Origin of the sequence: Streptomyces sp. H27-H5 (assembly GCF_026627505.1) — a bacterium.
In the GTDB taxonomy this organism is placed as follows: Bacteria; Actinomycetota; Actinomycetes; order Streptomycetales; family Streptomycetaceae; genus Streptomyces.
Genome location: NZ_JAPNLK010000071.1, coordinates 1 through 44,143, shown reverse-complemented (window position 1 = coordinate 44,143; position 44,143 = coordinate 1). Strand labels below are relative to the sequence as shown.

Here is a 44,143-nt window from a genome sequence, read left to right as displayed (position 1 = left end):
ACCACCTCCGACCTGGACGATCTCCTGGCCAGGCTCGACCAGCACACCGCCGATCACCCAGAAGAATCCTCCGCCGCCAAGGCCGCGTGATCAACCCCCGAAGGACTTACGACGCAGACCACTAAGCTGACAGACTGTTCATGGTGGGCTACGCCCCCTTCACGACCGACCACGACGACGGAGGCAGCGCGGTGCCGGAAGCCAGGACCCCCGCACAGGAAGCCAGGACCCCCGCACAGATCGAGGCGGACATCGTCCGCCGCCGGGAGCAGCTGGCCGAGACGCTCGACGAGATCGGTGTGCGCGTGCACCCCAAGACGATCGTCGGGGACGCCAAGGCCCGGGTGGTCGGCGTCGTCGACCACACCGCCGGGCGTGCCGTCGTCGCCGCCAACCGTCTGGTGACGGACGTGAAGGACGGCCTGCGGCACGACGACGGGGCGCCGCGCCTCGAACGGATCGTGCCGGTCGCGCTGTTCGCGGTCGGTGTCGTCGGTCTGGTGGTGCTGGCCGTGCGCCGCAAGCGCTGATGGCCCGCCGGCGCACACCGGGCGCACGGGCGGGTAGGTTCGGGGCGTGAGCGACGACACCACCACCCACGACAAGCTGCCCATCCGCATGCTGCACGACCGCGTGCTCGTGCGATCCGACTCCCCCGAGGGCGAGCGGCGCTCGGGCGGCGGCATCCTGATCCCGGCGACGGCCGCGGTGGGCAAGCGGCTCGCCTGGGCCGAGGTCGTCGCGGTCGGACAGAACGTGCGCGGCGTGGAGCCCGGCGACCGGGTGTTGTACGACCCCGAGGACCGGGCCGAGGTCGAGGTGCGCGGGGCGACGTACGTGCTGATGCGCGAGCGGGACCTGCACGCGGTGGCCGCGGAGCGGCTCGCGGGGTCCGAGGACTCCACCGGGCTGTACCTGTAGGAGCGCCGGCAAGCGGGGCGAAGGGCTGGTGGCCGAGGTCACCGGCCCTTTTCGTCGTCCTTTGCTACGGTGGGAAGGAACCCCGACGAGACGCGCCGTACCGGGTGGCCTTGGCTGTACGACAAGACGACGCACCCCGTTCGCTCTCGTTCCGGAGGTGCCTGTCATGGCCTGGGTTCTGCTCATCGTCGCCGGTCTGCTCGAAGTCGGCTGGTCGATCGGCATGAAGTTCACCGAGGGATTCACCCGGCTCTGGCCCAGCGTGTTCACCGGCGCCGGGATCGTCGCCAGCATGGTGCTGCTGTCCTACGCCGCCAAGACCCTGCCGATCGGCACGGCCTACGGCGTCTGGGTGGGCATCGGCGCGGCCGGCGCGGCGGTGCTGGGCATGGCGGTGCTGGGTGAGCCCGTCACCGCCGCCCGGATCTTCTTCATCTGCCTGCTGCTGGTCGCCGTCGTGGGCCTCAAGGCGACCTCCGGTCACTGACCGGGTGCCGCCCCGTCGTGCGCGCCGCGCCGGCGCGCGTCACTCCAGGGAGTCCGCCGGGGGACGGCGGCCCCGGAGGGGCCCGCCGGGGCTCTGGCCCGGGCTCTGGTCGCCCTGGCTGTCGCCCCCGGCGCTCTGGCCGCCCTGGGTCTGGCCACCGCCGGTGTCGCCCCCGGTGGTCTGGCCCGCGGTGTTCTGGCCGCCGTTGGTCTGGCCGCCCTGGGTGTCGCCCCCGGTGCTCTGCCCGCCGTTGGTGTCGCCGCCCGTGTTCCGGCCGCCGTTGGTCTGCCCCTGGTCGCGGCCCTGGCCCTCGTTCTGCCCCTGTCCCTGCGTCCGTCCCTGGTCCCGGCCGTCGGTCGGCCGGGCGGGCCGGCTCGGCGGTACGGGTGCCACGGGGGTCCGGCTGCCCGGCCGCTGCGGCCGGCTCGGCTCGACGGGCGGCTCCGGGGGTTGCGCCGCGCCCTCCTGGAGTTCGAGGTCGAAGTCGACGGGGTCCGTGGTCTCCAGGGCCGTCTTGGTGTACGCCGCCCAGATGCGCGCCGGGTACCCGCCGCCGCCGATGCGGTTCTCGCCGAGCGCCCCGTACAGGGACTCCAGCCTGCCCGTGTCGGGGTCCTGGCCCATCATCGACACCACCGTGACCAGGTCCGGGGTGTACGCGGCGAACCAGGCGGCCCGGTCCAGTTCGGCGGTGCCGGTCTTGCCGGCGGCCGGCCGGCCGGCGGCGAGCGCGGCCGTGCCGGTGCCGTTGTCCACCACGCTGACCAGCATCGAGGTGGTGGTGTCCGCCGATTCGCGGCTGACGGCCTGCTGCGGGGCGCGGTCGGGGAGGCGGACGGTTTCGTCGCCCTTGCTGATCTTCTCCAGGAAGGTGTACGGGGTGCGGCGGCCGTGGTCGGCGAGCGTCGCGTAGGCCTGGGTCATGTCGAGGACGCTGGCCTGGATGGTGCCGAGCGCCATCGCCGGGCCGGGATCCCAGTTCGGGGTGTTCGCGGGGATGCCCAGGGCGGCGGCGGTCTTCTTGACCTTGTCGGTTCCGACGTCGACGACCATCTGGGCGAAGACGGTGTTGACGGAGAGGTCGGTGGCGGTGTTCACGGTGATCTCCCCGTACGACAACTGGCCCTCGTTCTCGGGCGCGTAGACCAGCCGGGTGCCGACGACCCGGCGCTTGTTGTCGCCGTTGTAGAGGGTGTTCGGGGTGATGAGACGGCCGTCCTGGGTGCGGGAGTCGTTCTCGACGGCGGCGGCGAACACGAACGGCTTGAAGGTCGAGGCCACCTGGTAGTCGTGCCGGGTCGCGTTGTTCACGTACTGCCGGGTGTAGTCGATGCCGCCGTACATGGCGACGACCTTGCCGGTGGCGGGGTCGATGGAGACCCCGCCGGCCCGCACGACGCGGTCGGCCTCGCGCTTCTTCGGGTCGAGTTTGGACACCAGCTCGGTGTCGACGGCGGCGACGAAGGCGTTCTGGCGGCGCTTGTCGATGGTCGTGGCGATCCGGTAGCCCCCCTCGGCGAGGGTCTTGTCGTCGAGGATCCCGCGATCGACGATGTAGTCCTTGACGGCCTCGACGAGGTAGCCGCGCTGTCCGGAGAGCCCTGCCGCCGGGCGGAGTCGGCCCGGTTCGGGGAACCGGGCCGCCGCCCGTTCGGCCGGGGTCATCCACTTCTTCTTCACCATGCCGTCGAGGACGTAGTTCCAGCGGGCGACGGCGCGGTCGCGGCTCTGCGGGTGGGCGACGACGTCGAAGGCGCTGGGGGAGTTGAGGAGGGTGGCGAGGTAGGCGCCCTCGGCGGTGCCGAGCGTGCCGACGTCCTTGCCGTAGTAGGCCTGGGCGGCGGCCTGGATGCCGTAGGCGTTGCGGCCGAAGTAACTGGAGTTCAGATAGCCCTCCAGGATGTAGTCCTTCGACTTCTCGCGGCCGAGTTTGATCGCGATGAAGAACTCCTTGGCCTTCCGCTTCACCGTCTGTTCCTGACCCAGGTAGTAGTTCTTGACGTACTGCTGGGTGATGGTCGAGCCGGACTGCCTGCCCTTGCCGGTGAGCGTGTTCCAGGCGGCGCGGAGCATCGCCTTGGGGTCCACCGCCCGTTCGGAGTGGAAGTCCCGGTCCTCGGCGGCCAGTACGGCCTCCTGGACGGTGAGCGGGACCTGGGAGAGCGGGACGTTGACCCGGTCGACCTCGCCGTCACGGGCGAGCGGTGAACCGTCGGCGTAGAGGTAGACGTTGGACTGGGCGGTGGCGGCGGCGTTGGCGGGCGGGATGTCGACCAGCAGGTAGCCGGCGACCAGGGCGCCGCCGATCAGCAGGGCGATCAGCAGGACGCCGCCCAGCAGCATGCGCCAGGTGGGGAGGATCCGGCGCCAACCGGTCCGCCGGCGCCCGGCCTTGCCGGGCTTCGGGCCGGTGGTCCCGGCGGTGTGCGCGCCGCCGCTCTCGTCCCGGGGCGTGCCCCCGGGCCCACGTCCGCCGGTCGGGGTCGGTTGCGGTTCGTCGGGGGAGTCCGGGTCGCGAGGAGTCCAGCCCGGGGGTGGTGACTGGTCGCTCATCTCCTGGGCTCCTCGCGGCCGTCGTGCCAAATATCCACATCTGTCCCTCATGGTGTCTACCTGATGGCCACTGATTCCGCGCCGGACGGGCATAAAACGGTCGCGTGGATCGCCCCTCCGCACTAAGCTCGCGCGCTTTGGCCGACACAGGAACGACGTGGGAAACGGAGGGATACGGTGCGTCAGAGAGCTGCTCTCTACACGGCCGTCGCGGCCGGCGGATTCCGGCGCTACGCCACCTACGGGACGGCGACCGCCGCCGGTGTGTTCACCAACACCGTGTTCGGTTTCATCGTCGCGTACACGTACATGGCGCTCTGGGACGAGCGCCCCGGCCTCGGCGGGTACGACCAGGCCGAGGCCCTCACCTTCGTCTGGGTCAGCCAGTCGCTGCTGGCGGCCGGCGCGCTCATCGGGGGCGGGTTCCAGGAGGAGATCCAGGAGCGGGTCCGCACGGGGGACATCGCCGTGGACCTGTACCGCCCGGCGGACCTCCAGATGTGGTGGCTCGCCTCCGACCTGGGCCGGGCCGCCTTCCAACTGCTGGGGCGCGGGGTCCTGCCGATCGTGGCCGGCGCACTCGCGTTCCGGCTGGCGCTGCCCACCGACCCGTTGCGCTGGGCACTCTTCCTGGTGTCCGTGACGCTCGGACTGGTGGTCGGCTTCGGGGTGCGCTACCTGCTCGGGCTGGCCGCCTTCTGGCTGATGGACGGGGCCGGGATCAACCTGATGGCGACCGTCGTGTCGATCTTCTGCTCGGGGATGCTGCTGCCGCTGACCGTCTTCCCCGGCGCCTTCGGGGAGCTCGTCCGCGCCCTGCCCTGGGCGGCGATGCTCCAGGTGCCGATGGACGTGTTGATGGGCAAGCACTCCGGGGCCGGGGACGCTGCAGAGGCCCTGGGGTTCCAGGCGTTCTGGGCGGTCGTCCTGTTGGGGCTGGGGCGGCTCGTCCAGTCGGCGGCGACGCGCAAGGTGGTGGTCCAGGGTGGCTGAGGTGACGCTGGAGCGCCCGCCGGTCGGGCTGCCGGACCTCCCGCGACGCGGTCGGGTGCGCGAGGGGCTGCGGGGCTACGGGCTGATCGCGGCGATGTGGATCCGCTCGACGATGACGTACCGGACCTCGTTCCTGCTGTCCACCTTCGGGAACGCGGCGATCACCCTGCTCGACTTCGTGACGATCTTCATCATGTTCTCGCACGTGGACGAGCTGGGCGGCTTCACGCTGCCCGAGATCGCCCTGCTCTACGGGTCCTGCTCGGCCTCGCTGGGCCTGGCCGACCTGCTGCTGGGCAACACCGACCGGATCGGCGTCCGGATCCGGGACGGCTCGCTCGACACGATGCTGGTGCGGCCGGTGCCGGTGCTCGCGCAGGTGGCGGCGGACCGGTTCGCGTTGCGGCGGGTGGGTCGGATCGTGCAGGGGCTGGGGGTGCTGACCTGGGCGCTCTGGACCCTGGGCCCCCAGGTGGCGTGGACGCCCGGGAAGGTGCTGCTGGTGCCGGTGATGATCACGGCCGGGGCGGCGATCTTCGGGGCCGTGATGGTGGCCGGGGCGGCGTTCCAGTTCGTCGCGGGCGACGCGGCGGAGGTGCAGAACTCCTTCACGTACGGCGGCTGCACGATGCTCCAGTACCCGCCGACCGTCTTCGCGAAGGACCTGCTGCGCGGGGTGACCTTCATCGTGCCGCTGGCCTTCGTCAACTGGCTGCCCGCACTGCACGTGCTGGGGCGGCCCGATCCGCTGGGCCTGCCGGGATGGGTGGCCTACCTGAGCCCCCTGGTGGCCTTCGTGGTGTTCCTGCCCGCGTCGCTGGCGTGGCGCGCGGGAGTTCGTTCGTACCGCAGCACGGGGAGTTGAGGCAGGGATGGCAACGGACACGTTGATCTCGCTGGACGGGGTCGAGAAGGTCTTCGACGTACGGCGCCGCGTGAGCCTGATGCGCCGGGAGAAACGCCAGGTCAGGGCGGTGGACGGGATCAGCTTCGAGGTCGCGCGGGGCGAGGTGGTCGGCTACATCGGGCCGAACGGCGCCGGGAAGTCCACCACGATCAAGATGCTGACGGGGATCCTCACGCCGAGCGCCGGCCGGCTCCGCGTGGCCGGCATCGACCCGGCCCGGGAGCGGATGCGGCTCGCACACCGGATCGGCGTGGTGTTCGGGCAGCGCACCACGCTCTGGTGGGACCTGCCGCTGAAGGACTCCTACGGGCTGATGCGGCGGATGTACCGGATCCCGGCGGCGCGGTTCAAGGAGAACCTGGAACGCTGCGTGGACCGGTTGGACCTGGCCGAGCTGCTCGACGTACCGGTGCGCCAGCTGTCGTTGGGGCAGCGGATGCGCGGGGACATCGCGGCGGCGCTGCTGCACGATCCGGACGTGCTGTACCTGGACGAGCCGACGATCGGGCTCGACGTGGTGAGCAAGGCCAAGGTGCGCGGGTTCCTGCGGCAGCTGAACGAGGAACTGGGCACGACCATCCTGCTGACCACGCACGACCTCCAGGACATCGAACAGCTCTGCGAACGGGTGATGGTCATCGACCACGGGCGGTTGATGTACGACGGCCCGCTGGGCGGGTTGCACACGTCGGTGGCCGGCGGGGCGGGCGAGCGGACGCTGGTGGTGGACCTGGAGCGGGAGGTCCCGCCGATCGAGGTGGTCGGGGCGCGGGTGGTGCGGGTGGACGGGCCCCGGCAGTGGCTGGCGTTCCCCGCGCAGGCGTCGGCGGCGCCGCTCGTGGCGGCGGTGGCGGCGCAGTACCCGCTGGTGGACCTGTCGGTGCGCGAGCCCGACATCGAGGACGTGATCGCACGGATGTACGCGGGACGGGGGTGAACTCGGGGTAAAGCCCGGGTGGGGCGGGCCCCTCGGGCCATACAACTCGCCGGGATCACTGCATAGGCTGGGCCACATGAGTGACGATCGGTCGGAGAGGCCGTTGCCGGAACTGAGGGCGTCCGATGCCGACCGGGACCGGGTGGTGGAGCGTCTGCGGGACGCTGTCGCCGAGGGCCGGCTGGACATGGAGGAGTTCGAGGAGAGGCTGGAGGCGGCGTACACGTCCCGTACCTACGGCGAGTTGGAACCCCTGACGCGCGACCTTCCCGCCGTGCCGGGAGCCGTGGCCCCCCTGGCGACCGGGCAGCCCGCGCCCGCGGGCTCCGGTGTCGCGTGGCCCGCGCGGATCGGCGGCTCGGGCACCTCCGCCACGGCCGTCGCCGTGATGTCGGGGTTCCAGCGCAAGGGGCACTGGACGGTGCCCGCCCACTTCAACGCGGTGGCGTTCTGGGGCGGCGGCGAGCTGGACCTGCGGGAGGCGAACTTCGCCCAGCGCGAGGTGGTGATCACCTGCGTCGCCGTCATGGGCGGGATCCAGATCATCGTGCCGCCGGGCGTGGAGGTGGACGTTCGGGGCATCGGGGTGATGGGCGCCTTCGATCAGCGCCCGAGCTCCGAGCGGGCGGAACCGGGGGCTCCGCGGGTGGTCGTGAACGGCTTCGCCTTCTGGGGCGGGGTCGAGGTCAAGGTCAAGCCGCCGAAGACGCCCAAGCAGGCGCGCGGCGGGCGGCCCCGCAAGGAGCTCTAGGCCGTCCCTGTCTCCGGTCGGGGGCGTTCACCCGGATCGCCGACGGTCCTCCCTCGGGGGGATCGGTACGGCGCGCCGGGAACTCCTCGGACCTCCCGGGAGTCGGATGCTATGCAGACAAAACCGGCCACCGGGGGAAGGCAGGAGCACGTGGAAGACGTGGACAACCGCGAAAGGGCGCGGGCCGGGGTCGCGGCCCCGGCCGCACCACCCGCCCGGGGCGGGTTCGTGTTCAACGCAGCGGACGAGGAGCGGCAGCGCGGCGTACGCCGCATGAAGGCCACCGCCACCGGCCTGCTGATCCTGGTGGCACTGGTCTACGTGCTCGCCACATGGGCGGAGCACAGGGGCGCGGGCGCCTGGGCCGGGTACGTGGCGGCGGCGGCCGAGGCGGGCATGGTCGGTGCGCTCGCCGACTGGTTCGCGGTCACCGCGCTGTTCCGGCGGCCGCTGGGCCTGCCCATCCCGCACACCGCGATCATCCCGACGAAGAAGGACCAGCTCGGCGTCTCCCTCGGGGAGTTCGTCGGCGAGAACTTCCTCTCCGCGGAAGTGGTGCGGGCCCGCCTCGGCGCGCTCGGGATCGGCGGCCGGCTCGGATCCTGGTTGGCGGAGCCCGCCCACGCCGACCGGGTCACGGCGGAGTTGGCCACCGCGCTGCGCGGGGCGCTGACCGTGCTGCGCGACGCCGACGTCCAGGCCGTCGTCGGCGAGGCGATCACCAGACGGGCCGAGAGCGCCGAGATCGCGCCCGGCATCGGCAAGATGCTGGAGCGGGTCGTCGCGGACGGCGGGCACCACCGCGGCGTCGACCTGATCTGCGTCAAGGCGCACGACTGGCTCGTACTGCACGGGGACTCGGTCATGGACGCGGTACAGGGCGGTGCCCCCGGCTGGACCCCCCGGTTCGTCGACCGCAAGATCGGCGACCGGGTGTACAAGGAACTGCTGCGCTTCGTCACCGAGATCCGGGACATGCCCGAGCACCCGGCACGGGGCGCCGTGGACCGGTTCCTGAAGGACTTCGCGGTCGACCTGCAGTCGGACACCGACACCCGGGCGCGGGTCGAGCGGCTCAAGAACGACGTCCTGTCCCGGGGCGAGGTGCAGGACGTGATCGCCTCGGCCTGGACCGCGATCCGGTCGATGATCCTCTCGGCGGCCGAGGACGAGCAGAGCGAACTGCGCCTGCGGGTGCGGTCCTCGCTGATGTCCCTGGGCGCACGCCTGGCCACGGACGGCCGGCTCCAGGCCAAGCTGGAGGGCTGGATCGAGGGCGTGCTGGTGTACGTGGTCACCACCTACCGGACGGAGGTCACCTCGTTGATCACCGACACGGTGGCGGGATGGGACGCGGAGCACACCTCGCGGAAGATCGAGGCGCACATCGGCCGCGACCTCCAGTTCATCCGGATCAACGGCACGGTCGTGGGCGCGCTGGCGGGGCTGCTCATCTACTCGGCGTCCAAGGCCTTCGGGGCGTAGACCGTCCCTCGCGGGCCTTGCCGGAGCCCGAGCCGGGGCCGGGGCCGGGGCCGGGGCCGGAGTCGGGGTCGGGGCGAGGGCACGCGCCCCGGCGGGGCCCCGCGGGGCGGCTCAGTCCCGGTCGGCCACGACCCAGGCGGCGGCCGCGACCACGCCCGCCGCACCGAAGACGGCCGGCCAGGCGCCGACCTTCTTGGCGAGGGGGTGGGAGCCCGCGAAACCGGCCACGTACAGCGCCCCGAGTCCGGCCGCGGCGGGCGCGCCGGCCCGGCGGTGCCAGCCACGACCGGCGGCGATCCCCGCGGCGCCGAGGACGACCCCGCCCAGGGGGCGCTTCCCGGTCCACCGGGCCACGGCGTAGCCGCCCACCAGCCCGGCCGCCGCCACCAACGAGGTCGGTACCCGCTCCATGTGTCCCACTCCCTCTGCGCGTTCTGCCGTAGTCGACCCGCACGGTCCGGCGGTCCGGCAGACCGGGGAGCCATGCGTACGGTTGTCCGACGAGGCTAACGCGAGCGCCTGGCCATCCGACGGGCGCCCAGCGCCCCGCACACCATCGCGATCCCGCCGATCACCGAGTCCGGTACCGCGGCCTGCACCGAAGGCGGCAGCAACGCCACGCACCCGAGCACGAGGAGGAAGGCCAGGGCGCATCCGCCGGCCGCTCGCATCAGTCTGTCCACGGCTGGACAACGCGCCGTCCGGTTTCCCGACACGGAGACCGGGGAGGGGATTTGTCGCACACTCTCCTGATCCGCGTGATGCCCGTCCCGGCAACCCGAAGCGCATAAATTCGCTCTCCCAAGACAAACGGGAGATTCCCCACCACGGCCCCCGGGCCCCCGTGCCTGCGGGGACCCGCCACCCCACCGCCCCACCCTCGACATCAGGAGCCCGGACATCGTGATCTGCTACGGACAGGCCGTCCTCGACCTCGCGGACGAACTGGTCGACGCCTACGCCGACGTCTTCTCCGCCCCGCCGTGGAACGAGGATGAAGAAACCATTCGCCTGTTCGCGGCCCGCCTCCCGGCCGACGCCCGGCGCCGTGGTTTCCGTACCGCCCTCGCCCAGTCCGCGACCGGCATCGACGGCTTCGCCACCGGCTGGCTCACCCCGAACACCTTCCCCAAGAACCGCGCGTACGCCCAGGTCGCCGCGCAGCTCGGACCGGCCCGGGTCAAGGAACTCCTCACCGGCGCGCTGGAGATAGACGAACTCGCCGTACGCCCCCACGCGCGCGGTCGCGGCACCGGCCGCGACCTGCTCACCGAGATCACCGCCGACGCCCCCGACCGGCGCGCCTGGCTGCTGACCTCCCGGCTCGCCCACGACACCGTGGCGACGTACCGGCGCCTGGGCTGGCACGAGGTCACCGCGCTCCCCGGCACCGAGACCGGCGTCGTCGTCTTCCTGGCCCCGGACCACCCGAACCGCTGATCCCGGCCCGGCCCGGGGGCAGGCCGCACCGCCACCGGGCAGGCCCGCGCCATGACCACCACGAAGCGGACCCACCCGACCCCACCGAGCCGCGCGACCCCACCGAGCCGTTCGAGCCGCGCGACCCCACCGAGCCGCGCGACCGATGGCACCGGCGCGTCCCGGCCCACCCGGTACCGGTACGACCTGGCCACCCGCCGGCAGCTCCTCGCCGCCGGCGTCCCCGCCGGGACGATCACCTCCCGGAGCCGGCCGGGCGGGCCCTGGCAGCGGCTGCTGCCCCGCGTCCACCTGCTCCAGACCGGCCCCCCGGGCCGACGGCAACGCGCCCTCGCCGCCGTGATGTACGCCGCCCTCGCCCTGCTCGGTGTCCGCGACGCCCCGGACACCCCCGCCGACGTCCTGATCCGCGGCCCGCGCCACGGACCCCGACCTCATCCGCTCCGTCCTGGCCCAGGTCGTCCAGGCCGGCTGGTGCCACCCGCAGGACCTGCACGCCGAACTCCGCTCCGCCCGCCTGCCGGCCCGCCCGGCGGTCCGGGCGGCCGCGTCGGAACTCCTGGTGGGCGTCCGCTCGGTCGCCGAGGCACGGGCCCGCGAGGCCCTGGCCGCCGCCGACCTCCCCACCCCCCTGTGGAACGCACGCCTCCACACCCCCGAAGGCGCCTTCCTGGAGATCGACTCGGTCGAGTACCACTTCACCCGCGATGCCTGGCACGCCACCCTCCGGCGCCGACTGCGCCTGGAGGCCCGCGGCGTCCTGGTGGTCAGCGCGACCCCGTCGATGGTGCGCGGCACCCCGGCGGAGGTCCTGGCGGCCCTGCGCGTCCTGCTCGCGCTCGGCGGCGGACCCCGCCCCAAGCGACCGACGGTCGTGGCCCGGGGCCACGTCCAGTTGGAGCTGCCCGTGGCACCACAATGAAGGGGTGGAAGCCCTGGAGAGCACTCCCGACGTCCGCGCTCGCATGAGCCGGCAGAAGAGCAAGGACACCAAGATCGAGGTGGCCCTGCGGAAGACCCTGCACGCCTCGGGGCTGCGGTTCCGCGTCCACGGCCGCCCCGTGAAGGGGGTGCGCAGGGAGGCCGACATCCTCTTCGGTCCGGCGCGGGTCGCGGTCTTCGTCGACGGCTGCTTCTGGCACGGCTGCCCGGAGCATGCGACCTGGCCCCGGCGCAACGCGGAGTTCTGGCGGGCGAAGATCGAGGGCAACCGGGCCCGGGACCGGGACACCGACGCCCGGCTCGCGGAGGCGGGCTGGCTGGCCGTCCGGGTGTGGGAACACGAGCCGCCGGCCGAGTCGGCGGTCCGGGTCGCCGAGGTGGTGGCGCGCCGGAGGGCGGAACGCGCCGCCCGCTCCGCCGCTCGTACCGCCGCCCGCGCCGCGGTCGTCCGTACGGCCGTCGGCGATGCCCGGAACGCTGCCGGTGAGGGACCTGCCGCCGGCGGGGTCCCTGCCGAGGACGGCGGGTCGCCGGCCGGGTGACCTCAGGTCACATGTGACGGGCGAGGAAGGTGTGGATGGCTCCGGCCAGCGCCGTGCCGAGGCCGACGGGCACGGCGTTGCCGATCTGACGGGCGATCTGGATCTTCGTCCCGTACCACTTGAAGTCCTCGGGGAAGCCCTGGATGAGGGCGGCCTCGTAGTGGGTGATGGGCCGGTCCGCGGTGGGGTGGAGGTACCGGCCCTTCTCGGGCTTGTAGAACTCGGTGCGGATGGTGACCGACGGGGTGTGCGCCCGCAGGCGCCCCATCACGTCCCCGGAACCCGAGTTGTGGTTGTCCCAGCTCTCCGTGGAGAGGTAGAACTCGGGCCCCTTGAGGCGCTTGTAGTCCGGCCCCTCGGTGGACAGACGGATGTTCCCCGACCGGTCGACGCGGTAGTGCACGCCCCGGAGGTCCTTGCGGTTGCCGTTCTCGGGGATCGCCTTGTACCTCGCGCGCGAGAGGTCTTCCGGGCTGCGGCCGAAGTGCAGGTCCGTGGTGAGGTGGTGGCCCTGTACACCGTCCACGAGGGCCGGTTCGCCGCCGCGCGGATCCGGCATCCGGTCGAGGAGGGGCCGCTTCGCCGACCGCTCGAAGACCGTGGAGACCGGCTCCCAGCGCGGAAGCGTGGGCCGGGTGTCGAACAGGGGCGCCTGACGCTTCGAGCCGGAGCCGGAGCCGGAGCCGGAGCCGGAGCCGGTGGTCGTGTCGGCCCCGTCGGTGTCGACCTCGCCCGTGTGGCCGTGCTTCGCGTGCGTCGGTTCGGGGTGCGTGAGCACCTCTCCGAGGTCCTTGCGCGTGCAGATGACGATCACGCGCCGGCGGGCCTGGGGCACCCCGTAGTCGGCGGCGTTCAACAGCGCGGGCATCACGGTGTAGTCGTAGAGCGGGTGGCCCGGGGTCTGCGAGGCCGTCCGCAGGTCCTCGAACTGCGGGGACTTCAGGAACCGGTCGACGTTCTCGATCACGAAGACCTTGGGGTGGACCCGGGCCACGACCCGGACGTACTCCTGCCACAACTCGTTGCGGGGGTCGTCCGGGTTCTGCTTGCCCAGTCCGGAGAAGCCCTGGCAGGGCGGGCCCCCCATGATCACGTCGACCTCGCCCTTGAACGGGGTGGGGTCGAAGCCCGCGATGTCGCCCGGGTAGACGTGCGCCCCGCCGAAGTTGGCCGCGTACGTGGACGCGGCCGCGGGGTCGAACTCGACGGCCGCCACCGAGGTGAAGGGGTTCACGCCCGAACGAGGGGTGTAATGGGAGAAACCAGCAGAAAAGCCGCCCGCCCCGGCGAAGAGGTCCATGACCCGGATCTGGCCAGGCCGGGACGGCTGGGGCTGCTTTCTGGTCATGGGGGGCAAGTGTAGTCGCGGGGCATCGCCTCGAAGGCCCGTCGGGCGAGCCCCGCCCGGGGGCCTATTCGCCGTGGCACTCCGCGTACGGCTTGCCCGAGGCGCACCAGCAGGAGTCCGCCGGCGACGGGGGCCACGGGGTGGCCTTGCCGCGGGCGGCGAGGGTGGTCGCGAACTCCACGAGCAGGCTCGGGGAGGCCGGGGAGGTCTTCTCCGAGGCCGCGAAGGCCTCGAACGCGGGCACGCTCGCGGTGACGATCCCGAGATTGGTGGTTCCCGAGGCGGCCAGGGCGCGCAGGGAGGTCTCGACGTCCCGCAGGTGGGCCTCGTGCGAGGGGTACTCGGCGGAGAGGGTCGGGTAGCTGGTCAGGAGTTCGGCCAGTTCACGCTGCGGCCAGTGCAGGATGGCCACCGGGAAGGGGCGGGACAGGGCGGCCCGCCGGTCGCCCAGCTCGGCGCGCAGGCGGGCGATCTCGGCGCGGAGCTCCGCCGGGTCGTCGGAGCCCAGGGCCCAGATGCGCTTCGGGTCGTGGAGCTCGTCCAGCGGGATCGGCCCGATGTGGCGGGTGTCGGCGACCATGTCCCAGTCGTCGTGAGGAAGCCCGAGGAGACGGCGGACCCGGTGCCGGCCGGTGATGAGGGCGGTGGTGGCCCGGGTCAGGGGGGTGCTGTCCGGAATGAGGAGGTTCGCGGCTTCGGTGAAGCACTCCTCCGAGGCGGTCAACTCGTCGTGGGCCTCCAGGGCTTCGGCGATGACCTCCCAGGGGGCCGGATCGACCGGAGCGGCGGCACGGATGCCCTGGATGAGGGCGCGAGCCTCGGCCTCGTGACCGTACTCCCACAGGTTCGCGGCCTGGAGGGCCTTCACGAGGTGCGGGTTGGCCGGTTCGCCGGCGAGGAGTTGGTCGTAGAGCGTGCTCGCCCGGTCGCGTGCGTCGGCCAGTTCGAGGTGGGCCGCGGCCTGGAGGAGCAAGGGCTCCTGGTCCTCGGGGTAGCGGGTCGCCGTGCGGATGAGGCGCTCGGCTTCGGCGATGTGCTCGGCAGGCGTGTCGGGGCGCATGGTTCACACCGTACTGGCCATGGTCAGTTGACGGGGGAGGACTTAGGGTGCCGCCCGTGCGGGATCACATACCTGTGGTGGTGCAGGGGAGCGGCCGGCGGGCGCGCCGGGCCGGTCTCGCGGGGGCGCTGTGGGCGGCCGCCGAGCTGATCGTCACGGCCGGCGTGGTGGTGTTGTTGCTGGTGGTGCACCAGGTGTGGTGGACGAACCGGCAGGCCCTGGCCGCCGCGCGGGACGAGGTCCACGCCCTGGAGCGGTCCTGGGCCGAGGAACCGGCCGTGCGTCCGACCCCCGCCCCCGACCCGCCCCCGGGCGAGGGGGCGACGCCGGCCCCCGAGGACGCCCCGGAATCCGCGCCGCAGTCGCGGGACGAGCCCGGGTCGGGCGTGGAAGGGAGTCCGGGCACCGGTCCGGGCCCCGGTTCCGGCGGGTCCGCCGCGGCCGGCCGCGGAGTCGAGCCGCCGGCGCGCGACGGTTCGTACGCGATCCTGCGCATCCCGCGCCTGGGCGTCGTGGTGCCCGTGGCGCAGGGGATCGACAAGCGGGCCGTCCTGGACAAGGGGTACGCCGGGCACTACCCCGGTACGGCCGCGCCCGGCGCGCGGGGAAACTTCGCGCTGGCCGGGCACCGCAACACCCACGGGGAACCCTTCCGGTACATCAACCGGCTGCGCGCCGGGGACGAGCTGATCGTCGACGTGCGGGGCGAGCGGTACACGTACGTCGTGGGGAAGGCCCTCGGGCAGACCACCGAGCGGGACACCGGGGTGATCGCGCCCGTGCCCCGCAGTGTGGTCCGACCCGATCAGGGCTACACCGAGCCGGGCGCCTACATCACGTTGACGACCTGCACGCCCGAGTACACGTCCCGGTACCGGCTGGTGGTGTGGGGGACCCTGAGGCGCTGAGCGGGCGAGCGGTGCGCCCCCCGTGCCGGTTCTCGCTCCGGTGCCTTCGGGGACGATCCGGTGCCTTCGGGCCGCTCCGGTGCCGGTGGAGATCCGGCGGTCGGCGGCCGGGACCGTTGTCGGTGCGGGCGGTTATCATCGGGGCGAGCAGCAGGTCTCGTACGCGAGTTCGTGAGAGGAGGCGGTCCCATGACCGGACGACCCGTCGGTCGTTCCACCGGTCGCTTCGGCGCGCGCCTCTCCGCCCTGCTGTCTTCCGTGGTGTTCTCCCGGGGATCGCAGCTGGTGATGACCCTGCTGCTGCTCGGCGGGTTCCTCGGGCTGCTGCTCGGGGAGAACGGCCTGGCCGCCGCGGTGGTCGCACTCGCCGCCGCCGTCGCCGTGGGCGCCGCGGCCCTGGCCGCCAGCCTCGTGCGGCCCGTGCCGCCCCACCGCATACGCACCGCCATCCGCGATCGCGAGCACCGTACGGCGTTCCTGCCGCAGCGCGATCCCGACGCCTCCGGCCGGTCGCGGCCCAGGGCACCCGGCCGCCTCGTCCCGACGGCCGCGTAGGGGCGCGCAGATCGCCTTGTCCCACCACTGATCACTGCTGTGCCCCTCGCGGGTCGTCACGCCGAAATGCACCTCTTTCGACGTTCGACGAGACCCCTCGGAGGGCCCGCGTGTCCGTTTTCACTCATCTTGTTGCCCAGCTGGGCCGGCTTCTGGAGCCGGTACTGGCCGAGTCCGCGACCGCCGCCGCGATCGTGCTGTTCACCGTGCTCGTACGGCTCGCCCTGCACCCGCTCGGTCGGGCCGCCTTCCGGGGCGCGACCCCGATGGCCGGGTGCCTGCCGATGCTGCTGCAACTGCCGGTGTTCTTCGTGATGTACCAGGCCTTCTCCTCGGCGAAGGTGAGCGGGGCGGCCAACGAACTGCTGGGCCACCGGCTGTTCGCCGCGCCGCTCGGGGACCGGTGGACCGACGCCCTCGGCGAGGGCGGTGTGTTCGGGGCGCCGGGGCTGGTGTTCCTCGGGCTGTTCGCGGCGATCGCGGTGGTGGCCGCCTGGAGCGCGGTACGCGGACGGCGCGCCGCCGCGGCCGCGCCGCCGGCCCCGGTCGCCCTGCCCGTCGGCGCGGCCAAGGGGGCCGCGGCGAAGCGGGTCGCCGCGAAGGGCGCCGCGACGAAGGGTGCCGCGGCGAAGTCCGGTGCCCGGGGGAGTGCGGCGGCCGCCGCGAACGGACTCCCGCAGGTCACGGCCGAGCAGCAGGCGATGATGCGCAAGCTGGGCGGCGTACTGCCCCTGCTGTCCTTCGGGACGTTGATCACCGCCGCCGTGGTGCCGCTGGCCGCCGGGCTGTACCTGCTGACCACCACCGCGTGGACCGTCGCCGAACGCGCCTGGCTCCAGCACCGCAAGGAGCGGCAGGGCGACGGAGCGCAGCGTTCCAGTCTGTGAACAGGGTCTTGCGGATCGGTCATCCATCTTGGAGGATCAACCAATCCTCCGATGGCCGCAACCCATCGGCCGGCCCGTGCACGCCCATGGGCCGACCACTCACGACCACGGGAGAATGCCCATGAAGCTGCTGCGTGTCGGACCGGTCGGGTCGGAGCGCCCCGCGCTGCTCGACCAGGACGGAACCCTGCGGGACCTGTCCGGCCTGATCACGGATGTGGACGGCGCCCTGCTCGCCGACGACTCCGTGCTGTCGCGGGTACGGGAAGCGGCGGCGTCCGGGGAACTGCCGGTGCTCGACGCCGAAGGGCTGCGCGTCGGGTCGCCGATCGGCCGCATCGGCAAGATCGTGGGCATCGGCCTGAACTACTTCGCCCACGCGGCCGAGGTCGGCGCGGAACCCCCGGCCGAGCCGATCCTGTTCCTCAAGGCCGCGGACACCGTGGTCGGCCCGGACGACACGGTGCTGATCCCGCGCGGCAGCGTGAAGACCGACTGGGAGGCGGAACTCGGCGTCGTCATCGGCGCCACCGCCCGCTACCTGGACTCCGCCGAGGAGGGCCTGGCCCACGTCGCCGGGTACACGCTGGTGAACGACGTCTCCGAGCGCGAGTTCCAGATCGAGCGCGGCGGCACCTGGGACAAGGGCAAGAACTGCGAGACCTTCACCCCGCTCGGCCCCTGGCTGGTGACGGCCGACGAGGTCGCCGACCCGCAGCGGTTGGACGTGCGGCTGTGGGTCAACGGCGTCCTGCGGCAGGACGGCAACACGGCCGACCAGATCTTCCCGGTCGGCGAGGTCGTGCGGTACCTGAGCCGCTTCATGACGCTGTACCCGGGCGACGTCATCGTCACCGGCACGCCGGCCGGCGTGGCCATGGGGCAGCCGGAACCGAAGCCGTACCTGCGGGCGGGCGACGTCGTGGAGCTGGAGATCGAGGGCCTCGGCCGGCAGCGCCAGGAGTTCAAGGGCGCGTAGGCCGCTCTTCGGAAGGGCCCGGCCGACCGGTCGGGGGCACGGGGGGAGGGGCAGGTCGCCGGTCGGGCGGCCCGCCCCTTCGCCGTCACCGGCCCGTCACTGTTCCAGGGACACCGTCACGCCCTCGTCCGACGACCGGCGGGCCGCCTCCAGGACGGCCAGGCAGTCGGCCGCCTCCCGGGCGGTGACGGGGGCGGGGCCGCCCGTGCGCAGGGCCGCCTCGACCGCCGCGTAGTAGGCCGGGTAGTCGCCGTGCTCCGTCGGCACCGGGATGCCGCTGCCGGTCAGCGGGGACTCGCCGGAGCCCAGCCGGCCCCACAGGTGCGGTTCCTCCTCACCCCACAGCACGCCCTCGGCCGTGCTCGGCCGCAGGCCCTCGCGCAGCGCGGCCTCCTGCGGGTCGAGGCCGTACTTCACGTAGCCCGCGCGGGAGCCGAGGACCCGGAACCGGGGCCCCAACTGCGCGGTGGTGGCGCTGACGTACAGGTGGGAGCGGACCCCGCCCGCGTGGGTGATCGCGATGAACGTGTCGTCGTCCGCCTCCGCGCCCGGGCGGCGCACGTCGGCCTCCGCGTAGACGCGCACGGCCGGACCGAACAGCACCAGCGCCTGGTCGACCACGTGGCTGCCCAGGTCGTACAGCAGGCCGCCGAGCTCCTCGGGCCTGCCGGACTCCCGCCAGCCGCCCTTGAGCTGCGGGCGCCACCGCTCGAACCGGGACTCGAAGCGCTGGACCTCGCCGAGTTCCCCGCCCGCGATGAGCCGGCGCACGGTGAGGAAGTCGTTGTCCCAGCGGCGGTTCTGGAAGACGGACAGGAAGGTGCCGGTCCTGTCGGAGAGGGCGGCGAGTTCGCGGGCCTCGGCCGCGGTCGCGGCGAGCGGCTTGTCCACGACCACCGGGACGCCGGCGGTGAGGGCGGCCGTGGCGAGCGGGACGTGCGTCTTGTTGGGGGCGGCGATCACGACCAGGTCGACGGGCGGGGCGCCATCGCCGCCGGACCAGAGCGCGTCGGGGGACTCCGCGATCCGGATGCCCGGGTGGGCCTCGCGGGCCTGGGCCTGACGGTCCGGGTCGGAGGTGACGACCGTGTCGAGGACGAGTCCCTCGGTGGCGGACACCAGCGGAGCATGGAAAACGGAACCGGCGAGTCCGTAGCCGATGAGCCCGACGCGGAGCGGGGAGGTGGCGTTCATGGGCATACTTTGGCAACAGTGTTGCCTAAGTGCAAGGAGAGTCGGCAGGGTGAACCGGGGCAATCGGCCCAATGAGGGCAACGAGGGAAGCCGGGGCGGCGCCAACCTGCCGGCATTGCGCGGCCACAACGAGGCGCTGCTGCTGGACCTGTTGCGCGGGACCGGACCGGCCGGACTCGGACGCACCGAACTCGCCGCCCGCACCGGCCTCACCCCCCAGGCCGTCAGCAAGATCACGGTGCGGCTGGTCGCGGACGGCCTGGTCGCGGAGGCCGGGCGCGGCGCGTCGACCGGCGGCAAGCCGCGGACCCTGCTGCGGCTGGTCCCCGAGGCCCGGCACGCCATCGGGGTGCACCTGGACCGCGACGAGCTGCGCGCCGTACGGGTCGACCTCGCGGGCGGCGTCGTCGAGCGTTTCCGCGGCCCCGTCGACTTCGGGGCCGGGCCCGGGGCGGCGGTGGCGGAGACGGCGCGCGTGATCGGTCGCCTCTCCGGTGACGCGGGGGCAGCGCCGCTGCTCGGCGTGGGGGTCGCCGCCCCGGGTCCGCTCGACTGGCGCACCGGGGTGTTCGGCCCGGTGACGGGGTTCCCCGCATGGGAGGGGTTCGCGCTGCGGGCGGCCCTGGCGCAGCGGCTGGGGCCGGACCTGCCGGTGGTCGTGGACAAGGACACCAACGCCGGGGTGGCGGTGGCCGGCGCCGACCCGGGCGGCGCCGTGTATCTGCACGTCGGGACCGGTCTGGGCGCGGGACTGCGGCTGGCCGGCGAGGTGTACCGGGGGGCGCGATCGGCGGCCGGCGAGTTCGGCCACCAGGTGCTTGAACTGGACGGGCCGCGCTGCCGGTGCGGGGGTCGCGGGTGCGTGGAGGCGCTCTGCCTGGGCGCGGTGGACCGGGGCGACCTCGTCGAGGCGGCGCGGATCCTGGGCGAGGGCGCCGCGAACGTGGTGGCGCTGCTGGACGTGGAGCGGGTCCTGCTGGGCGGGCGGGTGGTGGAGGCCGCGCCGGAGGTGTTCCTGGCGGGGGTGCGGGCCGCGCTGGCCGGGCGGAAGGCGATCCCCGCGCCGGTCGTCGCGGTGGCGGCGGGCGGTGTCGCGGAGGGCGCGGCGGAGCTGGTGCTGGGGGCGTTCTTCGGGCGGGGCCTGGGCCGGTAGGCGCCGTCGGGAGTGCCGGCGCGATGGTCGGCCGGGGGCCGCCCGGGGGTCGCCCGGGGCGAGGGTTGACCTCGTGGGCTGATCGGGGGTAAACCGGGACGGACCGGGCGCGGCGGTCGGCTCGGGGTCTCGCGCGCGTGGAAAGGTGCGAGCAGGGCCGGGGTGATTGTCGCCTGGTCCGATCATCGTCCCCGTCCGGCGAGCTGCGAAGGTCTTCCATGCGAATGCGCAAAGCCCTTGTCCTCCCCGCCGTGGCTCCCGCCCTGCTCCCGTCCGTCATCCCGGCCGTACGCCCCGCCGTGCTCTCGACCTGCCTCGGGGTCGCCCTCCTCGTCGCCCTCGCACCCGGCGCCGCCGCCGACGTCGGCACCGGAGGCGGAGCGCGCCCCGCGCCCGCGCTGCCCTCCCGGGTGGAGGCCACCTGCGGGGACGGAAAGAGCACCGCCTTCCCCATCGGGGCCCGGATCCGCGGCGGTCCGGCCGTCTACCGGACCGGCGGCGGCGCGCAGTCCTGGTACCTGGACCTGACCAACACCACCGGCGACCGGTGCACCGCCATCCACCCCGTGATCGTCTTCACCGACAAGGCGCGGGCCCTGCGCCCCGCCGATCTCCGGATGGAGTTCGACGCCCCCGGCGGCCCCCACCCCGTCACCCTGGAGCACACCGACCGCGACGAGATCATCGCCGTCTTCGATGGCGGGGACGCCTTCTCCGGGTTCTCCGTCGGCGCCGGGGGATCCCTCACCGTCAAGGTGCAGCTGGCCTTCGCGCCCGACGCCCCGCTCGGCGAGGTGGTCGCCGACGCGGCCCTCGTCCAGCGCAAGGCCGACGACGGGGACTGGGTCGGCGAGGCCGGCGGGTACCGGTTCTTCGTCGAGGGGGACGAGGACTCCGCCGAGGGAGGCGCCCTCGCGCACACCGGCCCGGGGGAGTGGGTGTACGCCACCGGATCCGCGGTCGCCCTCGCCACCGGCGGCGGCCTCCTGCTCGGGGCCCGCCGGCTGCGCGCGCGGGCCGCGCGCCGATCGCCGTACACCTGGCCCACGTAGAGTCCCAGGGTGGAAGAACGCACCCGGTACCAGCCGCACCGCCCCGGCCTGCCCGTGCGCTCGGGGATCCCCGAGCACGGTCGCATCCCCAAGTACTACGCGGTCAAGGCCCGCATCTCCGTGCTCGTCGAGGAGCTGGGGGAGGGCGGGACACTGCCCACCGAACGTGATCTCGCCGAGCGGTACGAGGTGTCGCGGGAGACGGTGCGCCAGGCCCTGCGCGAGCTGCTGCTGGAGGGGCGCCTGCGCCGCTCGGGACGCGGCACCGTCGTCGCCGGACCGAAGCTGGAACAGCCGCTCTCGCTCGCGAGCTACACCGAGGGCGTGCGCCGTCAGGGCCGCCGCCCCGGCCGCACCCTGATCGGCCTGGAGCAGTTCCCCTGCCCGGCCGAACTCGGCCGCGGCATCGGCGCCGAGGCCGGCGAGCCGATCTGGCACCTGGAGCGCGTGCTCCTCGCGGACGACGAGCGGGTGGGACTGGAGAGCACGTACATCCGGGTCGCCCGGGCACCCCGGTTGGACAGCGATTTCAAGCCGGACTCCTCCTTCTACGGCTACCTCAACGACAGCCTCGGCATCGCGTTCGGCGACGCCGACGAAAAGCTGGAGACGGTGCTCGCGACGCCGCGCGAAGCCCTGCTGATCGGCACTCCGCCCGCCCTTCCGATGCTGCTCATCCACCGGTTCTCGCGCGATCAGGGGGGCGCCCCCCTGGAGCGTGTGCGTTCGCTCTACCGTGGTGATCGGTTCAGCTTCACGACGAGGCTGCGGCCCGAATAGCGGAGCACCATCCACCAACAACCCTCCTCAAAGGGGCAAAATGTCATCACGGAATGGTAACGGGTCTAGTCCAAGTGTCGGGGGCTGTTCACCGTCGCGCCACCGGCCGGCCCTTCGCGGGACACGGTCCACGCCCACCGTGGACGGCGTGAGAGTCATAGTCGTCGGAGGCGGCGTGGTCGGCACCATGCACGCCTGGCAGGCAGTCGAACGCGGCCACGAGGTCGTCCAGATCGAGCGGGAGGCCGAGGCCCGGGGCGCGTCCCTGCGCAATTTCGGCCAGATCTGGGTCAGCGGACGGGCCGGCGGGGAGGAGCTCGACACCGCCCTGCGGGCCCGCGAGCTCTGGGAGCGCATCGGCGCGGAGGTGCCCGGCCTGGGCTTCCGCGCCATCGGCTCCCTCACCCCCGTACGGGGCGCCCGCGAGTACGCCGTGGCGGAGGCGGCCGCGGCCCGGCCCGACGCCGCCGCCCGCGGCTACGAGCTGGTCACCGCCGCCGCGGCCCGGAAGATCAACCCGGCGCTGCGCGGCGAGTTCGACGCCGCCCTGTGGTGCGAACGGGACGCGGCCGTCGAACCGCGCACCGCTCAGCTGCACCTGCGGGAGGCCCTGAGCGCCACGGGCCGGTACACCTTCCTCCCCGGGCGCGAGGTCCGCGAGGTCGTCGGCCCCGGCGCCGTCCGCGACGACCACGGCGACGTCCACCGCGGCGACGCGGTGATCCTCGCCACCGGAGCCTGGCTGAGCGGCCTGGTCCGCGAGCTGGAACCGGACCTCCCCGTGCGCCGGGTCCGGCTGCAGATGATGCAGACCGCCCCGCTCGGCGAGCCGCTGACCACGTCGGTCGCCGACGCGGACAGCTTCCGCTACTACCCCGCCTACCGCAGCGACGCCCTGGACGCCCTCAACGCCGAGCAGGCGCAGGCGCCCATCGCCGCCGAGCACCGGATGCAGCTCCTGATGGTGCAGCGCCGGGACGGCGGACTGACCATCGGCGACACCCACGAGTACGAGCACCCCTTCGCGTTCGACACCCTCGAAGACCCCTACGAGCACCTCACCGAGGTCGTCGAATCGCTCCTGGGCCGCCCGCTGCCGAAGATCAGGCACCGCTGGGCGGGCGTGTACGCGCAGTGCACCGACACCACCCGCGTCGTCCACCGCAAGCAGGTGAGCGACGGCGTCTGGCTGGTGACCGGACCGGGCGGGCGCGGCATGACCTGCTCGCCCGCCATAGCCGAGACCACCGCGAACGAACTGGGCTGGTAACCACCATGAACACCGAATCCACGAGCGACACGAGCAACACGGGCAAGCCGAGCGCCACGGGCGACACGGCCACCCCCGACCGGACGATCACCCCCGGCGGGCTGATCGTCCTCGACATGGCCGGCACCACCGTCGCCGACGGCGGCCTCGTCGAGCGGGCCTTCGGGCGCGCCGCCGAGCACCTCGGCGTCGAGCCCGGCAGCGCCGACCACGCCGCGAAGCTCCAGTACGTCCGCGACACCATGGGCGAGTCGAAGATCTCCGTCTTCCGCCGGCTCTTCGGCGACGAGGACCTCGCCCGACAGGCCAACGCGACCTTCGAGGAGGCGTACGCGGAACTCGTCGACGGGGGCCTCGTCAGCCCGATCCCCGGCGCCCGCGAGACCATCGAGAAGCTGCGCGGCGACGGCCGCACCGTCGTCCTGACCACCGGCTTCGCCCGCGTCACCCAGGACGCCATCCTGGACGCCCTCGGCTGGCGCGACCTCGCCGACCTCACCCTGTGCCCCGCCGACGCGGGCGGTCGCGGGCGGCCCTACCCGGACATGGTGCTGGCCGCGTTCCTGCGCACCGGCGCGGTGGCCGACGTACGCGAGACGGTCGTCGCCGGCGACACGGCGTACGACATGCTCGGCGGCCGCCGCGCCGGCGCCGGGATCGTGGCGGGCGTCCTCACCGGCGCCCACGACCGCCGGGCCCTCGACGAGCACGGCGCGACCCACGTCCTCGGCTCCATCGCCGAACTCCCCGCACTGTTGGCCCGAGAGTCCGGCACGTGAGCGGGATCCGCTTCGAGTCCGTCTCGGTCGCCTACGACGGCAACACCGTGCTGGACTCCCTGGACCTGACGGTCGAGCAGGGCGAGGTCATGGCCCTGCTCGGTCCGTCGGGATCGGGCAAGACCACGGCGCTGCGGGCGGTCGCCGGCTTCGTACGGCCCTTCGCGGGCCGGGTGTCGATCGGGGACCGGGACGTCACCGCCCTCCCGCCCCACAAACGCGGCATCGGCATGGTCGTCCAGCAGTACGCGCTCTTCCCGCACCTGCGCGTCGAGGACAACGTCGCCTTCGGACTCAAGGCGCGCAAGACGCCCAGGGCCGAGATACCCGGCCGCGTCGCGGAGGCCCTGGAGATGACCGGGATGGCCGCCTACGCCAAGCGCCACCCCCGCGAACTCTCCGGCGGGCAGCAGCAGCGCGTGGCCATCGCCCGCGCGCTCGCCATCCGCCCCGGCGTGCTCCTCCTCGACGAGCCGCTGTCCGCACTGGACGCCCAACTGCGCTCCGGGATGCTCGCCGAACTGGCCCGACTGCACCGCGAACTCCCCGACGTGTCGATCCTGTACGTCACGCACGACCAGATCGAGGCCCTGACCCTGGCCGACCGGATCGCCGTCATGGACAAGGCCCGGCTCCAGGACTGCGGCACCCCCCGGCAGCTGTACCGCTCGCCCCGCACCGAGTTCACGGCCTCCTTCGTCGGCAACGCCAACCTCCTCCCGGTGACCGTCGCCGACACCGGTGCGGTCTTCGAGGGGCACGCCCTGGAACTGGACCGGGGCCGGGCCTCGCCCGGCGCCGGCGCCACCCTGTGCGTACGCCCCCACCTGCTCCGCCTCGGCACCGGGCCCAACGCCCTGAACGGCACGATCACCGAGGTGCAGTGGCGCGGCTCGACGCACCGGCTGTACGTGGACGTCGCGGGCCACCGGGTCAAGGCGGACCTGCCCGAACTGCGCGAGACCCCGGCGCTGGGCGATCGGGTGACCCTGCACTTCGAGCCCCGGGACGCGGTGCTGCTGTCGGCGGGGGTGTCGGATGGCTGAGGTCGCGGACCCGCGATCGGCCCCCGCCGGGCCGGCCCGCGCCACCGTCTCCCGGCAGCCGCCCCGTACCTCCGCCCCGGGCCCGCACGCCACCCCCGGACCCGCACCCGCCGTACGCGGCGTCCCGCGCTGGGTGTGGAGCCTGCCCCCGGTGGCCGCCCTCGCGCTGGTCTTCCTCTACCCGCTCGCCCTGGTCGTCCGGCAGTCCCTCACCCCCGAGAACGGCGGCGGCGCCTTCGACGCGTACTCCGCGGTCTTCGCCTCCACCGCCTTTCGCGAGGCCCTCGGCACCACGGTCTGGCTGGCCGTCGGCGCCACCGTCGGATGTCTCGTCCTCGGCTTCGCGCTGGCCCTCGTCATCGCCTTCGTGCCCTTCCCCGGGGCCGGGGCCGTCTCCCGGTTCATCGACGTCTTCCTCTCCTTCCCCTCCTTCCTCGTCACCCTCGCCCTCCTCTTCATCTACGGCACGGTCGGCATGGCCAACGGGATCTGGACCGACGCCCTCGGCGTCGCGGACGGACCCTTCCACTTCCTGGCCACGCCCTGGGGCGTCCTCCTCGCGGAGATCACCTACTTCACCCCGTTCGTCATGCGCCCCCTGCTCGCCGCCTTCTCCCAACTGGACACCGCCCAGCTGGAGGTGGCCTCCTCGCTCGGCGCCGGGCCCGCCCGGATCGTCCGGCGGGTGATCCTCCCCGAGGCGCTGCCGGCCCTCGCCGCCGGCGGCAGCCTGGTCCTCGTCCTGTGCCTCAACGAGTTCGGCATCGTCCTGTTCACCGGAGCCAAGGACGTCACCACGCTCCCGATGCTCGTCTACGGCAAGGCGATCCTGGAATCCGACTACGCCGCCGCCTGCGTCGTCGCCGTCGTCAACATCGCGATCTCCGTCGGCCTGTTCGGCCTCTACCGGGTGGTGGGCAAGCGTGCTGGTGCATAGCAGGACCGGCCGCTGGGCCGCCTGGGGCCTCTTCGGGGTCCTCTTCCTCCCCCTCTTCGCGCTGCCCCTGCTCGTCGTGGTGGCCGCCTCCTTCGCCACCCACTGGTCCGGCGCCTTCCCCTCCGGCCCGACCACCGCGAACTACGCCTCCGCCGTCCGGGGCGAATCCCTCCAGGCCCTCACCACGTCCCTGGTCACCGCCCTCGTCGCGAGCCTGCTCGCCCTCACCGTCGGCAGTTGGGCGGCGCTGGCCGGCGCCGGGTTGAAGAAGCGCGGGAAGCGCGTCCTGGACGCCCTGTTCATGCTGCCGGTCGCCGTACCGTCGGTGGTGGTGGGCCTCGCCGTCCTCGTCGCCTTCAGCCGGCCGCCCCTCCTCCTCAACGGGACGAGCACCATCGTCGTCCTGGCACACACCGTCCTCGTCACGGCGTTCGCCCACCAGTCGGTCTCCGCCGCGATCGTGCGCCTCGACCCCGCCTACGAACAGGCGGCGGCCTCCCTGGGGGCACGTCCCGCCCGGGTGCTGTGGCGGATCAGGATCCCCCTGCTGCTGCCCTCCCTGACCGCCGCCGCGGGACTCTGCTTCGCCCTGTCCATGGGCGAGTTGAGCGCCACGATGATGCTCTACCCGCCGGACTGGATGCCCCTGCCGGTCCGCGTCTTCACCGCCACCGACCGGGGTTCGCTCTTCGGCGGATCGGCCGTCGCGGTGGTCCTGATGGCCACCACCCTGCTGGTGCTCCTGGCCGTCTCCGGCATCCGTACCAAGGCGTCCTACCGCTGACCCACCCGGCCACGCCCGCGCCACACCCCCGCACCGCCCCACCCCTGCCGACTCCCTTTCCCGTAAGGAAGCCCCATGCCCGGCAAGCGCAACAGTCGTCGCATCCCCCTCCGGACCACCGCCGCCGTCACCGGCAGCCTCACCCTCGCCGCCGGCCTCACCGCCTGCGGCGCGGGCTCCGCCGACTCCAAGGCCGACGAGAAGGTCGTCACCGTCTACAGCGCCGACGGCCTGAAGGGCGAGAAGGGCGACGGCTGGTACGACAAGGTCTTCGCCGCGTTCACCAAGGAGACCGGCATCGAGGTCAAGTACGTCGAGGGCGGCTCGGGCGAGATGGTGCAGCGCGCCGTCCGCGAGAAGACCAACACCCAGGCGGACGTCCTGGTCACCCTGCCGCCCTTCATCCAACAGGCCGACGGCAAGGGCCTCCTCCAGGTCTACGCGCCCCGCGGTTCCGAGAAGGTCAACGGCGGCGACAAGGCCACCGACGGCAAGTGGACCTCGATCGTCAACAACTACTTCGGATTCGTCTACAACAAGAAGGAGTTGCCCCAGGCGCCCAAGACCTGGGAAGAGCTGCTGGACGCCAAGTACAAGGGCCGGCTCCAGTACTCCACCCCGGGCGTCGCGGGCGACGGCACCGCCGTGCTCGTCAAGGCGATGCACGACTTCGGCGGCAAGGAACCGGCGATGGAGTACCTGAAGAAGCTCCAGGCCAACAACGTCGGCCCGTCCTCCTCCACCAGCAAGCTCGCCCCGAAGACCGACAAGGGGGAGCTGCTCGTCGCCAACGGCGACGTGCAGATGAACTTCGCGCAGGCCAAGTCCATGCCGAACCTCGGCATCTGGTTCCCCGCCAAGGAGGGCGGCAAGCCCACCACCTTCTCCCTGCCGTACGCGGCCGGCCTGGTCGACAAGGCCCCGCACACCGAGAACGGCCGCAAGCTCCTCGACTTCCTGCTCGGCGAGGAGGCCCAGAAGCTGGTCAGCGAGGTCGGCGGCGGCTTCCCGGCGCGCACCGACGTCAAGCCGACCGACGCCAACGCCGTCCAACTCACCCGACTGATGACGGGAGTCGAGATCTTCGAACCCGACTGGGCGGACATCGACAAGAACCTCACGGCCCACGTGGACGCGTGGAAGTCGGCAACCGGAAGCTGACCGGTTACTCCCTGGCCACCTGAGGCCTGGAGAGTGACGTTGAGATAACGGGTCTGGACCGAACCACCCGCACTTTCGGTCCTGACCCGTCGCACGCCCGCCCGCGCCGTCCCCACGATCCCTCCCGGAGGAGAACGTGCCCCCTGCCCTGCCGCCGCGCCGCGTCCTGACGGTCGCCGCCACCACCGCCACCCTGCTGGCCACCGCCCTCGGTGCGCACCCCGCCGGCGCCGCCGAAACCGCCACCACGGACAAGGTGCTCGTCATCGGCCTCGACGGCGTGGTCCTCGACCGCGTCAAGGTCGCCGACGCGCCCCACCTCAACGGCCTGATGGCCCAGGGTCTGACCGCGAAGAGCACCCTCTACGCGAACCCGATGGCCGCCACCTCCTCCGGCCCCGGCTGGTCCAGCATCGCCACCGGCGTCTGGCCCGACAAGCACGGCGTGAAGGACAACTCCTTCACCGGCAAGAACTACACGGCCCACCCGGACTTCCTGACCCGCGTCGAGAACGCCAAGCCGGCCCTCAACACCTACGCGGCCGCCGACTGGGAGCCCATCACCTCCACCGACCAGAACGGCCCGATCTTCTCCTCGAAGGTCGACAAGCGGCTCTCCCTCAAGGGCGACCGCGACGGCTACGGCAGCGAGGACCCCAAGATCGCCGCCGCGGCCGCCGCCGAACTGCGCGACCAGAACCCGGACGCCGCCTTCGTCTACCTCGGCGAGGTCGACCACGCGGGCCACACCTCCGGCGCGGCGAGCCAGGAGTACCTGAACGCGATCGCCCGCGTCGACGTCCTCGTCGGCAAGCTCCTCACCGCCGTGGAGAGCCGCCCCACCCGCGACCGGGAGAACTGGAAGATCCTGGTCACCACCGACCACGGCCACACCGACGGCGGCGGCCACGGCGGCTCCACGATCGCGGAGCGCGGCACCTTCGTCATCGCCAAGGGCGCCGGGATCCCGGCCGGTTCGGTACGCAATGACGTACGGCTCGTCGACGTCGCCGCGACCGCGCTCGCCCAGGTCGGCGTCAGCGCTCCCGCCCTCGACGGGGTTCCGCTGAACGCCCCCGACAACGACCCCTTCGACACCCTGCGCCCCAACCTCCAGGCCCGCGTGGACGAGACGGGCATCCCGGCCGGCGTGAAGGGCTTCACGCACACCCCGCCGGCCGGCTGGGCCGTGGACAACTCGAAGATGGGCGCGGGCGGGGTCACCGAGTGGGCCGGCTGGGCCTTCGCCACCGACGAGTTCTGGAGCCAGTCGCAGCGCGACCAGTGGCGCGAGCTGAACGTCCGCTCCCGCGACGTGTTCGCCGTGGCCGACTCCGACGAGTGGGACGACAAGAGCCACACCGGCACCTTCGACTCCACCCTGGTCACCCCCGAGTGGCCGGTCACCGGCGGCTCCACGAGGACCCTGACCTACCGGACCCACTACCGCCACGAGGCCGGGCAGACCGCCCAGGTCCTGGTCTCGTACAACGGCGGCGCCCCGACCGTGGTCAAGACTCACACGGCCGACGCCCTCGCCAAGACCGAGAACCTGAGCCTGCCGGTGCCCGCCGGAGCCACCGACGTCCAGGTCCGCTTCCGCTACAGCGGCACCAACAACTGGTTCTGGACCGTGGACGACGTCACCCTCGGCTGAGCCGCCACGAAAGGGCCCCGGGCCCTGTCGGGCCGATGTCCGGGCCGTGGACGGCCTCCGCGTCCGCGGCCCGCGCCGGATAGGGTGGTACAGACCAGGGCCCCCCGAGGTCAGAGGCCCCGCAGAGCGGAGAACAGTCCCGTGGCAGAGCGCAAGCCGATCGAATCCTGGCTCACCGACATGGACGGGGTCCTCATCCACGAGGGCACCCCGATCCCCGGCGCGGATGCCTTCCTCAAGCGGCTGCGCGAGTCCGGCAAGCCCTTCCTGGTGCTGACCAACAACTCCATCTACACCCCCCGCGACCTCCAGGCCCGCCTCAACCGCATGGGCCTCCAGGTGCCCGTCGAGAACATCTGGACCTCCGCGCTCGCCACCGCCAAGTTCCTCGACGACCAGCGCCCGGGCGGCACGGCGTACGTCATCGGCGAGGCCGGTCTGACCACCGCCCTGCACGACATCGGCTACATCCTCACGGACCACGAGCCGGACTACGTGGTGCTGGGCGAGACCCGCACGTACAGCTTCGAGGCGATGACCAAGGCCGTCCGGCTGATCAACGCCGGCGCCCGCTTCATCTGCACCAACCCCGACGAGACCGGCCCGTCCACCGAGGGCCCGCTGCCCGCCACCGGCGCGGTCGCCGCGCTGATCACCAAGGCGACCGGCAAGCAGCCGTACTTCGCCGGCAAGCCCAACCCGCTGATGATGCGGACCGGCCTGAACGCCATCGGCGCGCACTCCGAGAGCAGCGCGATGATCGGCGACCGGATGGACACCGACGTCCTGGCCGGGCTGGAGGCGGGCATGCAGACCTTCCTCGTGCTGACCGGTCTCACCTCGATCGAGGACACCGAGAAGTTCCCGTACCGCCCGACGAAGACGGTCGACTCGATCGCCGACCTGGTCGATCTCGTCTGACACCGGATCACCGACGTTTCAACGCGTACGGCTGACACCCATGGGGCGTACGGCTGACACGTACGGGCCAAGCGCGCGCCGCTCCGGATGCGGAGCGGCGCGCCGCACGTGAGGCTCCTGTTCGAGGAGGTTCACCATGCGCAGTGCTCTGATCGCTTTCCGTGCCACCGGGGTGGCCGTCGCTCTGACGGCCCTCACCGCCGTGGCCGCGCCCACCGTCGTCGCCGAGGACTGGGACCGGGACAGGGATCGGGACCGCGGCAGCGTCTCGGTCCGGCCGAATCCCGCCGAACCGGGGGACCGGGTCAAGTTGGAGGTCCGCGGCTGCGCCTGCGACTGGGCCTCCGCCACGTCGTCCGTGTTCGCCTGGGAGGCCAGGCTGTCCCCGGGTCGCGACGACCGCAAGGTCCTGTGGGGCGACGCGACCATCGCCCACCACGCCGAGCCCGGATGGCACGAGATCCGGGTCAAGTGCGAGGGCCGGGAGGTGCGCGGCTCCATCCAGATCCACCGTGACCGCCCGAACCCGCACCACTCGCCGGTCTGGCCCGTCCACGCGGGCGGCGGCGGCATGGCCGCCGAGCTGGCCGCGTCCACGAAGATCGCCAAGGAACGGGAACAGGCCCGGGCCGCGGAGGGCGCGCAGGCGACCGTGACCGCGAAGAAGAGCCACGAGGCCGACGGTCCGGGTCTGCCGCACACGGTGATCGGCGCCGTCCTGGCCGCCGCCGCGACGCTGGCCGTCGCCGGTCGGGCCCTGACCCTGCGCCGTCGCCGCAGCGGCGAGTGACGGTCCGCCTCCGGTGACCGGGGAGCCGAGGAGCTCCGGCGGATCCCGCGTGCTGACCGTCGCCGCGTGGTCGGTGCTGGTGTGCGGCCTGTGGCTGTGGGGCCGCGAGATCACCGGGGTCCCGCCCCCGCCCGCCGGTCAGGCGGGCGGGGTGGTGGTCCCGGGGCTGCCGGCGGCGCACGCCCCGCTGGCCGGGGCCCTGCCCGCGCGGGTCGACGTACCAGCCATGGGCATCCAGGCCCCGGTGATCTTCCGCAGGCTCGACGCGCAGGGCGCGATCGAGCCGCCGCCGTACGAGAGTCCGGGCACGGTGGGCTGGTGGAGCGGCGGCACCCTGCCGGGCGCGGCCGGGCCGGCGTTGATGGTCGGCCACGTGGACACGAAGTCCAAGCCCGCGGTGTTCTTCGGGCTGAGCACCGCCGAGCCGGGCGGCAAGGTCCGGGTCCACCGGGCGGACGGCTCGGTCGCGGAGTTCACGATCGAGGAGGTGAAGGTCTACGAGCGCGCCGGCTTCGACCCGGCCAAGGCGTACGGCCCGCGGATCAAGGGGCGGGCGGAACTGCGACTGGTGACGTGCGGGGGCACGTACGACAAGGCCGCCAAGCAGTACACGGCCAATGTGGTGGTTTCCGCCTACCTGACGGGCGTCGGCGCCCGACCCGGAACGGCCGTGTAGACGGGCCGGAACGGCTGCGCGGGCAGGGCCGGACGAGCGAACGAAGAAACCCCCCGAGGCTTTCGCCTCGGGGGGTTTCTTCTCGTCTGTGCGCCGCCAGGGACTCGAACCCCGGACCCGCTGATTAAGAGTCAGCTGCTCTAACCAACTGAGCTAGCGGCGCTTGGTGACAGGCAAAACTCTACCCCACCTCCGGACGTGCTCGTGACCAGCCACGCCCGTGTTGTCCGATTAACCCATGTTTAAGGGGTTTATCGTGCACGATATGTCTGGGCCGAGCCGAATCTGATGCCCCGCCAGATGCGTGCCCGGACGCCGGACCAGTGGACGAGCAGGGGAGTGGACGGAACCGCATGACGATGCAGCCGCCGGTGCATGTGCAGATGCCGCAGATGCCCATGCCGGTCTTCGAGGAGTACGAGCCCGCGGGCGACTGCGTCTGCCTCGGGTGCGCGCAGCGCCGTCGCGCCCTCGCCCGTGCCCGGGCCATACCGCTTCGCGACGGCGGCCACCGCGCCGCCCGCGGCGCGCGCCGGGCGCTGGTGCTCGCCACCGCCGCCGGCGTGGTCCTGGGCGGCGGAGGCTCGGCCGCTCTGGCCGCCTCCGCCGCGGCACCCGGCCTCGGCCCGGTGCGCCTCGACGGCCCCGACCCGGGCTCCCCGCAGGGCGGCCGATCGCCGCTGCACGGGCCGAAGGGCACGCCCGCCAAGCCCGGCGGCCTGCCCGGCGCCCCGTCGGCGGTCCGGCGCATCGACCGGACGACGATCATCAACCGGGCGAAGCTGTGGCTGGACGCCAAGGTCCCCTACAGCATGTCCGAGTACTGGTCGGACGGCTACCGGCAGGACTGCTCGGGCTACGTCTCGATGGCCTGGAACCTCGGCACCAACGAGTGGACCGGCAGCCTCGACACCTTCGCCACCCGGATCACGAAGGAGGAGCTGCTGCCGGGCGACATGCTGCTCTTCCACAACCCGGCCGACCCCAACAACGGCTCGCACGTCGTCCTCTTCGGCGGCTGGGTCGACGGGACGCGGACGCACTACGTCGCCTACGAGCAGACCCGCCCGCACACCCGCAAGCAGGCCACCCCCTACGGGTACTGGACCAACGCCGCGAAGTACCTCCCCTACCGCTTCAACGGGACCACGGGAGGCGTCCCCGGCAGCACGCCCACGCCTCCCGTGACGCCCGTCGAGCTGCCGTCGACCGGGTCCCCGCCGGCGGTGTCGGCGACCTTCCCCGGTGCCTCGAAGTTCGGGCCGGGCGCGAACAACGAGTACGTGACCCAGCTCGGCCGGTTGCTGATCGAACGCGGCGGCGCCCGGTTCTACCCCAACGGCGCCGGCCCGGTGTGGTCCGACGAGGACCGGCTGGCCACCCAGGCGTTCCAGCGGGCGCAGGGGTGGACCGGCGCGGACGCCGACGGCATTCCCGGCGCCCACACCTGGCGGCTGCTGGCCCTGAGGCAGGGCAAGAGCATCCCGCCGGCGACATCGACCACGCCGACCACGCCCACGAAGCCGACCACGCCCACGAAGCCGACGACACCGGTCGGTCAGGCGGGGCCGGGCGGGGTGCCCGCCTACCCGGGGAAGGCCTTCTTCCGCCCGGGCCGGTCCCACGCGCTCATCACCGCCCTCGGTCGCCGACTGGTGCAGAAGGGCTTCGGCAAGCACTACACGTCCGGCCCGGGCGCCCTCTGGAGCGAGGCCGACCGCCGCAACGTCGAGGCCTTCCAGCGCGCCCAGGGCTGGCGCGGTGCCTCGGCCGACGGCTACCCGGGCCCGGAAACCTGGCGCCGGCTGTTCGCATGACGGAGGCAACGATGTACCCCACCCGCACCACGTCCACGACGGGCGACTTCCCCGTTCCTCCGGTCCCGCACGGTTCCCGGCCCCGCGCCGCCGGCGCCTGCCCGGGCCCCGCCGCCGGGGACGGAGCGATCCGGCCGGGCGCGACGGCGCCCGCCCAGGCCCCCCGCCCGGGGCGCTGGACCACCGCCCCGGCGCCGGCCGCGGCGGCGGCCCCGGCCGAACCGATCGCGGCCCCCGCCCCGGCCCCGGCCGTGGTTCCGGCCCCGGCCCCGGTCCGTCCCGCGTGGGCGCCCGAGGCCCCGCCGGAGCCCGCCGCGACCCCGGCCGTGCCCCACCCGGCCGCCGCGACGCACGCCCCGGTCCTCGACGTACCGCACCCGGCCGCCGACGCCGCCCCGCGGCCGGCGCCCTCGGCCGGCCCGCCGGAACCGCGCGGGGGAGAGGCGGCCGACGGCGCGGCGTCCCGGTACCCGGGCGACTTGCCGGCCCCGGCCCGCCACGCGCGGGCCTCGCACCCCGGATCCTCGACCCCGCCGGTCGACGCCGCGCCCCGGGCCGTGACCGCCGTCCCCGCGCCCGGCGCCGCCGGCCGCGCCGCCGAGTCGCCCGCGTACGCCCCCGCGCCCCGCCCCCACCCGGCGCACCCCGCCGACCGGCCGGCCGACGACGCGCACGTCCGGGCGGCCGTGCCCGAGCCGATGCTCCCGACGCCGCACCCGGCGTTCGCGCGGCCGGCGTTCGCCCACGCGGGTCCGCCCGAGGCGGCGGACACGGGCGCGGGGGAGCCCGCGCCGGCGCCGGTGCTCGTGCCGGAGTACCGCGGCTCCGTCCCCGTCGAGCCGGAGCGCCGCCCCCTGCGCGCCGCCGGACCCGAGCCGGTGGCCCCGACGGCGTACCCGACGCACGCCCACGGCCGCCCGGCCGACGCCCCGGACCCGGCCCCGCCCGCGTGGCCCGCCCGCACGGAGTCGGCGCCCCCGTACCCGCAACCGCCCCGGGACGACGCGCCGGACCGCGCGCCCGAGCCCGCGGCCGACCACGCCGCCCCGGCGGAGGGTCCCGACGAGGATGCCCCGGACGCGCGGGCGCACCCGGACGGGGTGCCGGCCGCGCGCGCGGAGGTGGACGCCCCGTCGGACGCTCCGCCGTCCCGGCCCGTGACGGACCGCCACCCCGCCCCGGCCGTCGAACCCCGGCCCCCGGCCGGCCCGCCCCTCGAACCCTGGCCCCCGGTCACCCCCGCCCCGACCCCGGCCGTGTCCGGCCGTCCGCGGGACGAGCTCTGGCCGCCCGCCGAGCCCGTCGTGCGCACGGTCCCCGGACCGGACGCGGCCGACGCCGGGGCGGACGACGTCGCCGATCTCGTCGCCCGGGCCGTGGCCCGCGGCATGGCGGACGCCGACGAGGACGACACCCGGGACCTCCCCCGTCTCCGTCCCGCCCAGGGGGCCTCCGCCACCGCGGTGCCCGTGCACCTGCCCTTCCTCGGGCAGACGCCGGCAGGACCCCCGGCTCCGGCCGAGGCCCCGGCCGCGCGGCGGTCCGGGCAGGCCGCGCACGCACCCCGACCCGCGGCCGGCCGTCGTGTCCCCCGGGGCGACGACCGGCTCCGCGAACACCGCGGACCCGTACTGCCCGGCTGGATCGCCGTGGCCGTCGGCGGGCTCGCGCTGGCCGGTTGCTCTGCGGTGCTCTGGCGGGCCGGCGCCGTCCCCGACGCCCTCGCCGCCGGCTTCGGCGCGGCCCCGCGCGCCTACCAGGGGCTGCGCGCGACCCACTGGCCCCCGCTCGCCTTCCTCGGGATCGTCACGCTCCTCGCGCTGGGCGGGCTGGGCCGCGCCAAGGCGGGCCACGCCTGGGTGCTGACCCTCTTCGGCAGCTACCGGGGCACGGTCCGGCGTACCGGCCTCACCTGGGTCAGCCCGCTGCTGCTGCGCCGGCGGGTGGACGTACGGCTGCGGCACTGGCGCAGCGACCCCATGCCCGCGGTGGACTCGGGGGGCCTCGCCCTCCAGGTGGTCGTGCAGGTCGTCTGGCAGGTCAAGGACACCGCCCGCGCCACCCTCGCCGTCGGGGACCACACGGAGTACCTGGCCGAGCAGGTCGAGTCGGCCATGGCCCGGGTGCTGTCCCAGCTGCCGGCCGACGCCTTCCACGACGACGCCCCGACGCTGCGCGACGCCGAGGCGGTCGGTGACGCGCTGACCCGCATGCTGGCCGCCGAGACCGAGGCCGTCGGCGTGGAGGTCTTCTCCGCCCAGCCCACCCGGATCGAGTACGCCCCGGAGGTGGCGGAGGCCATGCGGCGCCGGCGGATCGCGGCGATCGACGCCCGGCACCGGGACGCCGTGCTGTCCTCGGTCGTCGACGCGGTCGACGACACGGTCCACCGGCTCACGTCGCGGGGGATCGTCGAGTTGGACGACTACGAGCGCAAGGCCCTGGTGAAGGACCTCACCGTGGCCTTCTACACCGGCCGCTCCGACCAGTAGCGGCGATCGGCGGCCCGGGACACGGGAGAAGACGGCGGCGACGCGGAGAAGACGACGAGCGACGCGGGAGAACGGGTGGCCGGGAACGACCGGACCACCCGTTTTCCCATTGGTATAGACATGGCCAACTCGCGTCAATAATCTGGGACTTGGTCTAGACCTGGAAATCATCCCCACGCGTGCGCACGCTCTCGTCAGACTCCCCCCACGTCCAAGGAGCATCATGCGTTCCTTCCGCATGCCCAAACGAGCCGGCGTCACGGCCCTCGGTCTCGGTCTCGTCGCCGGTGCCACCCTCCTCGGCACCCCCACCGCCAGCAGCCACGGATACACCGACACCCCCATCAGTCGCCAGAAGCTCTGTGCCAACAAGACCGTCTCCAACTGCGGCCAGATCCAGTGGGAACCGCAGAGCGTCGAAGGCCTCAAGGGCTTCCCGGCCGCCGGACCGGCCGACGGGAAGATATGCGCGGCCGGCAACGCCCAGTTCGCCGAACTCGACGACCAGCGCGGCGGTACCTGGCCCGCCACCCGTGTCAACAGCGGCCAGAGCTACGGCTTCCGGTGGCAGTTCACCGCCAACCACTCCACCACCGACTTCAAGTACTACGTCACCAAGAACGGCTGGGACCCCACCAGGCCGCTCACCCGGGCCGCCCTCGACCCGCAGCCCTTCCTCACGGTCGCCTACAACGGCGCCCGACCCGCCTCGACCACCGTCCACCAGGGCGCCATGCCGAGCGGAAAGACCGGGCGCCACATGATCCTGGCGGTCTGGACCGTCAACGACACCCCGATGGCCTTCTACTCCTGCTCCGACGTTCAATTCTGACGTAACGTCAGCTAACCTCCGGCGGCATGCGGACGACGACCACACCCGAGACCGTCGCGGAGCTCATCGCGCGCCAATGGGGCGACCACCGGCCCGGACTGAAGCACGAGCACGCCGTCCTCAGCCGACACCGGACCGCCCAGGAGGCCGCCGCACGCGCCGCGCTGCTCGTCGACCTCCTGCCGCCGGAGGCCGAGCCGCACCTGGGAGTGCTGCTCGACAACACCCCGGAGTTCCCGTTCTGGCTCGGCGCGGCGGCCCTCGCCGGGGCCGCCGTCGCCGGGATCAACCCGACCCGGCGCGGCCCCGAGCTGGCCCGCGACATCCTGCACACCGACTGCCGGATCCTCGTCACCGAGCGCGCCCACCTGCCGCTGCTGCGCGGCCTCGACCTGCCGGGCGTACGGATCCTCGTGACCGACACCGAGGAGTACGCGCGACTGCTGGCGCCCTACGCGGGAGCCAAGCCGGGGGAGGCCGTCCTCTCCGGCGGCCCCACCCCCGCCTCCCGGATGCTCCTCTACTTCACGTCCGGCTCCACCGGCGCCCCCAAGGCCGCCCTCTGCACCCAGGGCCGCCTGGCCGCCGCCGGAACCGCGCTGGCCCGCCAGTTCTCGGTCACCCCCGACGACGTCCACTACGTCTGCATGCCGCTCTTCCACGGCAACGCGGTCATCGCCGACTGGCTGCCGGCGCTGGCCGGCGGCGCGTCCGTGGCCCTGCGGCGGCGCTTCTCGGCCTCCCGGTTCCTGGACGACGTACGGGCCTACGAGGCCACCTACTTCACCTACGTCGGCCGGGCGATCCAGTACCTCCTGGCCACCGAGCCCCGCCCCGACGACCGCGCGCACACCCTGAGGCTCGGCTTCGGCACCGAGGCCGGCGCGGTGGACGCCGCCCGCTTCGCCGAGCGGTTCGGGGTCCGGCTGGTGGAGGGATACGGGGCCACCGAGGGCGGCGCCTCCGTGGTCCGCACCCCCGACACCCCGCCGGCAGCGCTGGGCCGGGCCGGCGCCGGGGACGACCTCGCGGTCGTCGACCCCGAGACGGGGGAGGAGTGCCCGGCCGCCGCGCTCGACGGCTCGGGCCGCCTCCTCAACGGCCGGGAGGCCATAGGGGAACTCGTCAACCGCGGCCGCGGCCTCTTCGAGGGGTACTGGCGCAACCCCGACGCCGAGGCGGCGCGCACCCGCGACGGCTGGTACTGGACCGGCGACCTCTTCTTCCGGGACGCCGCCGGATTCCTCTACTTCGCGGGCCGCACCGACGACCGACTGCGGGTCGACAGCGAGAACCTCGCCGCGGCCGTCATCGAGAACATCCTCGCCCGATGGCAGGACGCGGCGGCCGTGGCCGTGTACGCCGTCCCGGACGAGGTCGCGGGCGACCAGGTGATGGCGGCCGTCGCGCTCCGCCCCGGAACGGAGTTCTCCCCGTCGGCGTTCGCCGCCTTCCTCGCCGCGCAGCCCGACCTGGGCACGAAGATGCCGCCGCGCTACGTCCGGGTGGTCCCCGAGATGCCGACGACGGCGACGAACAAGGTCCACCGCGTGGCCCTGCGCCGCGCCGGCTTCCGCTGCCCGGACCCCGTCTGGTGGTCCCCGCCCGGCGAACCGGGATACCGGCCCCTGGACGCGGAGTCCCTGGCCGGCCTGCTGTCGTCCTACGAGGCCCAGGGCCGGACCGACCTCCTGGACCGCTGACCGGGCGCCACGACCGCCCGCGGGGGTAGGGCCGGCCCCACCCCCGACCCGCCCCCTGGGCCCGTGGTCCGGCCCGAAGGACCGGGTCGGCCAGGTCGAGCAGTTCCTCGACGCGGTGGTCACCGTCGCGGCCGGCGGCACGGTCGTGGACCCCGAGGTGGTGCGCCGGCTCCTGGCCAGGCGCCGCGATCCGCTGGCCGCGCTCACCGCGCGCGAGCGGGAGGTGCTGGGCCTCGTCGCGGAGGGGAGATCCAACGGGGCCATCGCCCGTGAGCTGGTGGTGTCCGAGGCGGCCGTGGGCAAACACATCGGGAACATCCTCGGAAAGCTGGACCTGCCGCCCGCCGAGGAGACGCACCGCAGGGTCCTCGCGGTCCTCGCGTACCTCAGGGGGTAATGGTTTTGAGCACCCCTGGGGACCGGGTAGTATTTTCTCTGTCAGGCGCCGCTAGCTCAGTTGGTTAGAGCAGCTGACTCTTAATCAGCGGGTCCGGGGTTCGAGTCCCTGGCGGCGCACCTGTACTTCGGGCGGTTTCCGGTTCACCGGGAACCGCCCGAAGTGGTTTCCGGGTCCGGGTGCGCGGGCCCGAAGCCGCCTCCGGGGTGCGTCGCCCGTCAGAGCGTGAGCGACAGCAGCAGCGGCGCGGCCTTCCGGTTCAGCGTCTCCGCCGCGGCCCGCAGTCGGTGCGCGTGCTCGACCGGCATCGACAGGGCCAGGCAGCCCACCGAGGCGCCGGCGGTGATCGGTACCGCCGCGCAGACGGTGCCCACGGCGTACTCCTGGAGGTCCAGCACGGGCACGGTGGCGGGCTGACTGTCCAGCTTGGAGAACAGCACGCTCTCGTTCACGATCGTCTTCGACGTCAGCCGGGCGATCTTGTGCCGGGACAGGTGGTCCCGTCGACCGTTCTGGTCGAGCTGGGTCAGCAGGCACTTGCCGACGGCGCTGGCGTGCGCCGCCGAGCGGAAGTCGACCCACTCGTGCACCTTGGGGGTGCGCGGACTGTCCGCGAACTGGGTGATGCGGACCTCGCCGTCGACGTAGCGGCTGATGTAGACCGCCGCCCCGACCGAGTCCCGCAGTCGGTCCAGGGTGTCCTGGAGCTTGTCCTGGAGGGCCTGCTGCCGGTCGACGCCGGAGCCGAGGAGGACGAGCGAGTCCCCTATGGCATAGGCGCCGTCGGAGACCTGGAGCACGTACCCCTCCCGGCGCAGCATGAGCAGCATCGGGGACAGGTGGACCGAGGGCAGGCCTGTCTCACGCGCTATCTGCGCGTCGGTCACACCGCCGGTGTGCCGGGCGATCGTTTCGAGTACGCGAAGGGCGTACTGCACCGAATGGAACGGCGCGGTCGGCTCGGGCTTCAGCGCCACGGTTTCCCCCTACCAGGTTGTTACCGCTTGCTCCCCCACGATAGCCATCAAGCGGCTTGTGTGGAGCGCCTGTTGAAGAGATTGATGGCTCAATCAAGTCCCTCTGCCTGGATCTACTCGCCTGGCATATGCCGCTGGCATGAACGTTCCGCAGGCCGTCGGGAATGTCCCGGCCTCCTCGATGGTTCGAATTCCTCGTACGGACATGCGGGAAGCCGCGAGGGCAGCACGGGACGGGAGCGACGATGAGTGACGCCGGGGACGAGGGAATCAGGGCAGCCGGGACGGATGGGACCGCGGATCCGATCCGGGGAACCGTGCGGGGGAGCGCGCCGGTCCCGCTCTCGGTGCTGGACCTCGTCACCGTCGGGGCCGGCAGTACCGCCCACGCGTCGCTGCGCACCAGCGTGGCGATCTCCCGGCTGGCCGAATCCCGGGGGTTCCACCGGCACTGGGTGGCCGAACACCACTCCATGCCCGGAGTGGCCAGTTCCTCCCCGGCGGTGATCCTCGCCCACCTCGCCGCGCACACCTCCCGGATACGGCTCGGCTCGGGCGGGGTCATGCTGCCCAACCACGCCCCGCTGGCCGTCGCCGAGCAGTTCGGCACCCTGGAGGCCTTCGCGCCGGGCCGGATCGACCTCGGACTGGGGCGCGCCCCCGGCACGGACCCCCGTACCGCGGCCGCGCTGCGCGGAGCCGGACGGGCCGACGACGCCGCCGACGGATTCCCCCGGCAGCTGGGGGAGCTGATCCGCTTCCTCGACGACGACTTCCCCGACGGGCACCCCTATGCCCGGGTGCACGCCGTGCCCGGCCCCGTCCAGGGCCCCGCCGGCCGACCGCCGATCTGGCTGCTCGGCTCCTCCGGCTTCAGCGCCCGCCTCGCCGGCGAGCTGGGCCTGCCCTTCGCGTACGCCCACCACTTCTCGGCGGCCGGCACGATTCCCGCGCTGGACCTGTACCGGCAGAGCTTCCGGCCCTCGGCCGTGCTCGACGCCCCGTACGCCCTGATCGGGGCCGCGGCCCTGGCCGCCGACACCGACGAGGAGGCCCGGGCGCAGGTGCTGACGGGCGCGCTGTCGATGCTGCGGCTGCGCGGCGGGCGGCCCGGGCTGGTCCCGACGCCCGAGGAGGCGGCCGCGTACCCCTTCTCGCCGCTGGAGCGGGAGTTCGTGGACGGCTGGCTCGCGAACATCGTCCACGGCACCCCCGACGAGGTCCGCGAGGGACTCGACGACCTGGTGAAGCGGACGGGCGCGGACGAGCTGATGCTGACCGCCAACGCCCACGGCGGGGATGCCCGGTTGCGCTCGTACGGGCTCATCGCAGATGCGTACGGCATGCCGACGGAGGACTCGAACTCCGCCTGAGCGCACAAGAACGGGGTTTGGCTGGTTTGTTGCCGAAACCTTGCCGGCGGATGGCTTAGTGCAGCCTTAAACCGCTCGTCACCCGGGGTGGCGGGCGGTTCTGCATATGCCCTCAGGTCTCTGACGAGGCGCTTTGGCGCCCGAGTGGTCTAGTCCTTCTTTGGTCCAAACCATTGACTGGGGGCCAGGGTGATCGCTATCACTTCTCTCACCTGAAGCTGATGCTCCCCCCTCCCACCCCCCGGAGTCAGTTCATGCACATCCGTAAACCCCTCGTCGCGGCCGCCGCCACGGCCGCGCTGGCAGCCGGAGCGCTGGCCGGCTTCGCGGGCCTCGGGACCGCCCAGGCCGCGGGCTCCGCGAGCACGGCGAGCGCCGGCGGCGTGAAGATCGCGTACTACGACCAGTGGAGCGTGTACGGGAGTGCCTTCTACCCGAAGCACCTCGACACCCGCGGCATCGCCGGCAAGCTGGACGTGATCAACTACTCGTTCGGCAACATCCACCCCGCCAACCTCACCTGTTTCGAGGCGAACAAGGCGGCGGGCGACGACAACAACCCCAACGCCGGTGACGGCGCGGGCGACTCGTACGCCGACTACCAGAAGTCCTTCAGCGCGGCCGACAGCGTCAGCGGGGTCGCCGACAAGTGGGACCAGCCGATCGTCGGCGTCTTCAACCAGTTCAAGCAGTTGAAGGCCAAGTACCCCCACCTGAAGATCAACATCTCGCTGGGCGGCTGGACCTACTCGAAGTACTTCAGCGACGCGGCCAAGACCGACGCCTCCCGCAAGAAGCTCGTGTCGTCCTGCATCGACCAGTACATCAAGGGCAACCTGCCGGTCGAGGGCGGATTCGGCGGTGCGGGCGCGGCCGCCGGCATCTTCGACGGCATCGACATCGACTGGGAGTACCCCGGCTCCTCCGGCGGTCACCTGGGCAACCACTACGCCCCCGAGGACAAGCAGAACTTCACGCTCCTGCTCAAGGAGTTCCGCAGCCAGCTCGACGCCTACGGCGCGGCCAACGGCGGCAAGAAGTACCTGCTGACCTCCGCCCTCCCGGCCGGCCAGGACAAGATCAAGTACATCGAGACGGACAAGATCGGCGCGTACCTCGATTACGCGAACATCATGACGTACGACATGCACGGCGCCTGGGACAGCGACGGCCCGACGTACCACCAGTCCCCGCTGTACTCCCCGGCCGGCGACCCGACCGACCCGATCGCCCCGGGCACCCAGAAGTACAGCATCGACAACGCCATCGACTCCTGGATCGACGGCAACCCGGCCTACGGCATCGCCGGCGGCTTCCCCGCCAACAAGCTGACCCTGGGCTACGAGTTCTACTACCGCGGCTGGAAGGGCGTCCCCGCCGGGGCGAACAACGGCCTCGCGCAGTCCGCGACCGGGGCCTCCGCGGCCCGGCCCACCAGCCAGCAGGCCGGCATCGCGAACTACAAGGAACTCGTCGGCCTCGTCGACAACCCGGCGAACACCTTCTGGGACGACCAGGCCAAGGCCTCGTACTTCTACAAGGACGGCGAGTTCTTCACCGGCCTCAACCAGAAGTCCATCCAGGCCCGGGTCGACTACGGCAAGCAGCGCGGCCTGGCCGGCGCGATGATGTACTCCCTCCTCGGGCTGGACAACAACACCACGCTGCTGAACCAGATCTCGGACGCCCTCGGCGGCACCACCCAGCCGCCGACCACCCCGCCGACCACTCCGCCCACGACCCCGCCGACCACGCCCCCCACCACGCCTCCGACGACGCCGCCCACCGGCTGCGGTGCGGTCCCGGCGTACGTGGCGGGCACGGTCTACACCGGCGGCACCGAGGTCTCCCACAACGGTCACAAGTGGAAGGCCCAGTGGTGGACGCAGAACGAGGTGCCCGGCTCCACCGGTGAATGGGGTGTCTGGAAGGACCTCGGCGCCTGCTGATCCCCCCACCCCGCGCCGAGCGCCGGCCGCCCCCGCCCCCTCCCGGGGCGGGGGCGGCCGTGTTCGCGCACCGGCGCGCCGGGAACAACCCCCGGCCGCCGTCGGGTTGACTCCGGACATGACTGCCACGCCATTCGAACCGCGCACGCTGCTCGCGGGGAGCCGACTCGGTGTCCTCGCCACGATCAAGTCGAGCGGCCTCCCCCAACTCTCCCCCGTCATGCCCTTCTACGACAGCGGGACGGGTCTGCTGCACGTCTCGATGACCGAGGGGCGGGCCAAGACGGCGAACCTGCGCCGCGACCCGCGGGCCGCCCTGGAGGTCACCGCACCCGACGGCCGTTCCTGGGCCACCGCCGAGGGGCCCGTGACGCTCGTCGGCCCGGGCACCGACCCGCACGGCCCCGAGGTCGACGCGCTCGTGGAGTACTACCGCCTCGCCGCCGGGGAGCACCCGGACTGGGAGGAGTACCGGTCGGTGATGGTGTCCGACCGCAGGGTGCTGATGACGATGACGGTCGAGCGCGTGTACGGCGAGAAGCTCGGCTGACCGATCCCAGGGCCTGATCCGAAGACAGGCCCTAGTGCTGCACCGCGAAAGTTCGTGGAGGGGTGTTGGTCAGGTCGGCTGGTCGCCGAGGTAGAGGTAGCAGGCGCAGTCGAGGCAGTCCTCGGGACTGCCGAAGGGCAGGCCTGAGGGCAGGAAGT

Annotated in this window: 42 protein-coding genes, 2 tRNA genes, 1 pseudogene and 1 riboswitch; of the genes and pseudogenes, 37 read left to right on the top strand and 8 right to left on the bottom strand. The window is 73.1% G+C overall.

Annotated elements, in window-relative coordinates; all coding sequences use genetic code 11:
• The first annotated feature begins 140 nt into the window (after positions 1-140).
• From OTB19_RS29720 to OTB19_RS29710, 3 genes are all read left to right on the top strand, one after another.
• Positions 141-530 (top strand): DUF3618 domain-containing protein, encoded by a 390-nt coding sequence (locus tag OTB19_RS29720; protein ID WP_267801647.1) that lies wholly within the window; start codon positions 141-143, stop codon positions 528-530.
• A gap of 88 nt (positions 531-618) precedes the next feature.
• Positions 619-921: a GroES family chaperonin gene (locus tag OTB19_RS29715; protein ID WP_267801653.1), complete on the top strand. Its 303-nt coding sequence runs from the start codon at positions 619-621 to the stop codon at positions 919-921.
• 53 nt (positions 922-974) lie between these two features.
• Positions 975-1,057: riboswitch (guanidine-III (ykkC-III) riboswitch) on the top strand.
• Positions 1,058-1,087: 30 nt separating this feature from the next.
• Positions 1,088-1,408 carry a DMT family transporter gene (locus OTB19_RS29710; RefSeq protein ID WP_266947600.1) on the top strand — a complete coding sequence of 107 codons (321 nt, stop codon included), beginning with the start codon at positions 1,088-1,090 and terminating at the stop codon, positions 1,406-1,408.
• Positions 1,409-1,447: 39 nt separating this feature from the next.
• Here the strand turns inward: OTB19_RS29710 and OTB19_RS29705 are convergent, their stop codons facing one another.
• Entirely contained in the window at positions 1,448-3,961 is a 2,514-nt protein-coding gene (locus OTB19_RS29705; protein WP_267801644.1) for a transglycosylase domain-containing protein, read from the bottom strand.
• A 177-nt stretch (positions 3,962-4,138) separates the two neighbouring features.
• On the opposite strand from OTB19_RS29705, the gene OTB19_RS29700 reads away from it, so the two are divergent.
• From OTB19_RS29700 to OTB19_RS29680, 5 genes are all read left to right on the top strand, one after another.
• Positions 4,139-4,954, top strand: a complete 816-nt coding sequence (locus OTB19_RS29700; RefSeq protein WP_267801643.1) for an ABC transporter permease — start codon at positions 4,139-4,141, stop codon at positions 4,952-4,954.
• Positions 4,947-5,819: an ABC transporter permease gene (locus OTB19_RS29695; protein ID WP_420716939.1), complete on the top strand. Its 873-nt coding sequence runs from the start codon at positions 4,947-4,949 to the stop codon at positions 5,817-5,819. Before OTB19_RS29700 ends, OTB19_RS29695 begins: the two co-directional genes overlap by 8 nt.
• Before the next feature lie 7 nt (positions 5,820-5,826).
• A complete protein-coding gene (locus OTB19_RS29690; RefSeq protein WP_267801642.1) occupies positions 5,827-6,798 on the top strand; it encodes an ABC transporter ATP-binding protein in 972 nt (323 codons plus the stop codon).
• A gap of 76 nt (positions 6,799-6,874) precedes the next feature.
• Positions 6,875-7,549 (top strand): DUF1707 SHOCT-like domain-containing protein, encoded by a 675-nt coding sequence (locus OTB19_RS29685; protein ID WP_385645641.1) that lies wholly within the window; start codon positions 6,875-6,877, stop codon positions 7,547-7,549.
• Between the two features lie 111 nt (positions 7,550-7,660).
• Positions 7,661-9,034 carry a DUF445 domain-containing protein gene (locus OTB19_RS29680; protein ID WP_420716938.1) on the top strand — a complete coding sequence of 458 codons (1,374 nt, stop codon included), beginning with the start codon at positions 7,661-7,663 and terminating at the stop codon, positions 9,032-9,034.
• Between the two features lie 111 nt (positions 9,035-9,145).
• Here the strand turns inward: OTB19_RS29680 and OTB19_RS29675 are convergent, their stop codons facing one another.
• Positions 9,146-9,445, bottom strand: coding sequence for a hypothetical protein (locus OTB19_RS29675; protein WP_267801641.1), 300 nt, complete (start codon positions 9,443-9,445; stop codon positions 9,146-9,148).
• Between the two features lie 95 nt (positions 9,446-9,540).
• Positions 9,541-9,717, bottom strand: a complete 177-nt coding sequence (locus OTB19_RS29670; RefSeq protein WP_267801640.1) for a hypothetical protein — start codon at positions 9,715-9,717, stop codon at positions 9,541-9,543.
• Positions 9,718-9,937: 220 nt separating this feature from the next.
• Between OTB19_RS29670 and OTB19_RS29665 the strand changes: the two genes are divergently transcribed.
• The 3 genes from OTB19_RS29665 (at position 9,938) to OTB19_RS29655 (ending at position 11,958) form a co-directional block, all read left to right on the top strand.
• Positions 9,938-10,474, top strand: a complete 537-nt coding sequence (locus OTB19_RS29665) for a GNAT family N-acetyltransferase (protein WP_267801639.1) — start codon at positions 9,938-9,940, stop codon at positions 10,472-10,474.
• A gap of 562 nt (positions 10,475-11,036) precedes the next feature.
• Positions 11,037-11,396, top strand: a complete 360-nt coding sequence (locus OTB19_RS29660; protein WP_267801638.1) for a hypothetical protein — start codon at positions 11,037-11,039, stop codon at positions 11,394-11,396.
• Between the two features lie 4 nt (positions 11,397-11,400).
• Entirely contained in the window at positions 11,401-11,958 is a 558-nt protein-coding gene (locus tag OTB19_RS29655) for a very short patch repair endonuclease (protein ID WP_267801637.1), read from the top strand.
• Between the two features lie 7 nt (positions 11,959-11,965).
• On the opposite strand, the gene OTB19_RS29650 is transcribed toward OTB19_RS29655, so the two are convergent.
• A complete protein-coding gene (locus OTB19_RS29650; RefSeq protein ID WP_267801636.1) occupies positions 11,966-13,306 on the bottom strand; it encodes a DNA cytosine methyltransferase in 1,341 nt (446 codons plus the stop codon).
• A gap of 64 nt (positions 13,307-13,370) precedes the next feature.
• The gene (locus OTB19_RS29645; protein ID WP_267801635.1) at positions 13,371-14,366 is read right to left on the bottom strand and encodes an SEC-C metal-binding domain-containing protein; all 996 of its coding nucleotides are present in this window, start codon (positions 14,364-14,366) and stop codon (positions 13,371-13,373) included.
• A 56-nt stretch (positions 14,367-14,422) separates the two neighbouring features.
• Here OTB19_RS29645 and OTB19_RS29640 point away from each other — a divergent pair, with 56 nt between their 5' ends.
• From OTB19_RS29640 to OTB19_RS29625, 4 genes are all read left to right on the top strand, one after another.
• Positions 14,423-15,274 (top strand): class E sortase, encoded by an 852-nt coding sequence (locus tag OTB19_RS29640; RefSeq protein WP_267801634.1) that lies wholly within the window; start codon positions 14,423-14,425, stop codon positions 15,272-15,274.
• Positions 15,275-15,562: 288 nt separating this feature from the next.
• On the top strand, positions 15,563-15,829 hold the full coding sequence (locus tag OTB19_RS29635) for a DUF6412 domain-containing protein (protein ID WP_053684295.1): 267 nt from the start codon (positions 15,563-15,565) through the stop codon (positions 15,827-15,829).
• Positions 15,830-15,939: 110 nt separating this feature from the next.
• Positions 15,940-16,716 (top strand): YidC/Oxa1 family membrane protein insertase, encoded by a 777-nt coding sequence (locus tag OTB19_RS29630; protein ID WP_267801633.1) that lies wholly within the window; start codon positions 15,940-15,942, stop codon positions 16,714-16,716.
• Positions 16,717-16,837: 121 nt separating this feature from the next.
• Positions 16,838-17,695, top strand: coding sequence for a fumarylacetoacetate hydrolase family protein (locus OTB19_RS29625; protein ID WP_267801632.1), 858 nt, complete (start codon positions 16,838-16,840; stop codon positions 17,693-17,695).
• Between the two features lie 96 nt (positions 17,696-17,791).
• On the opposite strand, the gene OTB19_RS29620 is transcribed toward OTB19_RS29625, so the two are convergent.
• Positions 17,792-18,889 (bottom strand): Gfo/Idh/MocA family oxidoreductase, encoded by a 1,098-nt coding sequence (locus OTB19_RS29620; protein WP_267801631.1) that lies wholly within the window; start codon positions 18,887-18,889, stop codon positions 17,792-17,794.
• On the opposite strand from OTB19_RS29620, the gene OTB19_RS29615 reads away from it, so the two are divergent.
• From OTB19_RS29615 to OTB19_RS29555, 13 genes are all read left to right on the top strand, one after another.
• Positions 18,888-20,042 (top strand): ROK family transcriptional regulator, encoded by a 1,155-nt coding sequence (locus tag OTB19_RS29615; RefSeq protein WP_420716937.1) that lies wholly within the window; start codon positions 18,888-18,890, stop codon positions 20,040-20,042. The two genes, OTB19_RS29620 and OTB19_RS29615, sit on opposite strands and share 2 nt — an antisense overlap.
• A 224-nt stretch (positions 20,043-20,266) precedes the next feature.
• Entirely contained in the window at positions 20,267-21,094 is an 828-nt protein-coding gene (locus OTB19_RS29610) for a hypothetical protein (protein WP_267801628.1), read from the top strand.
• Between the two features lie 9 nt (positions 21,095-21,103).
• Entirely contained in the window at positions 21,104-21,874 is a 771-nt protein-coding gene (locus OTB19_RS29605; RefSeq protein WP_267801627.1) for a GntR family transcriptional regulator, read from the top strand.
• Between the two features lie 148 nt (positions 21,875-22,022).
• On the top strand, positions 22,023-23,144 hold the full coding sequence (locus tag OTB19_RS29600) for a TIGR03364 family FAD-dependent oxidoreductase (protein ID WP_267801625.1): 1,122 nt from the start codon (positions 22,023-22,025) through the stop codon (positions 23,142-23,144).
• Between the two features lie 5 nt (positions 23,145-23,149).
• Positions 23,150-23,923 carry a phosphonatase-like hydrolase gene (locus OTB19_RS29595; RefSeq protein WP_267801624.1) on the top strand — a complete coding sequence of 258 codons (774 nt, stop codon included), beginning with the start codon at positions 23,150-23,152 and terminating at the stop codon, positions 23,921-23,923.
• Positions 23,920-24,969, top strand: coding sequence for an ABC transporter ATP-binding protein (locus tag OTB19_RS29590; RefSeq protein WP_267801623.1), 1,050 nt, complete (start codon positions 23,920-23,922; stop codon positions 24,967-24,969). The genes OTB19_RS29595 and OTB19_RS29590 overlap by 4 nt, the downstream gene beginning before the upstream one ends.
• Positions 24,962-25,906: a 2-aminoethylphosphonate ABC transporter permease subunit gene (locus OTB19_RS29585; protein WP_267801622.1), complete on the top strand. Its 945-nt coding sequence runs from the start codon at positions 24,962-24,964 to the stop codon at positions 25,904-25,906. Before OTB19_RS29590 ends, OTB19_RS29585 begins: the two co-directional genes overlap by 8 nt.
• Positions 25,893-26,690, top strand: coding sequence for an ABC transporter permease (locus OTB19_RS29580; RefSeq protein WP_267801621.1), 798 nt, complete (start codon positions 25,893-25,895; stop codon positions 26,688-26,690). The genes OTB19_RS29585 and OTB19_RS29580 overlap by 14 nt, the downstream gene beginning before the upstream one ends.
• A 75-nt stretch (positions 26,691-26,765) precedes the next feature.
• On the top strand, positions 26,766-27,851 hold the full coding sequence (locus tag OTB19_RS29575) for a 2-aminoethylphosphonate ABC transporter substrate-binding protein (protein ID WP_267801620.1): 1,086 nt from the start codon (positions 26,766-26,768) through the stop codon (positions 27,849-27,851).
• Between the two features lie 136 nt (positions 27,852-27,987).
• Positions 27,988-29,508, top strand: a complete 1,521-nt coding sequence (locus tag OTB19_RS29570) for an alkaline phosphatase family protein (protein ID WP_267801618.1) — start codon at positions 27,988-27,990, stop codon at positions 29,506-29,508.
• A 141-nt stretch (positions 29,509-29,649) separates the two neighbouring features.
• Positions 29,650-30,429 (top strand): HAD-IIA family hydrolase, encoded by a 780-nt coding sequence (locus OTB19_RS29565; RefSeq protein WP_267801617.1) that lies wholly within the window; start codon positions 29,650-29,652, stop codon positions 30,427-30,429.
• A gap of 136 nt (positions 30,430-30,565) precedes the next feature.
• The gene (locus OTB19_RS29560; RefSeq protein ID WP_267801616.1) at positions 30,566-31,219 is read left to right on the top strand and encodes a hypothetical protein; all 654 of its coding nucleotides are present in this window, start codon (positions 30,566-30,568) and stop codon (positions 31,217-31,219) included.
• A gap of 49 nt (positions 31,220-31,268) precedes the next feature.
• The gene (locus tag OTB19_RS29555) at positions 31,269-31,895 is read left to right on the top strand and encodes a class F sortase (protein ID WP_324289487.1); all 627 of its coding nucleotides are present in this window, start codon (positions 31,269-31,271) and stop codon (positions 31,893-31,895) included.
• An 89-nt stretch (positions 31,896-31,984) separates the two neighbouring features.
• Here the strand turns inward: OTB19_RS29555 and OTB19_RS29550 are convergent.
• Positions 31,985-32,058, bottom strand: a tRNA-Lys gene (locus tag OTB19_RS29550).
• A gap of 229 nt (positions 32,059-32,287) precedes the next feature.
• Between OTB19_RS29550 and OTB19_RS29545 the strand changes: the two genes are divergently transcribed.
• From OTB19_RS29545 to OTB19_RS29520, 6 genes and pseudogenes are all read left to right on the top strand, one after another.
• Complete coding sequence (locus OTB19_RS29545; RefSeq protein WP_267801649.1) at positions 32,288-33,712, top strand: peptidoglycan-binding protein; 1,425 nt, start codon at positions 32,288-32,290, stop codon at positions 33,710-33,712.
• Positions 33,713-33,723: 11 nt separating this feature from the next.
• Complete coding sequence (locus tag OTB19_RS29540) at positions 33,724-36,204, top strand: SPFH domain-containing protein (protein ID WP_267801612.1); 2,481 nt, start codon at positions 33,724-33,726, stop codon at positions 36,202-36,204.
• Positions 36,205-36,442: 238 nt separating this feature from the next.
• Complete coding sequence (locus OTB19_RS29535) at positions 36,443-37,036, top strand: lytic polysaccharide monooxygenase auxiliary activity family 9 protein (protein WP_267801648.1); 594 nt, start codon at positions 36,443-36,445, stop codon at positions 37,034-37,036.
• A 26-nt stretch (positions 37,037-37,062) separates the two neighbouring features.
• Positions 37,063-38,739, top strand: coding sequence for an AMP-binding protein (locus tag OTB19_RS29530; RefSeq protein WP_267801610.1), 1,677 nt, complete (start codon positions 37,063-37,065; stop codon positions 38,737-38,739).
• Between the two features lie 76 nt (positions 38,740-38,815).
• Positions 38,816-39,136 (top strand): annotated as a pseudogene (locus OTB19_RS29525) (response regulator transcription factor); the annotation flags it as partial.
• 45 nt (positions 39,137-39,181) lie between these two features.
• Positions 39,182-39,255, top strand: a tRNA-Lys gene (locus OTB19_RS29520).
• Positions 39,256-39,354: 99 nt separating this feature from the next.
• On the opposite strand, the gene OTB19_RS29515 is transcribed toward OTB19_RS29520, so the two are convergent.
• Positions 39,355-40,113: an IclR family transcriptional regulator gene (locus OTB19_RS29515; protein ID WP_267801608.1), complete on the bottom strand. Its 759-nt coding sequence runs from the start codon at positions 40,111-40,113 to the stop codon at positions 39,355-39,357.
• A gap of 245 nt (positions 40,114-40,358) precedes the next feature.
• On the opposite strand from OTB19_RS29515, the gene OTB19_RS29510 reads away from it, so the two are divergent.
• The 3 genes from OTB19_RS29510 to OTB19_RS29500 all read left to right on the top strand — a co-directional run bounded on the left by OTB19_RS29510 (position 40,359) and on the right by OTB19_RS29500 (position 43,985).
• A complete protein-coding gene (locus OTB19_RS29510; RefSeq protein WP_267801607.1) occupies positions 40,359-41,486 on the top strand; it encodes an LLM class flavin-dependent oxidoreductase in 1,128 nt (375 codons plus the stop codon).
• 254 nt (positions 41,487-41,740) lie between these two features.
• Complete coding sequence (locus OTB19_RS29505) at positions 41,741-43,435, top strand: glycosyl hydrolase family 18 protein (protein ID WP_267801605.1); 1,695 nt, start codon at positions 41,741-41,743, stop codon at positions 43,433-43,435.
• A 118-nt stretch (positions 43,436-43,553) separates the two neighbouring features.
• Positions 43,554-43,985, top strand: coding sequence for a PPOX class F420-dependent oxidoreductase (locus tag OTB19_RS29500; RefSeq protein ID WP_267801604.1), 432 nt, complete (start codon positions 43,554-43,556; stop codon positions 43,983-43,985).
• The last annotated feature ends 158 nt before the right edge of the window (positions 43,986-44,143 follow it).

Coding starts and splice junctions, on each gene's coding strand:
- OTB19_RS29720 (WP_267801647.1), top strand. CDS start 141: ATGGTGGGCTACGCCCCCTTCACGACCGACCACGACGACGGAGGCAGC.
- OTB19_RS29715 (WP_267801653.1), top strand. CDS start 619: ATGCTGCACGACCGCGTGCTCGTGCGATCCGACTCCCCCGAGGGCGAG.
- OTB19_RS29710 (WP_266947600.1), top strand. CDS start 1,088: ATGGCCTGGGTTCTGCTCATCGTCGCCGGTCTGCTCGAAGTCGGCTGG.
- OTB19_RS29705 (WP_267801644.1), bottom strand. CDS start 3,961: ATGAGCGACCAGTCACCACCCCCGGGCTGGACTCCTCGCGACCCGGAC.
- OTB19_RS29690 (WP_267801642.1), top strand. CDS start 5,827: ATGGCAACGGACACGTTGATCTCGCTGGACGGGGTCGAGAAGGTCTTC.
- OTB19_RS29685 (WP_385645641.1), top strand. CDS start 6,875: ATGAGTGACGATCGGTCGGAGAGGCCGTTGCCGGAACTGAGGGCGTCC.
- OTB19_RS29680 (WP_420716938.1), top strand. CDS start 7,661: ATGCAGACAAAACCGGCCACCGGGGGAAGGCAGGAGCACGTGGAAGAC.
- OTB19_RS29675 (WP_267801641.1), bottom strand. CDS start 9,445: ATGGAGCGGGTACCGACCTCGTTGGTGGCGGCGGCCGGGCTGGTGGGC.
- OTB19_RS29650 (WP_267801636.1), bottom strand. CDS start 13,306: ATGACCAGAAAGCAGCCCCAGCCGTCCCGGCCTGGCCAGATCCGGGTC.
- OTB19_RS29645 (WP_267801635.1), bottom strand. CDS start 14,366: ATGCGCCCCGACACGCCTGCCGAGCACATCGCCGAAGCCGAGCGCCTC.
- OTB19_RS29635 (WP_053684295.1), top strand. CDS start 15,563: ATGACCCTGCTGCTGCTCGGCGGGTTCCTCGGGCTGCTGCTCGGGGAG.
- OTB19_RS29625 (WP_267801632.1), top strand. CDS start 16,838: ATGAAGCTGCTGCGTGTCGGACCGGTCGGGTCGGAGCGCCCCGCGCTG.
- OTB19_RS29615 (WP_420716937.1), top strand. CDS start 18,888: ATGGGCATACTTTGGCAACAGTGTTGCCTAAGTGCAAGGAGAGTCGGC.
- OTB19_RS29620 (WP_267801631.1), bottom strand. CDS start 18,889: ATGAACGCCACCTCCCCGCTCCGCGTCGGGCTCATCGGCTACGGACTC.
- OTB19_RS29610 (WP_267801628.1), top strand. CDS start 20,267: ATGCGCAAAGCCCTTGTCCTCCCCGCCGTGGCTCCCGCCCTGCTCCCG.
- OTB19_RS29595 (WP_267801624.1), top strand. CDS start 23,150: ATGAACACCGAATCCACGAGCGACACGAGCAACACGGGCAAGCCGAGC.
- OTB19_RS29585 (WP_267801622.1), top strand. CDS start 24,962: ATGGCTGAGGTCGCGGACCCGCGATCGGCCCCCGCCGGGCCGGCCCGC.
- OTB19_RS29575 (WP_267801620.1), top strand. CDS start 26,766: ATGCCCGGCAAGCGCAACAGTCGTCGCATCCCCCTCCGGACCACCGCC.
- OTB19_RS29560 (WP_267801616.1), top strand. CDS start 30,566: ATGCGCAGTGCTCTGATCGCTTTCCGTGCCACCGGGGTGGCCGTCGCT.
- OTB19_RS29545 (WP_267801649.1), top strand. CDS start 32,288: ATGCCCATGCCGGTCTTCGAGGAGTACGAGCCCGCGGGCGACTGCGTC.
- OTB19_RS29540 (WP_267801612.1), top strand. CDS start 33,724: ATGTACCCCACCCGCACCACGTCCACGACGGGCGACTTCCCCGTTCCT.
- OTB19_RS29535 (WP_267801648.1), top strand. CDS start 36,443: ATGCCCAAACGAGCCGGCGTCACGGCCCTCGGTCTCGGTCTCGTCGCC.
- OTB19_RS29530 (WP_267801610.1), top strand. CDS start 37,063: ATGCGGACGACGACCACACCCGAGACCGTCGCGGAGCTCATCGCGCGC.
- OTB19_RS29510 (WP_267801607.1), top strand. CDS start 40,359: ATGAGTGACGCCGGGGACGAGGGAATCAGGGCAGCCGGGACGGATGGG.
- OTB19_RS29505 (WP_267801605.1), top strand. CDS start 41,741: ATGCACATCCGTAAACCCCTCGTCGCGGCCGCCGCCACGGCCGCGCTG.
- OTB19_RS29500 (WP_267801604.1), top strand. CDS start 43,554: ATGACTGCCACGCCATTCGAACCGCGCACGCTGCTCGCGGGGAGCCGA.